47 protein-coding genes (1 of these 47 running past the window's edge) are annotated in these 57,671 nt (G+C 34.2%); 20 read left to right on the forward strand and 27 right to left on the reverse strand.

All coding sequences use genetic code 11. The features are described from left to right. Window positions 1-795 precede the first annotated feature (795 nt). The 5 genes from ABD682_RS11885 to ABD682_RS11905 all read right to left on the reverse strand — a co-directional run bounded on the left by ABD682_RS11885 (window position 796) and on the right by ABD682_RS11905 (window position 6,665). Window positions 796-1,002: a GDCCVxC domain-containing (seleno)protein gene (locus tag ABD682_RS11885; protein ID WP_344741638.1), complete on the reverse strand. Its 207-nt coding sequence runs from the start codon at window positions 1,000-1,002 to the stop codon at window positions 796-798. 1 nt (window position 1,003) lies between these two features. Continuing rightward, window positions 1,004-1,603, reverse strand: coding sequence for a mercuric transport protein MerTP (gene merTP / locus ABD682_RS11890; protein WP_344741640.1), 600 nt, complete (start codon window positions 1,601-1,603; stop codon window positions 1,004-1,006). A gap of 575 nt (window positions 1,604-2,178) precedes the next feature. Continuing rightward, complete coding sequence (locus ABD682_RS11895) at window positions 2,179-3,675, reverse strand: fibronectin type III domain-containing protein (protein ID WP_344741641.1); 1,497 nt, start codon at window positions 3,673-3,675, stop codon at window positions 2,179-2,181. 126 nt (window positions 3,676-3,801) lie between these two features. After that, window positions 3,802-4,971 carry a serine hydrolase domain-containing protein gene (locus ABD682_RS11900; RefSeq protein ID WP_344741642.1) on the reverse strand — a complete coding sequence of 390 codons (1,170 nt, stop codon included), beginning with the start codon at window positions 4,969-4,971 and terminating at the stop codon, window positions 3,802-3,804. A gap of 227 nt (window positions 4,972-5,198) precedes the next feature. Next, on the reverse strand, window positions 5,199-6,665 hold the full coding sequence (locus tag ABD682_RS11905) for a DUF5107 domain-containing protein (RefSeq protein ID WP_344741643.1): 1,467 nt from the start codon (window positions 6,663-6,665) through the stop codon (window positions 5,199-5,201). A gap of 738 nt (window positions 6,666-7,403) precedes the next feature. On the opposite strand from ABD682_RS11905, the gene ABD682_RS11910 reads away from it, so the two are divergent. After that, window positions 7,404-8,369, forward strand: coding sequence for an IS110 family transposase (locus ABD682_RS11910; RefSeq protein ID WP_344741644.1), 966 nt, complete (start codon window positions 7,404-7,406; stop codon window positions 8,367-8,369). Between the two features lie 42 nt (window positions 8,370-8,411). Here ABD682_RS11910 and ABD682_RS11915 read toward each other — a convergent pair whose 3' ends face one another. The 7 genes from ABD682_RS11915 to xerA all read right to left on the reverse strand — a co-directional run bounded on the left by ABD682_RS11915 (window position 8,412) and on the right by xerA (window position 14,322). Continuing rightward, a complete protein-coding gene (locus ABD682_RS11915) occupies window positions 8,412-9,569 on the reverse strand; it encodes a hypothetical protein (protein WP_344741646.1) in 1,158 nt (385 codons plus the stop codon). A gap of 177 nt (window positions 9,570-9,746) precedes the next feature. Continuing rightward, on the reverse strand, window positions 9,747-10,523 hold the full coding sequence (locus ABD682_RS11920) for a DUF6090 family protein (protein WP_344741647.1): 777 nt from the start codon (window positions 10,521-10,523) through the stop codon (window positions 9,747-9,749). A 163-nt stretch (window positions 10,524-10,686) separates the two neighbouring features. Continuing rightward, window positions 10,687-11,088, reverse strand: a complete 402-nt coding sequence (locus ABD682_RS11925) for a zinc finger BED domain-containing protein (protein WP_344741648.1) — start codon at window positions 11,086-11,088, stop codon at window positions 10,687-10,689. A 164-nt stretch (window positions 11,089-11,252) separates the two neighbouring features. Further along, window positions 11,253-11,729: a hypothetical protein gene (locus ABD682_RS11930; protein WP_344741649.1), complete on the reverse strand. Its 477-nt coding sequence runs from the start codon at window positions 11,727-11,729 to the stop codon at window positions 11,253-11,255. 165 nt (window positions 11,730-11,894) lie between these two features. Next, window positions 11,895-12,404, reverse strand: coding sequence for a hypothetical protein (locus tag ABD682_RS11935; RefSeq protein ID WP_344741651.1), 510 nt, complete (start codon window positions 12,402-12,404; stop codon window positions 11,895-11,897). 171 nt (window positions 12,405-12,575) lie between these two features. Beyond that, window positions 12,576-13,103 carry a hypothetical protein gene (locus ABD682_RS11940; RefSeq protein WP_344741652.1) on the reverse strand — a complete coding sequence of 176 codons (528 nt, stop codon included), beginning with the start codon at window positions 13,101-13,103 and terminating at the stop codon, window positions 12,576-12,578. Window positions 13,104-13,191: 88 nt separating this feature from the next. Further along, the gene (gene xerA, locus ABD682_RS11945; RefSeq protein ID WP_344741653.1) at window positions 13,192-14,322 is read right to left on the reverse strand and encodes a site-specific tyrosine recombinase/integron integrase; all 1,131 of its coding nucleotides are present in this window, start codon (window positions 14,320-14,322) and stop codon (window positions 13,192-13,194) included. 510 nt (window positions 14,323-14,832) lie between these two features. Between xerA and ABD682_RS11950 the strand changes: the two genes are divergently transcribed. From ABD682_RS11950 to ABD682_RS11960, 3 genes are all read left to right on the forward strand, one after another. Further along, window positions 14,833-15,267: an RrF2 family transcriptional regulator gene (locus ABD682_RS11950; protein WP_344741655.1), complete on the forward strand. Its 435-nt coding sequence runs from the start codon at window positions 14,833-14,835 to the stop codon at window positions 15,265-15,267. Window positions 15,268-15,317: 50 nt separating this feature from the next. Then, window positions 15,318-16,052: an iron-sulfur cluster repair di-iron protein gene (gene ric, locus ABD682_RS11955; protein WP_344741657.1), complete on the forward strand. Its 735-nt coding sequence runs from the start codon at window positions 15,318-15,320 to the stop codon at window positions 16,050-16,052. Between the two features lie 98 nt (window positions 16,053-16,150). Continuing rightward, complete coding sequence (locus ABD682_RS11960) at window positions 16,151-17,359, forward strand: hypothetical protein (protein ID WP_344741658.1); 1,209 nt, start codon at window positions 16,151-16,153, stop codon at window positions 17,357-17,359. A gap of 12 nt (window positions 17,360-17,371) precedes the next feature. Here the strand turns inward: ABD682_RS11960 and ABD682_RS11965 are convergent, their stop codons facing one another. From ABD682_RS11965 to ABD682_RS12000, 8 genes are all read right to left on the reverse strand, one after another. Continuing rightward, the gene (locus ABD682_RS11965) at window positions 17,372-18,154 is read right to left on the reverse strand and encodes an ABC transporter permease (RefSeq protein WP_344741659.1); all 783 of its coding nucleotides are present in this window, start codon (window positions 18,152-18,154) and stop codon (window positions 17,372-17,374) included. Beyond that, window positions 18,147-18,854 carry an ABC transporter ATP-binding protein gene (locus ABD682_RS11970; protein WP_344741661.1) on the reverse strand — a complete coding sequence of 236 codons (708 nt, stop codon included), beginning with the start codon at window positions 18,852-18,854 and terminating at the stop codon, window positions 18,147-18,149. Before ABD682_RS11970 ends, ABD682_RS11965 begins: the two co-directional genes overlap by 8 nt. Further along, complete coding sequence (locus ABD682_RS11975; protein WP_395360984.1) at window positions 18,848-20,092, reverse strand: nitrous oxide reductase family maturation protein NosD; 1,245 nt, start codon at window positions 20,090-20,092, stop codon at window positions 18,848-18,850. Before ABD682_RS11975 ends, ABD682_RS11970 begins: the two co-directional genes overlap by 7 nt. Before the next feature lie 58 nt (window positions 20,093-20,150). Beyond that, window positions 20,151-20,585: a nitrous oxide reductase accessory protein NosL gene (locus ABD682_RS11980; RefSeq protein WP_344741663.1), complete on the reverse strand. Its 435-nt coding sequence runs from the start codon at window positions 20,583-20,585 to the stop codon at window positions 20,151-20,153. A 13-nt stretch (window positions 20,586-20,598) separates the two neighbouring features. Next, window positions 20,599-21,189: a hypothetical protein gene (locus ABD682_RS11985; RefSeq protein WP_344741665.1), complete on the reverse strand. Its 591-nt coding sequence runs from the start codon at window positions 21,187-21,189 to the stop codon at window positions 20,599-20,601. A gap of 87 nt (window positions 21,190-21,276) precedes the next feature. Further along, window positions 21,277-23,241: a Sec-dependent nitrous-oxide reductase gene (gene nosZ / locus ABD682_RS11990; protein WP_344741666.1), complete on the reverse strand. Its 1,965-nt coding sequence runs from the start codon at window positions 23,239-23,241 to the stop codon at window positions 21,277-21,279. A gap of 22 nt (window positions 23,242-23,263) precedes the next feature. Next, window positions 23,264-23,833 carry a fasciclin domain-containing protein gene (locus ABD682_RS11995; RefSeq protein ID WP_344741668.1) on the reverse strand — a complete coding sequence of 190 codons (570 nt, stop codon included), beginning with the start codon at window positions 23,831-23,833 and terminating at the stop codon, window positions 23,264-23,266. Next, complete coding sequence (locus ABD682_RS12000) at window positions 23,833-24,348, reverse strand: c-type cytochrome (protein ID WP_344741669.1); 516 nt, start codon at window positions 24,346-24,348, stop codon at window positions 23,833-23,835. Before ABD682_RS12000 ends, ABD682_RS11995 begins: the two co-directional genes overlap by 1 nt. Before the next feature lie 141 nt (window positions 24,349-24,489). Between ABD682_RS12000 and ABD682_RS12005 the strand changes: the two genes are divergently transcribed. Further along, window positions 24,490-24,921: an RrF2 family transcriptional regulator gene (locus ABD682_RS12005; RefSeq protein ID WP_344741671.1), complete on the forward strand. Its 432-nt coding sequence runs from the start codon at window positions 24,490-24,492 to the stop codon at window positions 24,919-24,921. Between the two features lie 504 nt (window positions 24,922-25,425). On the opposite strand, the gene ABD682_RS12010 is transcribed toward ABD682_RS12005, so the two are convergent. From ABD682_RS12010 to ABD682_RS12035, 6 genes are all read right to left on the reverse strand, one after another. Next, window positions 25,426-26,655 (reverse strand): glycoside hydrolase 5 family protein, encoded by a 1,230-nt coding sequence (locus tag ABD682_RS12010; RefSeq protein ID WP_344741672.1) that lies wholly within the window; start codon window positions 26,653-26,655, stop codon window positions 25,426-25,428. Between the two features lie 85 nt (window positions 26,656-26,740). Then, the gene (locus ABD682_RS12015; RefSeq protein ID WP_344741674.1) at window positions 26,741-28,309 is read right to left on the reverse strand and encodes a glycosyl hydrolase; all 1,569 of its coding nucleotides are present in this window, start codon (window positions 28,307-28,309) and stop codon (window positions 26,741-26,743) included. Continuing rightward, entirely contained in the window at window positions 28,302-29,483 is a 1,182-nt protein-coding gene (locus tag ABD682_RS12020; RefSeq protein WP_344741675.1) for an AGE family epimerase/isomerase, read from the reverse strand. The genes ABD682_RS12015 and ABD682_RS12020 overlap by 8 nt, the downstream gene beginning before the upstream one ends. Next, on the reverse strand, window positions 29,483-30,598 hold the full coding sequence (locus tag ABD682_RS12025; protein WP_344741676.1) for a glycoside hydrolase family 130 protein: 1,116 nt from the start codon (window positions 30,596-30,598) through the stop codon (window positions 29,483-29,485). The genes ABD682_RS12020 and ABD682_RS12025 overlap by 1 nt, the downstream gene beginning before the upstream one ends. Window positions 30,599-30,672: 74 nt before the next feature. Then, window positions 30,673-32,511 carry a sodium:solute symporter family protein gene (locus ABD682_RS12030; RefSeq protein ID WP_344741677.1) on the reverse strand — a complete coding sequence of 613 codons (1,839 nt, stop codon included), beginning with the start codon at window positions 32,509-32,511 and terminating at the stop codon, window positions 30,673-30,675. 2 nt (window positions 32,512-32,513) lie between these two features. Continuing rightward, window positions 32,514-33,629 (reverse strand): glycoside hydrolase family 26 protein, encoded by a 1,116-nt coding sequence (locus tag ABD682_RS12035; RefSeq protein WP_344741678.1) that lies wholly within the window; start codon window positions 33,627-33,629, stop codon window positions 32,514-32,516. Between the two features lie 190 nt (window positions 33,630-33,819). Between ABD682_RS12035 and ABD682_RS12040 the strand changes: the two genes are divergently transcribed. From ABD682_RS12040 to ABD682_RS12060, 5 genes are all read left to right on the forward strand, one after another. After that, window positions 33,820-34,692 carry an AraC family transcriptional regulator gene (locus ABD682_RS12040; protein WP_344741679.1) on the forward strand — a complete coding sequence of 291 codons (873 nt, stop codon included), beginning with the start codon at window positions 33,820-33,822 and terminating at the stop codon, window positions 34,690-34,692. Window positions 34,693-35,126: 434 nt separating this feature from the next. Next, on the forward strand, window positions 35,127-38,231 hold the full coding sequence (locus ABD682_RS12045; protein WP_344741681.1) for a SusC/RagA family TonB-linked outer membrane protein: 3,105 nt from the start codon (window positions 35,127-35,129) through the stop codon (window positions 38,229-38,231). Window positions 38,232-38,257: 26 nt separating this feature from the next. Further along, window positions 38,258-39,829: a RagB/SusD family nutrient uptake outer membrane protein gene (locus ABD682_RS12050; RefSeq protein WP_344741684.1), complete on the forward strand. Its 1,572-nt coding sequence runs from the start codon at window positions 38,258-38,260 to the stop codon at window positions 39,827-39,829. Between the two features lie 11 nt (window positions 39,830-39,840). Beyond that, window positions 39,841-40,926, forward strand: a complete 1,086-nt coding sequence (locus tag ABD682_RS12055; protein WP_344741686.1) for a hypothetical protein — start codon at window positions 39,841-39,843, stop codon at window positions 40,924-40,926. A 45-nt stretch (window positions 40,927-40,971) separates the two neighbouring features. Continuing rightward, complete coding sequence (locus tag ABD682_RS12060; protein WP_344741687.1) at window positions 40,972-43,260, forward strand: fasciclin domain-containing protein; 2,289 nt, start codon at window positions 40,972-40,974, stop codon at window positions 43,258-43,260. A 624-nt stretch (window positions 43,261-43,884) separates the two neighbouring features. Here the strand turns inward: ABD682_RS12060 and ABD682_RS12065 are convergent. Then, a complete protein-coding gene (locus tag ABD682_RS12065; RefSeq protein WP_344741689.1) occupies window positions 43,885-45,846 on the reverse strand; it encodes a S9 family peptidase in 1,962 nt (653 codons plus the stop codon). A gap of 1,199 nt (window positions 45,847-47,045) precedes the next feature. Here ABD682_RS12065 and ABD682_RS12070 point away from each other — a divergent pair. The 10 genes from ABD682_RS12070 to ABD682_RS12115 all read left to right on the forward strand — a co-directional run. Continuing rightward, window positions 47,046-47,615, forward strand: coding sequence for an 8-oxoguanine DNA glycosylase OGG fold protein (locus ABD682_RS12070; RefSeq protein ID WP_344741985.1), 570 nt, complete (start codon window positions 47,046-47,048; stop codon window positions 47,613-47,615). A gap of 83 nt (window positions 47,616-47,698) precedes the next feature. Next, complete coding sequence (locus tag ABD682_RS12075; protein ID WP_344741690.1) at window positions 47,699-48,709, forward strand: helix-turn-helix transcriptional regulator; 1,011 nt, start codon at window positions 47,699-47,701, stop codon at window positions 48,707-48,709. A gap of 62 nt (window positions 48,710-48,771) precedes the next feature. Beyond that, window positions 48,772-50,007: a DUF2130 domain-containing protein gene (locus ABD682_RS12080; protein ID WP_344741692.1), complete on the forward strand. Its 1,236-nt coding sequence runs from the start codon at window positions 48,772-48,774 to the stop codon at window positions 50,005-50,007. 3 nt (window positions 50,008-50,010) lie between these two features. Then, entirely contained in the window at window positions 50,011-52,539 is a 2,529-nt protein-coding gene (locus tag ABD682_RS12085) for an N-6 DNA methylase (protein ID WP_344741693.1), read from the forward strand. A 31-nt stretch (window positions 52,540-52,570) separates the two neighbouring features. Continuing rightward, window positions 52,571-53,470, forward strand: a complete 900-nt coding sequence (locus tag ABD682_RS12090) for a hypothetical protein (protein WP_344741694.1) — start codon at window positions 52,571-52,573, stop codon at window positions 53,468-53,470. Window positions 53,471-53,531: 61 nt separating this feature from the next. Continuing rightward, window positions 53,532-53,885 carry a hypothetical protein gene (locus tag ABD682_RS12095; RefSeq protein ID WP_344741695.1) on the forward strand — a complete coding sequence of 118 codons (354 nt, stop codon included), beginning with the start codon at window positions 53,532-53,534 and terminating at the stop codon, window positions 53,883-53,885. A gap of 1 nt (window position 53,886) precedes the next feature. Beyond that, entirely contained in the window at window positions 53,887-54,351 is a 465-nt protein-coding gene (locus tag ABD682_RS12100; RefSeq protein WP_344741696.1) for a hypothetical protein, read from the forward strand. Window positions 54,352-54,409: 58 nt separating this feature from the next. After that, window positions 54,410-54,970 carry a CCDC174 family protein gene (locus tag ABD682_RS12105; RefSeq protein ID WP_344741698.1) on the forward strand — a complete coding sequence of 187 codons (561 nt, stop codon included), beginning with the start codon at window positions 54,410-54,412 and terminating at the stop codon, window positions 54,968-54,970. Window positions 54,971-54,991: 21 nt separating this feature from the next. Further along, on the forward strand, window positions 54,992-56,473 hold the full coding sequence (locus tag ABD682_RS12110; RefSeq protein WP_344741699.1) for a type I restriction-modification system subunit M: 1,482 nt from the start codon (window positions 54,992-54,994) through the stop codon (window positions 56,471-56,473). Then, a protein-coding gene (locus ABD682_RS12115) for a restriction endonuclease subunit S (RefSeq protein WP_344741701.1) crosses the window boundary here: on the forward strand, window positions 56,473-57,671 show its 5' portion. 34 nt of this gene lie beyond the right edge of the window; 1,199 of the gene's 1,233 nt are visible here — the first part of the coding sequence; it begins with the start codon at window positions 56,473-56,475; the stop codon falls past the right edge of the window. Before ABD682_RS12110 ends, ABD682_RS12115 begins: the two co-directional genes overlap by 1 nt.

The raw sequence follows: 57,671 nt of genomic DNA on the forward strand, positions 1-57,671 counted from the left end.
TCATGGAAGAAAAGTTCACTACTGAAAAACGAAATGTTCAAAACACCTATCTAAAATATATCCTTGCTGGTGGCGCTATTGTAATAAGTGTAGTAATATTGGTAGTTTTAATTGATAGTGCTAAGGAGAATATAAAAAACAGAAAATCAAAGGAGGAAAAAGTTTAAGATCTAATTCGAATACTGAACCTTCGGGAGCTTATTCTAAAATATTTTTAATCTTTAATTTTTTAAAGAGCCTGGCCAAATCAAGGTAGGTATAAAAAAATAAATTCCATTGTGGATTAAGTTCCTTAATCCTTATAAACTAATATTGTTAATGAAGCTTCCTTGGAAGTTTTTTTTATTTTCAAAAATTATTTTTTAAAATAATTAGTGTTTTTAATCACTATTAAATTCTTCAAAATTTAGGTCATGTCAAACAATGTTAAATGACGCAAAACAATGTGAAACGCCGTAGAACGTCGTTTTATGACGTAAAAGCGTATTTGACTTCAGCAAATAGTGAACTTTTAGAGGTAAAATTTTAAGTGAAATTGTAGCCTTTTCTTTTTATGGAAGGCTACAATAAAAGATTCCAATTCTTCGAGCTGAATTTGTTGAGTAACTTGCAAAGCTTGATTTTTATCTCAAATTACAACCTAAAAAAGTGTAAACTATGTCCCTTTAACTTTGTAAACGATGTGCCTTTACCGTACCAAATGTTTGCCAACGGTTTGGCTATGGAGCGTGTCCCGCAGGGCATGCACTATAGCCGTTGTTGTGCGGTCGGCTTTTTATTTTTTCAAATTCATTTTTAACAGCAACTTGTCCCTTGCTGGATTGGTGGACATTTTACTGTTCCGTAACTACAATAAACGCAACAATCGCCTTCTTTTGGTTTTAAGACTTTCTTGCAGTTTTCGCACTCGTAAAAGAATTGGCAAGCGTCAGTAGGCATTGTTTCTTCTTTTTCGTGCCCACAGTTGGGACAAGTAATTGTCGATTGTAGTATCACTGCCATTTTAATTTTCCTTTTTATCTGTCACCGAGTATCCTGTTCCATTTATCGCTTCTTCAATTTCGGCAATTTTCGTCTTTGAAATGTCAAATTCTACGATTGCGTTTCCATTCTCATATGAAGCAGTTGATTTCAAAATTCCGTCAAGTTTCTTCACTTCGTGATTCACGTGTTCTTCACAGCTCGCACAAGTCATCCCTTTAATTTGAAACTCCACTGTATGAATATTGGCTTTGTCAATTACAATAATTTGTTTTTCTGCTTTTGGGTAAAAAATTTGAGCATAATAGGGAAAGGCAAGCATAACAATGGCAAATCCTGTTACAATCGCTAAAAACTTTTTGCTCTGAATGAATTTTGGTTTTTCGTCTGTTTCACAGTCGCAGTCAATTTCTTTTTTTGGTTTAAGTTTTTGATACCATGCAAATCCAAGCACTAAAACTGTCAGTCCTATTAAATACGGTCGCAAAGGGTCAAGCCAAGAAAAAGTCGAAGCAAGTCCACTTGTACCTGCCAACAAAGCCAAAACAGGCGTAATACAGCAAAGTGAAGCCGAAATTGCTGTCAAAAGTCCAAGTCCCGCTAATTTGTTTTCTGATTTCATTTTATTTCTTGAATTGTTCTTTGTTGTCTTTTTTCAGCTGCCGCACAACGGTTCGTGTATGTTTTGTGGCGCTGTTTAAGTAACTAATTTAACAAATAAAACCGAACCGTAGGAAAATCCGCAGGATTTTCCGGAAAGGCTGAAACCAAGCCATGAAATATACAGGTTGTTAGCGTTTGTTTTTATTATTTCTCTAAAACCAAACGGTCGCAAAAAAGCTGCAAAAAAAATGATATTGCTCCGTTTCGATTCCGATTTGATATTTTATTCTAACACGTTCATTTTTTTTGCCTAAAGTTCTAAAACAACCCTGGCAAAAGTACACGGACTTATTTTTACGGATCTTAAAAACAGACACTAACCTTTAAAAATCTAAAAAAAAATCGCAAAAAAACCGTCAAAAATTCAGGATTTTCTGCGAAACTTTGGCTTATGAACGCTAACGTTTGGGCTATGAGTAGTTGCGTGTTTTTAGTATGTAACTTTACAAGTACACACCAAGCTGAAAATCCGCAAGGATTTTCAGAAGTAGGCGAGAACAAGTAATTACTTATAGCCAATGTTGGCTACAGTTATTATTCATGATTCCCTAAAGGGTCTGTTTTAAAAATTAATAAATATGGTTTCTCATCATTATAATAATAATTCTTACTCGAACTCCCTGCGATTCTATAACCTCCATCATCTTCTACTAAAATTGAGTATCCAGAAAGGTAATTAAATGATTCTTGATAGGATTTTTCCCACTCTAAATTTCCGTTACTATCGTATTTTGAGATAGCTAAAGCTCCATAATTTCCAAAATCGAATTTTCCAGTAGTAACAAATCCATTATCACTTGTTTCTGAAATAGAAAAAGTTGGATTGTAAGTAGAAAGCACTGTATTACTCCATACTAAATTTCCCGAATTATCAATTTTGAATAAACTAGCTCCGTACCCTACAACTACAAAACTATTATCAGATGTGGAAATAATTTGATTTGGAAAATCATATTTTCCATCTCCAAAAGTATTCTCCCAAATTTTTTCACCTTCATTATTTGTTTTTATAACCCAAAAATCAATTTGTTCAACTGATGATGGTCCTTGAATGTATTCTTCCATAGTTGTTCCAGAAGTTTCAGCTGACCCTAAAATTATTAGTTGGTCAGAGGAATCAATGATTAAGTCATTAAAAAAGCTTCTAAAAGAAGATTTAAACACCTTTTCCCATATAATTTCACCAGAATTATTAAGTTTTGTTAAAACAGCCTCTTGTTGAACTTGAGGGTCTTCAGAACCTCTGCCTCCGACTAGAAATATGTTACCTTGAGCATCTTGTTTTACAGACTGTATTTCAGCCGAACCATCAGCAATATCATAACTTTCAATTTTTTTATACCAAAGAACGTTACCTTCATTGTCTAAATTAAGTACATGATGATGCCCAGCTAAAATAAAACCAGTAGAAGTTTTACCTATTTTAAAACGCCAAGAATCTCCAACTTGATAATCGTAAAACTTTTTCCATAATTCATTTCCATCATAATCAATTTTTGATACGAAAAAGCGATATCCATTGCCATTTGGAAATGCAGATTTACCAGCAACTATATAATTTTGGCCATCTGATTTTATCATCGAATAAGGGCTTCCAGGGGCATACCCTACTGTACCATAATTTACTTGACCATAGTCGTATCTTTTTAGGTATTTCAAATAATATTTTTCTGTTTGAAATGTAAAAGTGATTGTTGTTTCATTATTGTTAGTGTCTTTGGCTATTACTTTACCAGAATAATTAGTTAATTCTTGAAGGTCATTAAATTGATAGGTGAGTTCAGTGATATTCTCAATAACTAATGCTTGGTTTAAGTAAATATCATAAGTTACAATATCACTTTCTGGGTCAACAGCTTCATTCCAATTGATTGTTGCACCATCATGTGAAATATTAACAATTTCAATGTCAAAATTATTAGGTGCAAGGTTTACGATTTCCTCTTCTTCTTCAATTTCATTAATAGTATCATCTTTCGAACAACCGATTATCAAAAAGGTAATTAGCAATGCAGAATAAAATTTTTTCATTTTTTGTTTTTAATTGTAGCCAACGTTCGCGGCTATGAGTAGTTGCGTGTTTTAGTAATTAACTTTGCAAGTATACAAAAAGCTAAAAATTCCGAAGGAATTTTCAGGATAAGCGATAACTAGCAATTACTTATAGCCGATGTTAGCAGTAGTTTTTAAATAGTTATTTACTAGACTGTATGTTTCGTTTATTAGATTGTTAAATGATGAGTCTGAATTCAAAAATATTGTAATAGTTAAAGGTCGCTCAAATTCTCTCAAAACTACAGTTCTTGTTCCATACCAACCTCCAGTATGCATTGCCAAATCTTCATTAGTAAACCATCCCATAGCATACTTTAATTCACTATTAGCTAAAAATGGAAACCTTTCCTCAAAAGGGTTCGAATTCGGCCATTTTTTTGGAAGCGTTGAATTTGGTTTAAAAATTAAACCGTGTGTCTTTTGGGATAGTATATTATTATTTCGTAGAGAGTTATCATATGCTAAAAAGTCATTTACACTTGTATATACTGCTCCATCTCCCATAATTCCATTCATATACCAGCCATCAACTTTTTTCCAATTATCTAGACTGTCTTTTTCATAGCAAAAAGCTCTTTCTTTAATTTCTATTGGATTTGCTAGGTTATAGAAGTTCGTTTCTTTCATACCAGCTTTGTCAAAAATATTTTTCTTAGCATAATTTGAGAATTCCTCTCCAGATACTTTTTCGACCAATAAGGCTAAAACAAGATAAGCAGTATTAGAATATTCCCAACCCTTTCCTGATTCGAATAAAGGTTTTGGATTTGTAGCTAACCATTCTAAAATATCTTTATTTTCTACTATTTTATTCCTGTCCCAATTGTTGTCGAAATAAGCTTCATAGTCAGCAATTCCTGATGTGTGATTAATCAATTGCTCAATAGTAATATTCGCGAAAACAGGATAATTCCAAAACTTACTTATGGAATCATTCAAGGAAAGTAAGCCCTTGTCCACAAGACTTAAAACACATAGAGCAGTAAATTGTTTACTAACAGAAGCCATTCTCATATTAGTCTTAATGGTAATGGGTGTTTTAGTTTCTAAATCTCTTAAACCATAGCCTTTTCCAATAATCATTTTTTGGTCATAAGAAATTAGTATTGCAGCACCAGGTTCATTTATTCCGATATTAGAATTAAAAAGCGAATCTATTTTCACCTCCAGTTCTTTTAAATTTGTTGAATTTGTTTCCGCTTTTTTATCATTCGAATTTTTGCAGGAAATTAAAAGGAAGGCAAATGCTATTATTAAAATATGGTTTTTCATTGAGTTGGTTTAAATTACTGCTAACGTTGTTGTATAAGAATAGTGCTGTTTTGTGTGCGAGGATTTTCTTCAGGAAAATAGGACATTACAAAAATGCACTAACCTTGGTTTAAGCACCTAATTTAGCATTATTTTTATATATTGTTGGCAATAGATTGTTGGCAATAGTATTATTAGATTATTATTCACTTTAGGTTATCGGTCCAATCTCCAACCCATATCAGGTCTTAACGTAGAATAGTTGCTTCAAAAAGTAACTTTCCATTAGTTGTGTCCAATAAAGTCAGTTTCCATTCACCTTTACCAGGAGGTAGGTCGGTGATTGCTTTTGTTACCTCAAAAACTGAAGGTGCGTTTAGTTTTGGTTTCCATTGTTTCCGTAGTAGTTCCTTTGAAACACCTTCATTGCCACTCACAGATAAAATTATATCATAATTATTACTTGGTTCCACAGAAAAAACTCGTGCATGTAAGGTTTGTTGACCATTACTTTCGGTAGTTTTCAGGAAGGCTGCAGCATACTCATTTACTTTGGTAAATTTGGCCAGTCCAATTGTAGGGAGGTATGTCTCTGTCCAACTTTTCTTTTCTCCACCTTTTAGGCGAGCCGGCTTAAAAAACTCTGTGGAGTTACCTGCCCAAAGCTCTATATAAGGCCGATAAATGTCTGGAGATTGCAGGTCGCTAGCCGTACTTTGTACTCCCCAAGTCCAGAACTTTAGCCCTGGAGTACTATTTTTATTGTCCGCCACACGAAATACGCCAACTTCATTCTCATGATTAACAACACCCCAATAACCTGCCATAACTTGGGGAGCAGCATATGCAATGCCCATTTCAGACCAATTTCTGAATTCGGCCAGTTTTTCGTATTGGTATATCCCTTCTTTGCCAGTTGGTAATTCAAGCTTGGTCATCCATTCCCAACGTTTAGGAATATGCACCTCATCGATAGGAGCAATAATTTCAGTATTGGCAGGGGACTTTGTATCACCCACTTTGGAACCTGGTGCTAATGTGGTGCATGTCCAATACTCATAATCAACTGGTATATTTAGTGTGTTCTCAACCTCTAAGTCAATGTGAAGGGCTGCGCTACCCCGTTTTAACCGTACAGTGGCGGAAACGGTGATATCTGTTCGCCCATATTTAAATTGTTTGGGAGGAATGCCATCTATTGGTTTTATGCTGTCATTTCGTGTCATTCGTAATGTGAATTCATCCTCAGTCGCAGTTATAATTTCTGATTTCCAGGGTAAATACCACATTTTACCATGTTCCGATTCCGGAAAAGTGGGAAAGATACCGCCCCAAATCATCAACCAATCATAATAAAATATATCACCACCTGCAAATGGTGTTGCAAGTGAGTTCTGATAGAGCAATTCGTGATTGGTGGGTTTGTAAATAATTGACAGAATTCGACCTCCAAATCCAGGAACCACTGTAACCTTTAATAAGTCGTTTTCAACAATAGTCGCTTTGTAGGGTGTAAGTACAATATCTTTCCCTATATTATTTATTGAACCATTGTTATTTAGAGTATAGGCAATGTGACGAAACATGATAGTGTCCTGACTATAAGTGACCGGACCTGAAGGGTATTGACTAATATCAGTACGAACTTTTTCATCCTGTGCTTGTATCAGGAAAAAAATTAACAGAAAAAAGATGATACTGAAAGTAGTCTTCATTTTTTATATTATTGCCAACGTTTCGTGTATGTTTTGTGGCGTATTTAAGTAACTAATTTAGCAAATAAAACCGAACCGTAGGAAAATCCGCAGGATTTTCCGATGAGCAAGTACCAAGCCATGAAATATACATGTTGTTAGCGTTTGTTTTTATTATTTGTCTAAAACCGAACGGTCGCAAAAAAGCAGCAAAAAAAATGATATTGCTCCGTTTCGATTCCGAGTTGATATTTTATTCTAACACGTTCATTTTTTTTGCCTTAAGATATGAAACAACCCTGGCAAAAGTACACGGACTTATTTTTACAGATCTTAAAAACAGACACCTACTTTTAAAAATCTAAAAAAAAATTCGCAAAAAAACCGTCAAAAAATTCCGGGTTTTCTGCGAAACTTTGGCTTATGAACGCTAACGTGTTTGTGTATGATTAGTGGCGTGAACAAGCACCGAATTTAGCAAATAAAAACCGAATAGAAAATCCGCGAGGATTTTCGTAAGTAGGCTAGGAATAGCCATTAATTATACACGGCTTAAGTTTGGTTTCAATAAATTAGAGTTATAAATCAGAAAGAACAAAAGAGAGGATTAAGGTTAATATATACGTTGAAGATAAACTTCGTCAACATTGATAATCCCCTCTCTTTTTCTACTGGAATTTCGTTCAGTTCTGTGAGACCTGGATCTCGATTTTAAGTTGTTGAAATGCAAGTAGACTGTCCTTTCAAAATTCAGTTCTTATGACTAAAAATACAGAAATTTTAGGAATAGACATCAGTAAAGACGTGTTTGATGTTTATGGGTGTCAAATGGGGCATCAAAGTTTCAGCAATGATGCGCTGGGATTTAAAAGTTTTTTGAAAGTAATTAACAAAGAAGCTTTAGTTGTTATGGAAGCTACAGGTTATTATCATTATCGTCTTGCTCAGTTTTTACACAAAAATGAGGTTCAGGTTTCTGTTGTAAATCCCTTATCGGTAAAGCGGTTTATTCAGATGAAATTAGCCAAAGTGAAAACAGATAAGAGCGATGCAAAAGCCATTTGTGAGTATGGACGGATGAATGAGGTGCCCCAATACACGGCTCTAACCGAAGTACAAGCGGAATGCTTGCAACTTTTCAGGTTACTGGATAATTACTTAAAGAAGCGTACGCAAACCAAGAATAAACTACATGGAGAGGAAGTTTTAGGGATTCCGTCTAAGTATGTTTACAGTTCTTTAAAACGTGATTTAAAACATCTTGACAAAGAGGTAAAGGGTATAGAGGACCGGTTATTAGAGCTCGTAAAACAAGATCAGCAATCACAACTCACCTTATTAAAAAGTATTCCGGGAATGGGCGTAAAGACAGCGTTGTTTTTAATTGTGATAACAGATGGATTTACAAAGTTTGAAACAGGATCACAATTGTGTAGTTATGTAGGCATAACGCCCACCATACGTGAATCAGGAAGTAGTGTAAGAGGTCGTAGCAGAATCAGTAAAGTTGGGAACAAGAAACTCAGGAACCTCTTGTTTTTATGTGCATTTTCAGCCTGTAAACACAACGAGGCATGTCGGGAATTATATGAGAGATTGGTAAATAAAGGGAAGAGTAAAAAATTGGCATTGATTGCCGTGGCAAACAAGTTACTAAAACAGGCATTTGCAATAGCCAGATCAGGAAGACCATACGATGAAAACTTTGTGTCAAAATTAGCTTAAAAAGGCTTGTTTTTTAACTCAGTTCTTTGTTAGGGCAAGTTTTTATTTTCTATGGAACAAATAATCTAATTCAATTTCAATTCGTGGTTTTTCAAATTGTTTGTCAGTTAATGGCGAAAACAGAATTTTATAAGGTAATCTCAAATCCTTAAAAGTCTTGAAATATGCAATATAATTTTCTCTCTCAACATAATCTCCTCTGTCAATTGATGAGCCGTGAATTAAAAGAGTTGCTGTAATATTCTCGATTTCTCCATCTGAATTTTTTAAGACGACAATATTTTCTAAATACTTATCAATCGGTTTATTGTTTTTAGTCTCAACTTTATATTTTGAGTATAAACTATCCTTTTCGATTAAAATTACTTTGTCAGTAGATTTGAAAAACGGTAAAGAAACTACATCTCCAATTCTATTCATTTTTCCAATATAGGATTTGATATCCTCATCTGTATTTAACCTTGGATATTCATTTTGAATTTCTCCATTTTGGTCATAAGTTCTTACATACGTTTTTTTAATTCTTTCGATTTTGAAATATTGGTCGACTTTTTCTTGATAATCGAAAAAAGAGTTTTTAAATTCTTCTGTGTTATTTGCTATCCATTCAGTTTCTATTTCTCCAAATAAGTCAAAACCTATTAAAGTCCTTACATTATTCTGGATTGTGGAATAAGGGATTTTTAATCTAAATCTACCAAAGAGGTTTTTGCCTAATTTTCCATCGTTATCTTTCAGTAGTTCCATATTCTCGAATAGTGTTCCATAAAAACTGAACTTATCGATTGTTTTATCAATCATTTTTGAATAGTCTGATAACCTATAAAAATTAGTGTTCTTTTTATGATTTACTATATCTAATAAATAGACATTATTTCTCGTTAAATCTTTTGGGTAAATGTCTTTCGATGAATTTCCTCTTAAAATATAATGTTTAACAATTTTCTTTTTTTGAATTAATTGAAAATCATAAATAACATTGTTAAGTAAATATTTATTCCAAATTTCTCCTTGTTTTAAAGAGTCAAGGTTTTTGAATTCAGGATTTTCTGAAACTAAATTTTCGTAAGGGTCGAAAAATATAACTTTAAGTTCATAATTCTCAAACTCAAGTTTTTCAATTGTTTTAGATTTCTGCGCAAATGAAGTATTTAGTCCGAATATTAAGAAGGTAATTAAAAGGACAAATTTTTCTTTCATAGTTCAATTTTGGGTTTTTTGGCAAATTTGCCCTAACGGTCTCGGCTATGAGTAGTTGCGTGGTTTAGCACTTAACTTTGCAAGTAAACACCAAACTGAAAATCCGCTAGGATTTTCAGAAGTAAGCGAGAACAAGCAATTACTTATAGCCAATGTTGTGCTTCGTTTTTTTATTGATTAATTATTAATAATAAACTCTGGTATTTCATAATGTCGTCTTCCAAATTCTTCCTTTAGTAATTTTATCATAAATTTTGACTCCTTTAAATAGTTTTTGAAATTCGATATTCCTCGTTTCGTTGCATGATTTCTCATTTGCAAATACTTAATAAATAATGGGTCTTGAGGATTATCTAACTTGTAAGATAAAATCTCAAATTCTTTGGAATTATTGTGAGTAGTAATTTTATAATCAAAAATTTCCAACTCTAAATCTCTAAGTTTCTGATAATATTGGTCATTATTAGCAGATTCTATTAATTTAATTCGTCTGGGTAATTCATAATCGTAATGAAAAATCAACTTATCCCTTAGAGTATCGTTTTTAACCTTATCCAACCCAGCTATTTTCAATGTTTCATATGGTCCAGAGGAATATGAAAAAATATAACCATTCTGTATTTTCGAGGCGTGCTGATTAAATTCTTTTAAATCAATTTTTTGTGCTTCATACATTGATAGAATAGCATTTATACTAGAGTCAACAGGCAGAATACGATTATTTAGTATGTGCTCTAATATATAGTTGTCATAACTTAGAGATTTGTAGATTTCCCCAAGCATTTTTAACTCAAAGGACTCGGATTTATTTTGCTCATTCCAATTGTTAATCTGAAGGGCAATTAAAATCCCAATAACCACAAGAACAATCTCTCCAATAGCATAAAATAGATACTTACTGAACTTATTTTCAGAGAGTAGTTTTTGTCTAATTTTTCTAAAGAATTTTATCATTTATTATTGGTTGTTCATAATGAAGCACAACGTTTCGGCTAAGAGTAGTTGCGTAGATTAGTTATTAAATTTACAAGTACACACAAAGCTGAAAATTCCGCAGGAATTTTCATGGTAAGCGGGAATAAGCAATTACTTTTAGCCATTGTTGTACAACGTATTTTTATTTAATTTTATGAATCCGACCTTTCATCCTACTTCTGTTAAATGAGTTTACCCGCATTTGATCTTGTTTTTTTATAGTTCCATAAATAATAACAGGAATTAATAAAAATCCGCCAATAATATAGATCACATAATTGCTTCTACTTTGCATAAATACGGGACTTACAAAAAGGAACATTATTGGCGTTCCGATAAAAAAAATCAGTCCTGCGCTAATTTGTGCGATTTTTGATTCTTTAGCATAAAGTTCATCCACGAAAAAGTCAGTTTTTATTCCGCATTTTTGGCAAGTCAAAGTCATATTTTCTCCTTCTTGCATTGCAAATTCAACCCTTGTACCTGAATTGGTTGAATAACTAATCTCAGCGTTACATTTTTTACATTTTCCGTAAACTTTCATTTTTTTTCGGTCAGGTTTATGTTGTACAACGTTTGGGCTATGAGTAGTTGCGAGGTTTAGGTTTTAACTTTACAAGTACACACCAAGCTGAAAATCCGGGAGGATTTTCAGAAGTAGGCAAGAACAAGCAATTACTTATAGGCTTTGCTGGCAAACGTTTTTTTTTAATATCCACGTCCAAAAGCTTTTTTATCAGCTACCATTTTCTTCGTTTTCCTAATTCCTAGAAAAGTAAAAATCAGCGTGAAAATTGGAAAATAGAAAGGAAGTTTCGATTTAACAAAATAATAAACCAAAAAGTCCAAAACAATTCCAAATGAGATATATTTCATTTTATTTGTTCCTTTATGCCTGAAATCTCTTTCATTAATTAAATATTGTCCTGTTTTGAAGATGTATTTCTTATATAATTCCATTTGAGTTTTAGTTCCTGTAGGAAAGTCAGTTGTTTTTAATTCGTCAATATATTCCACAATCAGAGTTTTATATTTTTCAGCTTCTTTATTGTGATGAAATTTAAGAAGTTGATTCGTAATATTCAGGGTAGAGTTATAGTTTACTTGTCCTTTAATTTCGTCGGATTCAGACTCGAAGAGCTTTATAAATTCGTTTAATTTTTCTTTTAAAGTCTCGTTGTCCATCAGTTAAGTAGATTTTTTTAAATGTTTGCCAACGTTTGGGCTATGAGTAGTTGCGTGGTTTAGGTTTTAACTTTACAAGTACACATCAAGCTGAAAATTCCGCAGGAATTTTCAGGATAAGCAATAATTAGCAATTATTTATAGCCGATGTTGTATGCAGTTTTTTTAATTTCCATTTTTTGATTTCGGTCCAACAATTTGAATTTCGTCAGATTCTGTTACTGGTTTTTCCAAAACACTTTTTAAGTCTCTAATAACTCTGTCGGTTTTTTCTAAATCCACAATTTTTGGAAGTCCAATGTCAATGACGTTTGTCGTATTAGAGACTCTAAATCCGTTTCTGAATTTTTCTTTAATAAATCGATGTCCATTATCGATTGATAAAATTCTTATAAAGGTTTTATTGTCCGATTCAAAACGGAATATTCCTTGAGGATGAATGTCAGTCAGAATTACTTTATATCCGATTTCTTCAGAGTTTTGAGTTTTAAATTTAAAAATCAGAGTATTTTTATTTTCGACAAACTCAATATTATAATCATTTTCTTTGTCAGTCAAATTCTTGTAAGATTCAATTAGAGAATCCATTTTCATTTGATTTGTATTTTGGCTTTTTACATTTCCGATAATTATTGTCATAAATGCAAAACACAACAAAATTTTTACTGTTTTCATATCAATTACTTATGTTTCTCAAATTGCATACAACGTTTCGTATAAGATTTGTTGCGTGTTTAGGTAACCAATTTAGCAAATAAAACCGAACCGTAGGAAAATCCGCAGGATTTTCCGGATAGGCAAGGAACTAGCAATGAATTTTATACGCTGTTAGCATACGTATTTTTGTCAAAAGCTAAACTCCAAAACTACAATCCGTTTGTGGAAGTAGTTGTTAAAATCAGGATTAGAGCTTAAAACTCCATTAACAAACAATTCATTTTGCAACAAGCCGCCAGCCTCTCTAATATCCCAATATTTTTTCACTAACGAATCAGAGTCTCTAACATTAAATAGCGCTTCCAAATATTTTCCAATACTGTTTACCTGCAAACCGTGTATTGAATCTTTTACATAAATTTCATTCCATAATCCGCTCTGATGAAATTCCGAGTTAGTTTTATAGGACTGGAATTTAAATTTTTCCCAATTGGTGATTGAATCGGAAATTATATCGGTCAGATATTTTCGGTAAGCTTGGTCTGTTGATAAGTCAGGGTAGAGTTTATCTAAATTCTTCTCAAAGTCCGAAACAAGTGAATTCAGAGCTTTTGTCTGTTTTTCTCCTAATATTTTTTCAAATTTCTTAATTCGGTTGTCTTTTTGAGAACAACTGAAAGTTAAAATCAGAATAAATATTAAGTAAGCTTTCTGCATTTGCTTATATGTTTGCTAACGTATGTGTATGTTTACCGGTGTATATATCCCTATTATATATACACCTCCGAAGATAATAAAAAAAAGACTACAAGTCTAAAGGATTTTTTATACCAATAAAACTACTTTTGGCAACGTGGGTATAAATTTCAGTGGTCTTCGTTGAGCTATGACCCAAAAGTAATTGTATGTATCTAAGGTCAGTTCCGGCCTCTAATAGGTGAGTTGCAAAGCTATGTCTTAATGTGTGTGGCGTAACGTGTTTTTTAATACCAGCATTTTTAGCTGCTGCCGATATTATCTTACCAACACTATTTGGACTATACATGTCGCCATCAGGACTTTCAAATAAATAGGTTTCGGGTTTCCATTTTTTGTAATATGATCTTAAATCAGTTAAGGTGGTTTCAGATAAAATAGTAAAGCGGTCTTTGTTACCTTTAGCATCTTTAATATGAATGAGCATTCTCGAACTATCAATATCATCAAGTTTTAAATTTAAGAGTTCGCTTCTTCTCAATCCTGCTGAATAGATTAAGCTCACAATACAGCGGTGTTTAATATTATTAGTTGCATCGATCAATTTTTTAACATCTTCCTTAGACAACACAACAGGAAGTTTTTTATCCTTTCTTGGACGTTCAATACTATAAAACCTATTGGGCATACCCATTACGATTTCATAGTAAAATTTTATGCTATTAATAGACTGGTTAATATAGGAGTTTGAGCGCTTGGATTGTGTCAACCACTGGAGATATTTTCTTATGTCATTTTCATCCAGATCATCGATCTGACGATCCTTGTAGTAGTTAATGAAGTCTTCAAAACAAGTAACATAAGATCTAACGGTATTGTTAGAATACTTTTTTAATTCCAATTTTTGAAGATAGCTCTCAGGACAGTATTTAAAGGATAGAGATTTTGTTCTTTTTCTGTACCAGGAAACATCAAATGTTTCTTTTAGTTTTTTAGATCTTGATTCTTGAAAAAAATATTGTGAATTAATCCAGGCAACACCTCTAAAAAGACTATAAATATTGTCTAAACTGGCTTTTCGGTTTGGAATACAATACATGTTGAATTCTTCATTCCATTGGATTCCCTCTAGTTCCTTAATTAAAGCGTCTAAAACCTTATTCGAGTGAAATTGCAAACCAATAAATTTTTCATTATTGATTAATAAATGCTTTAAGGTTATTTGTTGATTATATTTCATGATATTTTATCCCGTCTTAAAAATACGGAAGCAAAAATAAACAATCGAATATTAGACGTATAATAAACGTTTAATATTCGGTAGGATATATACACCTAAAAAACTTTGAAATATATTTTCTCATATTTTTACCATTTTTCTTGAAACAACTTAAAATAGGAGAGTAATACTTTAGGTATCCATTTAATCATCCAGAGATTAAAAGTTGTTCAAGCAATAAAATAATGTAAAGTTTAATGAAGGGAAGTAATTTATTATCAAACAGATTTATTTCAAATTTGAGATTTTCGAGTTAGGTTCCAGCTAATGTAAAAATATATCTTTTACATTTTTAATATATTTCGAATATCGTCTTTGAGGTTTGAACTTTTGCCGTCCGGGGTCACTAAGAAAAATCCTATTGTTTGATAACAATAGGATTTTTTTATTGCTTTTCTCAGGATTTAAATAAGACAAAAATATCCTAATTAAAAAATTATTCGTAATTTTGTTAATATTAAAAAGAAAGAAATGTTCTCAAAAGCCTGTGAGTATGGTATAAAAGCCTCAATTTTTATTGCGGTTAATTCTTCTCAAAACAGGAGAGTGAACCCGAAAGAGATCGCCAAGGAGATCAATTCACCTCAGGCATTTACAGCGAAAATATTGCAGGATCTAGTAAGACACAATATTATCAAATCCGTTAAAGGTGCCCATGGTGGTTTTGAAATTGAGAAAGAAAAAATTGCCTCGGTAAAACTCTCGCAGATTGTTAATGCTATTGATGGAGACGCCATATTTAATGGTTGCGGTTTGGGCATGGAAACCTGTAATGCTAAGCGTCCTTGTCCTATGCATGATAAATTTAAAGTTGTGCGTGACGAACTAAAACACATGCTGGAACATACGACACTAGAAGAACTCGCTTTCAGTGTTCAAACAGGTGAAACATTTTTTAGAGTTTAAAAAAAAATTTGAATTTAAATAGGATAAAAACATCCGAAATAAACAAAATTATGGAACTATTAGATAAAGATTTAGAAAAACCAATCGGTCAATTTGTAGCAGAGGATTTTAGAACTGCCGCTATATTTAGCAATTATGCTATAGACTTTTGCTGCAAAGGTGATAAAACCTTGGATGAAGTTTGCACCAAAAAAGGCCTGGATTCCTCAGAAATTTTGGCGCAACTTCAGGCGGTGTTGCAGTCCCAAACCGATCAATCAATTGATTATAAATCGTGGCCACTCGATTTATTGGTTGATTATATTGAGAAAAAACACCATCGTTATGTGGAAGAAAAGATTCCTGTCTTACTTCAATTTTTAAATAAATTAAAAGTCGTTCATGGAAAAAGACATCCGGAGTTGCTAAAAATAAACGAAGAATTTACCGCCTGTGCAAACGCCTTAACTCTGCATATGAAAAAAGAGGAACTCGTGTTATTTCCTTTTGTAAAGCGATTAGTGAATGCAATCTCGGGAGATGAAAGCATACAGTCGCCACAATTTAAAACCGTAGAAAATCCCATAGCCATGATGCTGCAAGAGCATGACACGGAAGGAGAGCGATTCAGACGGATTTCTGAACTAACTGATAATTACACACCTCCTGTTGACGCCTGCAATACTTATAGAGTTACGTTTGCTATGCTGGACGAATTTGAGAAAGACTTGCATTTGCACATTCATCTGGAAAATAATATTTTATTTCCCGAGGCCATAAAATTAGAAAAGAAATTAAGCGCATAGACCTGCCTTGTTCTCATGAACCATTCCAAACCGAAGATTGATCTCTGTTTTGGAATGGTTACTTTTATACAACAAAATCACTGTTTAATAATTCAAATATGTCAAAACGATTTGTTGTAGTATGCTTATGTAATTTTTTATTTGCTGCCTTACTGGGTTTGACGCTTAGGTATACACATATTAATGCCTTACCAATTAATTACCGGTATTTAACACATGCACATTCTCATGTGGCCATGTTAGGGTGGGTGTATTTAATGTTATATTCGCTTATTGTTCATTACTTTATTCCGGAAAAGAAACCTGTGTTTAACAGGTTATTCTGGGTTACGGAAATTGCAGTAGTTGGCATGTTGCTTAGCTTCCCATTTCAGGGGTATGCCGCTGTATCCATTACATTTTCTACGCTGCATATTTTATGTAGCTATTACTTTGCCTTTCTTGTTTGGAAACATCATAAAATAAAAAATAAGCCTTCAAGGGTTTTATTGAAGGCAGCTATTATTTTTATGCTCATTTCAACACTTGGCGTTTGGTGTTTAGGTCCGGCCGTTACCATGGCAGGTCAGGCTTCTGCCTTTTATCAAATAGCGATTCAATTCTTCTTACATTTCCAGTTCAACGGGTGGTTTGTTTTTGCCGTTATAGCCTTGTTTTTCAACCGTTTAGCAATATGCGATTCTAAGGAATTTCATTGGTTTTTTAAGTTGTTCATAGCCGCCACAATTCTTACTATGGCCTTACCGGTTTACTGGTTTGCGCCTCATATATTATTACTTTGGATCAACGGGATCGGGGTTGTGTTACAATTTTTAGTGATCTTTTTTTTCTTTAAAATTATAAGATCTTATGAGTGGTTGGATTTAATTAACCGATCGAAACTCAACAAAATCCTATACCAATTTGCCGTTTTTTGTTTTACATTAAAAATCGTATTTCAATCCGTTTCCTTGATTCCCGCGATTTCAAAAGAACTTTATTCCTATCACAATTTCGTGATCGGGTTTATTCATTTGATCATGCTAGGTGCCGTAACAGGGTTTTTATTTTCCTTCATAATAGAAAGCGGTTTGGTTCGATTCAATAAGATCCTTCAATTTGCTATCTATATATTTTTATTGGGTTTTGTGCTCACTGAAATGACTTTGCTGGTTCAAGGCAGCAGATTTTATTTTAATCAGGGTTTACTGCCTGGCTACTTTACACTTCTTTTTGTATTTAGCATCTTTTTGACGCTTGGTATTTTTTTGTTGTTGATCAATATTATTTCAACTAAAAATTTAACCACAAAAACCCGTTTTTTATAGCTGCATAGGCATCTAAAAATCCTTTCTTTTAGACTTGTAAACGATTCGAAGTACGGGGAAAAGAACCCACAGAATCAACATGATAAAGGACACAATAATCCCCAAATTCGTTCCAAAAAATTGTTTGAACACCGCTCCAGTATAGCCTAAAAGAGCCGAAATATCAAGCTTTAATAAAATGAGCGTTCGGGATAAATCAATCGGATTGAACATGGTTCCTATTAATGAAAACTTGTCTAAGGGATAATCTTCAAATAAGATCAGGGACATTAAAAACACGCCATCATAAATAATAGCTAAAAGTAACCAAATGAGAATGGCATATCCAAATCCTTTTATTTTATTTTCGTTGGATAAGGCAATATTAAAGGCTAGGGCCGTAAAGATGAATGTTAGGAAGCTTCCTGTAATAATCAACAAGGAAAAATCCCAAATGGCATTCGATTTAAATAAGCCATAAAAAATAAAAGGAATTCCCAGACCTAAGATCAAACTCATGGAGAGCGACAGGGCAACACCCAGGTACTGACCTAAAAAGATGGTCGAACGGTTTAACGGTTGCGCCAATAAAAGTTCGGTGAATTCCTTCGAATTGTAATAATACATAACTCCAAAAATAGTTCCTATTAGAGGTACCAGAACAATGATAACATTCATTAAGGTTATGACCGCTTTTGATAGATCGTTATTCAGAAATAATAATACTATACCAAGCAATAAATAGAAAGCAAAATAGACATAGCTCCATCGGCTTCGCATGAGATCGTAAAAACTGTATTTTAATATTTTAAGCATGATTTTCTGATAATATTGAGGCTATAGCGTGTTCAAAATCTGATTGGCCTGTATTGGTTTTAAGGGTGTTGATGCTGCCTTTGAAATAGATTTTACCTTCTAATAGAAAAACGATTTCATCAGCTATTTCTTCCACAAAACTCATGATATGGGAGGTGATCAAAATGGTTTTTCCTTTGGCTTTTGCCGACTGAATTAAGGCCTTCAACCGTAGTAAGGAAATAGGATCCAATCCTGTGGTAGGTTCATCCAAAATAACCAACGGACTGTCAAACATAAACGTTAAAACCAGGTTTACTTTTTGTTTCGTTCCGCCAGAAAGATTCCCTAGTTTTTTATTCAGAAATGGTTCAAGTTGGAATTGTTTTATGAGCTCCTCATCCTGATCTGTAAAACCTCGTAGATCTTTAATCATTTTAATAAGTTCCTTTACTTTTAGGTTGCCGGGGAAGTTGGCTATTTGTGGTAAATAATCAATGTTATTGCGGTATTTCGGACTTTTCCTGATATTTTTATTGTCAATAGTAATGGTTCCACGATCCGGTATTACCATGCCTAAAATCGATTTTATTAACGTAGTTTTTCCGGAACCATTGGGACCAAGAACGGCAAAAATACCACCTTCCTTAATATCCAGATCAACCCCGGCGAGAACCTGATTTTTACCAAATTTTTTATGTAGATTTTGAATGGTTACCATGTTATTTGTTTCATTTTTGGATGTGGGTCCATGAGATTATCCGGCGTAAATACCGGCGATACTTTTTCAGAAAAATCAATAATATCAATAAATAAACTGCGAAGTAAAATGATAGTTTCAGGCGTTCTGTTAACAACGTATGAAAATAATTTTACAGGACGGTAAGGAACATCTCCGATGCCATTTTTATCAAGGTCATATCCCGTATAATTACTCCAGTAATTCTTGTCAAACCCATTGTCGTTGATATTACTGTTATAGGAAATATCAAAAGAATTATACATGAAATTGTTACTTAGAAACCTGTTGGAATAGCAGGCTCCTCTTACTTTTACCGCCCAACCATTATTCTTAAACGTATTATGTTCATAGGTGATCCTGTTCGAGCCTTCAATATTGATCCCAATGGTATTTTCTGCGAAGGTGTTTCGTTTTATGTCAGCATCGTTAATTTCTTTTAATAAAAGACCGTAAGAAGCTGTTCCCCAATTTTCCTTAAACACATTTTTCAACATTTTTATCTGTTTGGAGAACATAACAGCAACGCCGGCGCCATTAAAGGAAAATGTATTGTTTTCATATACATCATTATTCGAGAACATGAAATGTAAACCATACCGTAAATTATTTGAACTGGTATTATTTTTTATCAGGCAGTCATCTGAAAATTCTAAATAAATACCATCTCTTACGTGAGATACGGTATTATGATCGACAACAACGTTTTTGCAATACCAAAGGTGAATGGCGTTCCCGGAATTATGCTCTTCAATTGCTTCTCCTGTAATGGTGTTATTGATCACTTTGCCATCGGCCGCCTTTTCCAGGTAAATACCGAAAAATAATTTTTCAAGGATCAGATCTTTTATTTCGAAGTATTTACTTCGTTTTACGCGAATGGCAGCAAAATCTTCAGTGTAACTGGTGCCAACATTAATAATTTTTAATCCTTTAATGGTTACATGGTTTGATATTATGGTGATGATTTCACCTTTTAATTCGCCGTCAATAAGTGGATGACCCTCTCCAATAATCGTAAGCGGTTTATCGATAATAATACCATGTTCTTTGTAAATTCCCGGTTTGATCATTATCGTATCGAAATCCGTTGCCTTTAAAACAGCTTCTTTCACGGATGTAATAGCCTGGTCCCGACCAACCGAAATGGATTGTGGCCATAATGTTTGCGACATTACAACGAAAGCGATTAGGATACTATGTTTTAAAAGTGGTGTCATAATAATGTTTCAACCGGAGAATAATTCTTTTGTCAGAAATGGTTTTGGAATTTATATTTTAGTTGAGATAATTACGAATTTCAGACCAGGTATAGAGTGTCCCACCTTTTTCAGATTGCATTTTCACAGCCTCATTTTTTGTAATGAATGCGGTTAAGAAAGCACCCATAGGACTTGGAATATTTTCACTGATCAAAAAGGTTGCTGAGGTAGCATCAAGTAACTTTCCAGGTTCTGTGAAGGCATTTGATAAATAGAATTTCACCTCTTGCTCATCAAATTCCTTTAGAAAATGAATCATACATTCTGCTGAATCGAAGGTATAAACCTTTCCTTTTTTTGTTACTATTTCAGCGGCATGTATTTTGTCAACCACCGTCATATTACAATAATGGCAATGGTCTACGCCGTAGTTAATGGGTTTGGGTTTTACAGTGCAACTATTCAATAAAAAGATAAGTAAAACCAGCATATGTAAGTATAGGATTTTCATTTTAAAAAGTATTTCAAGTTTTAACACGATTCTTTTTTCCAACAAAATAGGCGATCAAGGCGATTAAAATGCCAAGAGTTAAAAAAAGTGCGCCTAATTGGGGATAGGAATGAGCCGTAAAATTCAGAATGTGCTTTGTTCCTAATAATGGTGGTTGAAATCCCATTACCGATCCATCAGGATTTGTAAATTTTAGTATGGCTTTAGGATCTAAATTATGACCATAATCGTGTTCCCAAATGTAAAAATCGTAAATACCTGCAGCACTTACAGCCACCATGTAAATAAACCATCCCAAAAACCATTTATAGTTTCCTTTAAAGGCGATGAACAACCCGATAATTGTTGAAAAAATAATGCCAATCGGGAAAATTTTAAATTCCGGAATAGCATCAGGAATATATTTCATTCCTACATAATGATTCAGTAAATTGATGTTTTTGATATCAAACGGATTGGCATCTGCAAAATCATTAATAAAAATTTTCATACCAAGAGGAATAGGATATTGCGGAGCTTCCAGTGTAATTTTCCATAACGGAAAAATAAAAAGTCCTAAAGGCAATAAAGCCGCTATAAGCATGATGATATTTGACTTTTTCATGATGTTTTATTTTTAAAAAGAAAGGTGAGAGCGAGATACCACTCCCACCTTTCGCGCTATTAACAATTGCAAACTAACCTTGCATTATTAGAAGTCTTCACCTAAAGACCAGGATAAATCAATATTAGAGGAGGCTGGGGAAACCCTAACGTAACCTTGCATTTCCTGATGTAATGCAGAGCAGAAATCAGTACAGTAAAATGGCCAAACGCCTACTTGTTTTGGTTCCCATACAAAGGTTTCGGTTTGTCCGGGCATCACCAGTAACTCGGAGGTGTTAGCACCGATCATGGCAATACCGTGTGGCACATCATAATCCTGTTCCAGGTTGGTCACATGGAAATATACTTTGTCACCTACTTTAATACCTTCAATATTATCGGGTGAGAAGTGACTTCTTATCATGGTCATTTGTACATGTACTTCGTTCCCGTTTCTGGTTACCTTTGTGTCGGCGTCACTTTTTGCCGCATAAGGATGTTTATTGTTTTCCAGTTTGTATAATTTTCTGGATTTTGGGGTTATCAGATCCGCCGGAATACCTGCCGCATAGTGCGGTTCACCGACTGTAGGAAAATCAAGTAACATTTCCATTTTGTCTCCAGTAATATCATAAAGTTGCGCTGATTGTGTTACCTCCGGACCGGTTGGTAAATAGCGGTCTTTGGTAATCTTGTTCATGGCAAGAAGGTACTTGCCAAATGGCGCCGCTGAATTTCCTCCGGGAATCATCACATGTCCTACGGAATAGAAGGTTGGTTTTCGATCCAATACTTCCCAGGTTCCTAATTTCCATTTTACAACCTCAGAGGAAATGAAGAAAGAGGTATATCCGTTTCCTTTATCGTCAAATTCAGTATGTAATGGTCCTAATCCTGCTTGTTCCACAACTCCGGCAAGAACATCTTCGAATTTTAAAATGGGGATACCATAGGCTTCACCATCAAATTTTTTGTTGTCAATGGCATCAAGCATTTTGGTAAAGGAATGTACAGTTAAATTTGCCGATAATTTTCCGTTTCCAACAATGTATTCACCGGAAGGATCAACATCACAGCCGTGTGGTGATTTTGGAGTTGGCAATAAAAATATTGCTCCTGGGACCTCTGATGGTTTTACCTGAACAACTTCCTGCATCATTTTAGAAGTGGCTGTATGATCTTCTTCATTGTAAATATTATGGGCGTATTTTGACGGTACCTTTGTCCCTCCGCCATTGTTCACATAGTCTTCAATTTTTTTCCAATTGATAGCGGCAATAAAATCTTTATCATTTTGAGAGGCATTAACCTCCAAAAGCGAGTTAGCCTCTTCACTATTATAGGTACTAAAGAAGAACCAGCCATGAGATTTTCCTCGTCCGGGATGGGATAGGTCATAATCAAATCCTGGCATAAGGAGCTGAAATTTTATAGACATTTCACCATTTTCAGGATTCACTTTTAAAAATGACAAGGACCCTTTAAAGTTTCCTTTATAATCTTTGATAGACATATCTCTTTGTGGAATCGGAACGGAAAACCGGGTGCCTGCTACCACATATTCGGTGTTCTCTGTAACAAATGACGAACTGTGGTTTCCTGCGCTGTTTGGAATTTCAATGATCTCTGTGGTCTCAAAAGTCGTTAAATCAACCTTGGCAATACGCGGTGTATTGTTCGCGTTGATGTAAACATACCGACCATCGAGTTTTCCATTTGTTTGAGAAATGTCCGGGTGATGCGCATCATCCCAGGGAACAAAACCATGAGAAGTATTTAACATTGCCTTTGTTTCTTCATTATAACCATAGGCTTTTTCGGCATCTTGGGAGAATACCGGGATCACTTTGAATAAACGTCCAGAAGGCAGTCCGTAAACGGATAACTGACCACTAAAACCTCCCGAAATAAATGCGTAGAATTCATCGTATTCTCCGGGTGCTACATATACTTTTTCAGCGGCATTAGTGCCTAATGCGCTATTGGATTTCGTTGATTTTACATTATTGCAACTCGTAAAGGTTAGGGTCAACATTAAAAATCCTACTGATATTTTAAAAATCTGTTTCATTGTTCATTGATTATTTTGTTTGTTAATTTTCAGGTATTATAACTTTGTCTACAACATGTACAATACCGTTTCCGGCAGGAATACTGGCAATGATTTTGGCGCCGCCAACATAGACATCGTCCCCTTTTACTTCCACAGTAACATTTTGATTGCTTGCTTGACCCAAATGCTTGAATTTTTTTAAAAATTCCTTGGAATAATTTCCGGGCGTTACATGATGTTTGAGAATTAAAGCAAGTTTTGCTTTGTTCTCTGGCTTTAACAAATTCTCTACGGTGCCCTCGGGTAAAGAAGCAAAAGCTTCATTGGTGGGGGCAAAAACCATCAGTGGTCCTGCATTTACCAGGGCATTTTCTAAACCGGCGGCCTGCACTGCTGCAACCAGTGTGGTATGATCCTTCGATCCCATGGCGATTTGCAAAACATTAGGTTTGGCAACATCGCCCTTTATAAAGGCCTGCCCTTGTCTGCTTGTATTCTCTTGTGTTTCGGTTGGGGTAGAGGTTTCCTTTTGTTTTTTATTATTGCTCTTACAACTAACCAGCAGAATGGTTAGAAGAACTCCTAATAATATGTTTAGTTTGGTCTTCATTAATTCGGTTGTTTTAAGGTTCTAAAGTATTCCAAGACGGCTCTGGCTTCTTCTTTTGAGAGGTTTTGATTAGCCATGGGAGCACCGTTAAATTCAGCTAACAGGTCTTTAGCTAAAAGATCTTTTTGAATCATGCCCTCAGGATTCAGGATCATGTTCATAACCCACTCTGGAGTTCTTCTATCTAGGATTCCTAAAGGAGCGGGACCAATAAATTTTTTGGTTGGTCTGTGGCATGCGGTACACATTTTATTGTAGATGTCTTTCCCGTGTGACGCCATAGATTGGTCGATTTCCGAACCTAATTCTATTGAAGTTATAGGACCTACTCCTTTATCAGTAAGGTTTATTGTTTCGGAGGCTGCAACTTTTTTAGCTGGAGCTGCAGTAGATTTTTCAGAAGACGATTCTTTTTTTTCATAAGAAAAGGAATCCTTCTTTTTTTCCTCTTTACCTCCGCAACTGATAAATAGACCTAAAAGTACAATGGCGACTAATTTGAGTGTTGATTTCATACGAATTTTAATGTTATATTTAGTTCATTTTTAACTTTATGAAGCAAATGTAAAGGCTGTGAAGTGGATAAAATATGATTTAAATCATATTTAAGACAAAAATGTCTTTTTTATTTTGTATTAATTTAATGATCCCTTAAAATGTTTTCAAATTCATCCAAATATGCCATTAAGGCCGTTTTGTTTTTAGCTATTCATTCTGATGAAAACAATAAGATCATGGTGAAGGATATAGCGGATCCAATTAATGTTCCTCAGGCCTATATTGCAAAATTGTTACAAGAGTTGGCAAAACATAAGTTAATATCTTCCACTCGTGGTCCGAAGGGCGGATTTTTTCTAAGTCAGGATGATAAACAGGGGAATGTACTGGATATTATCAAGGTTATTGATGATGACAAAAAATTGAATTCCTGTATGCTGAGTTTAAAGTTTTGTAATGCCAGTAATCCGTGTCCGATTCATCATTTGGTAAGTCAACCAAGAGATTTGATTATTAATAATTTAAAATCAAAGACCATTTTGGAATTAGCCATTCATGTTGAAAATGGCACCTCAAGATTACCGCTTTAATGTCTTAAAAATGATTAATTCGTCCTTATATTGGAATAAATTAATATGAAATTTATTTGTAGAACGAAGATCTTCTAGAAAGTTTTAACTTTCACCATTCGGGGTCACTATTTTAGCAATGAGTCTCATTAGCCTATAAATAATTTTTATTATAGGTCTATTTTTAAATTTTTAAAAATTTCTAAGATCTGGTTTGAAGTGAGGTATCTGATTCACAAGACTTCAATTTACGCATGAAAATGAAACAGGTATCTAATTGGAATTTGATACTTCAAATGAACTAAACTTCCAATTCAATAATTTGCTTAATATCTTCCAAAAAGTTTGAACTTTTGCCGCTCGGGGTCACGAAGAAAAAACGCTCAAGAATATTTGAGCGTTTTTTTTGTTTTGTTTTTAGTGTCTTTTCAACCTTACTGTTTTTGTGATATCTTCTATTGTTGTTCACAAAAAAACTTTTATTCAAGTTATTGTTTCACTATTAGTTAAGGAAATTGTGTAGAGTTATTTCATCAGTTTTCGATTATAATTTCGAATTAATTCAAGTGTGATGGAATCTGATGCAAAAACCGAGTTTAATCCTTGTGGCTCCTCTGGTGGGTCGGCAATAAAATCATCTCCTTTTTTCCATTTACCGTTTTTGGAAATCCTATCGCCATAACCTGCAAATCCCCAAAAATTTAATCCTTGTAAAATTCCGTTGGGTTGCTTTTGGTTTAGTAAATAATTGAATATGGCATTAAAATAGGCATCTCTATTTTTAACTGAAGTATTTTTAAAAAGATTTTCTTTGTCACGGGGTAATCCAAATTCCGACATAATTATAGGCTTACGTAAAGATTCAGCAACGTTTATATGTTCATCCATATATTCAAAGGTTTTTTTAAAAGATGGAGGCAGGGTTTCAGATTCATTATTCTTATCATACCAACCCCAGTTTTTGGGCCAGATGTGCATGGTTAAGTAATCGATTTTAGGATTACTGTGAAGTCTTTTATACATATCCATATCCTGTAAAAAACCTGCTTTTCCTTCAGCTCCTGTAGAAATGAGGTGAACAGGATCGAGTGAGTCAATGAGCTTTACAGTTTCATTCAACCATTCAGCATACGATTTTTCGTGATCCGGACTCATCATCACGCGTGGTTCATTGGCTACCTGCCATGACATGATGGTATTATCTTTTCTATATTTTATTTTAGTATATCGGTTTTTTCGACCCATAATAAATTTTACATGCTTATAAAAGGCTGTTTTGCAAGGTTCGCAACTTTGAAACTGTTTGGTGTAGTTTTGAAAGTCATCCCAGTTATACTCCTCAGTTAAGGGTTTTGGAATAGGTCCATAACCATTCCATTCCAGGTACTGCGCCATGCCTCCAGACCAATTCCAATTATTAGTTAAAAACAGAACGGCATACATGTTACGCTTGCGCATTTGGGCTAATAAAAAATCCAATCCGTCCAGTAGATCCTTGTTATAAATGCCTTGTTCCGGCTGTAAAACTGGAGAAATTTGAAAATCACCTCCATCACCGTCGGCACCTACCAGAATTCTAAGATTATCAATTCCAATGCTTTTCATTAGATCTAACTCACGAATCAGGCGTTCCCGATCTCCTGATTTTTTAGCTCCAATTAAAGGGCCATACCAATAATTTGTACCAATAAAATAATAGGGCGTATTTCCTTTTAAAATTCTTGAATCTTTCACTGATATCAAGGGAATTTTCATTTTGCCAATTTTTCTGTATTCTGCACTTTTACAGGATACAAGGAATATGATACAGGTGATAAAAAGTAAAAATTTTAAACGGTTGCTAAAGCGGTAATGCATACAGGTCTGGAATTTCATTTTGTAAAAGGGATTCTTGTTTGTTAGCAAATAGTATAAAATCGCCGGTTGTAGATTCGCCTGGTGGAGGCGTACAATACCGGTCTTTGGAGTTATTCCAGAACATCATGAAGGATAACTCTACATCATTATTTGTTAAAGCCTGATATAGGTTTTTAGAATAAAATTGCGGATCGGGATCCGTAACACCCGGTTCAACAAAGTAGCCAGATTCCGTTAGAGCTGCTAGTTTAACTTTTTGGATAGCGAGATCACTAATAATTTTTAATTTTTTATTGGCATCGTCTACGCCCATTTGTGTCATACTGATAAAATCACCATAATTATCCATTCCTAAAACATCGACATAGGCATCTCCGGGATAATGATTTAAATATTCAGACTCCGTAGTAAATTTATTATCGGGGGAATATGCAAAAAGTATATTGTTTACGGACTGTACATCTCTTAAATATTCTACAGTGAATTGCCATAATGTTATAAATTCCTGAGGTGTACAATATGGAGCACCCCACCAAAACCAATCACCATCAAACTCGTGAAAGGGTCTGAAAATAAAAGGAATTAAATTACCATTTGAATCAATTAAACTGTTGGCGATTTCTGCTATTTTATCAAGTTTACTTTTATAATAATCATGATTGCTTCCACCAGGTAAAATACTTTTAAAGGCATTTTGTTTTTGAAAATTGGTCATCTGACTGGTGTAAAATTCTTTACCTTCGAAGGGTTCCCTGAAGTGCCAGGCAAAAATATTGACCATGCCTTTGTTATAAGCTTCAATAACATGTTGTTTTATGGCCTGCTCTTGCTGATAATACCAATTCGTTGTCGTTCCTGTATTGGCGTCATCGGTTATAAACATAAAGTCTGAACCTAATAATGCCGGGTCACTACCGGTCGTTTTTTTTATGTCTGAGTCACCCCCAACATCCCTATAGAAACTGCTAAACGCATCATGCTGACCCACAATATAATTTGTTTTTGAAAGTGTTTTTAGATTATAAAACAGAGCTACGGTTTCATTAGTTGCATTTGGGTTTACCATGTATGCGGAGGTTTCTCCCGGAAGAAGTGTAAAGGATGCGGTATTAGCAGATATGGTTATCATCGCCGATTTTGCTGGGCTCAGTGTTACTTGAGGATTGTTGGTGTTAATCAGGGTTAGGGTAATGGTCTCGTTATCTTCAGATTCGGTATCCTCATAAACTTCTATTGGAATTACAATTGAAATGGTGTTTGCCGGAATACTAATTTTAGTATCAAGTGCTTTATAGTCGCTGCCATTAGTTGCTGATCCACTTATCGTGTAGTTTACCGTTGTAAGCTTATCAACTGCTTTTGTTAGTGCTATTTTGAATACACCATTCATCGAAGGTTCAGAAACTACATTGGTTTCAGTAGAAATTGAAATCTGCGAAGTCACGGTAGGTTCGTTTGGGGTTGCTTCTATTTGATCCTTGCTACAGCTATCAAGCATTAAAGTTGCCCAGCCAACCACAAATATTTGTATGAAATGCTTGAGTTTATTCATTGATCAATATGCATGCTCGAGTTACGTGATAAGGGGCTTTCCACATACTTACTTTGTCTTCTTCAGAGTAGGGTTCTCCTTTATGGTTAACTCTAAAATGCCATTCGCCATATTCGTGATCTAGTAAATGTTTTTTTGAGTAATCCCATATTTTTAGAGAAGCGTTAAGGTAATCCGGGTTGTTGGAAATATTATAGACATATTTCAATCCAATAAGGCCTTCTACCTGTGGCCACCAATGCCTGTCGGTATCGGTTTTATGAGTTAAAAAGTTGGTTTCATTGAGCACAGAACCATCAATGTCAATGCCTTGTTTTAAAAATGTGTTAGCCACTTGAATAGCAATATCTTTTGTTTTTTGGATGAGTTTAGTATCGTTCAATGATTCTGCAGCTACCAAAACCAGCCAGGCCGATTCAATATCATGACCGAAAGAAACTGTATTGCTCATCACATTCCAATGGCGGTCGAAAAACAAATCATAATGATAATTAGCATTTAGAATTTTTTGATTCATGATCTCCACCAAATTCTTAAGAGCTGCTCTCAAATTTTTAGTGTCATGAATTTTTAATAAACTGGTATATGCTTCAAGAATATGAAGGTGCGTATTCATACTTTTTGCGGCGTTCATATCTTTATTACTGAGTCGCATATCCTCTATGGGAGACCAATCCTCATTGAAGGCTTCAAAGTAGCCACTTTCTTCATCGTCTTTGGCGTAATTTTCAAGACATTCGAAAAGTTCAATAGCCCACGTTTTTGCTGCTTCATTTTTAGAAAAGGAATAATATTCCGAAAGGGCATAAATAGCAAACGATTGGGCATAAACTTGTTTGCGTTTATTAATGGGTTTACCTCGATAATCAACTTCCCAAAAAACGCCTTTGTATCCGGTATCTCTAAAATGATTTTGTAGATATTGAAAAGCTCTCTCGCATATGGCATTATAGGACTTCGTTTTTAAATAATTTGATGCCGCTGCGAATGACCATAGAATTCGGGTATTTAGTATGATTCCTTTTGAAGCCTGAGGAACCACGTTGTTATAAAAATCAATCTTTCCAACAAAACCACCATATGCCTCATCCTGAGTTTTTTGCAACCAATAGGAAAGTAACCTTAAAAGCTCGTTGTGTAATTCTTTTTGTAATTTTGGATATTCCGCATTCATTAATACAATCCCTTATTCTTATCAATTAAATCGATTATAGTTTCTACAGAACCTTTGGATGTAAATTTATCTTCAGGGGTGTTTGTAACGTAATCAACTAACCGGTCAACGGTAGATGTCGCTACGTGCATTCGGGTATCACATGATGCGTAATAGATATATACTTTACCATCACAATCCTCAATCCAGCCATTTGAAAATAGTACATTAGATACATCGCCATGTCGTTCTTCACCTAAAGGGGCCATAAAATGCCCTGCGGGTTTATGAATTACCTTTGAAATATCGTTTAAATCAGTCATAAACATATACAAGGTATACCGTAGGCCTGAAGCCGTATTTCGCACACCATGCGCCAGATGCAACCAACCCTTGTTAGTTTTAATTGGTGAAGGGCCTAAGCCGTTTTTGAGTTCGTAGATAGTATGGTATTGTCGCGTGTATATTATTTTTTCATCCTCTAAAACAGGGTTTTCCATGTTCTTAATATATCCCAAACCAATGCCTCCGCCGCTACCAACATCAACAAACCCGTCTTGTGGTCTGGTGTACAAAGCATATTTTCCCTTAACGAATTCAGGGTGTAATACAACATTGCGTTGCTGGCTTGCAGAAGATATTAAATCTGGCAGACGCTCCCAGTTAATTAAATCGTGAGTTCTTACAATACCGGCATTCGCTACGGCCATACTGGTGTCTCCTTTAGGGGCGTTCGGATCTTTTCTCTCGGTACAAAAAATACCATAAATCCAACCGTCTTCATGCCTAACCAAACGCATATCATACACATTTGTTTCGGGATTTTCTTTAATTTCAGGTATCACACAAGGTTTATCCCAAAACTTAAAATTGTCAATACCATTCGGGCTTTCAGCGATAGCAAAAAACGATTTCCGATCATTACCTTCAACTCTTACGCATAACACGTAATTGTCATGCCATTTTATTGCACCGGAATTCATTGTAGCATTATAGCCAATACGCTCCAGGGAATTCGGATTTGAATCCGGATTTAAGTCATAACGCCAATGTATTGGAATATGATCAGAAGTTAATATTGGCTTTTTATAGCGAACGTAAATCCCATTGGAATCTTCTTCCGGTAGGTTTTTCATACAGATTAACTTGTTATGATTATGTATGAGTGACTCTAACGTTTGGTTTTTAGTTTTGATTTGTTGATTCATAATTAATCTAATTTTTTATTGAGGGAGTTCCACCAATATTTCTTTAATAATATCAAACATATAATTGTTACCGCGAGTGTGACAAATAATGGAATTGTTTGTCTAAAAATTAAATACATGGGTAATATTACCAGAGCGGTTTGTGCTATCACACCAATAACTACATTGAACATATCAATTCCAAAATCAGTATTTTTTTTAATGACGGTGCCTTCCGCTATAATTTTATCATGAACAGGTTTCCAGAATCCCCAGGGTCTCACATTTATATAAAAAGTTTTAAGTACTTTTTCTTCTGTTGGGGGAGCGGAATAGGTTCCGAGTACAGAGCCGATTACAGATATAAGAAGCAATAGCGGGAAAAGGTACAGGCTCAGAACCTCTGGGAAAAGTTCCGGAATGATCGCGGCAGCTATCAAACCTGATACCATACCCCAGAAAAACCCTTCCCCGTTAAAGCGCCACCAGTGCCATTTTAAAATATTGGCTCCAACATAACTACCGTATAAAACTGATACAATCCATTGTAGTACAGAATTCACATCTTTTGCAAATAAGCCAATGATGATGCTGATAATAACAACGAGAATACCCATGATATAGTTCATGTTTTTGATTTGCTTTGAGGATGCATTTTTGTTTTTGTATTTCAAATAAATATCATTCACGATATAGGCCTGGGCAGCATTTAGCGTACCGGCAAAGGTTGACATGAATGCTGAAATTAAGCCGGCTAACAAAAGCCCAAGTAGGCCAACCGGAACAAATTCTTTGATGGCGTTTGGCAAAATGAGCTCAAAATCGATGTTTCCGGCGGTATTCATCAAATCCATTTTTTCGTAGAATATTAAGGCTAAAGCACCAAATCCGGCGATCATTAGATACCTGACAGGCATTAGTATTACAGAAACAAAGCCACTCATTTTGGAAGCTTCAGCGGGTGATTTTGTGGATAATATTTTTTGCATATCGTAATTGGGTGCAGGTCCTGCAATACTCACAAGAATGCCCTTGAACACCATCATCATGAAGAAAACTGTAAATAAACTAAATCCGTCCTCCCTAATTTTTTGGTTTACTTCAGGTATAATATGCGCCCAATCCAGGTTGAGCTCCCAACCAAAAAATGGACTTAACCAACCCTCTGGTACATTTAAACCGTAATTACCTACAGCTACAAATCCTAAATAACCAATGACTACTGCTGAAATGGTCATTATAGCAAACTGAATAACATCAGCCCAAACAATACCAGACATGCCGCCCAAAAGAGAATAGAATACCGCAAAACAAGTAAAAATAATACCATAGAAATGGGGGACAAACTGCGGTGCTATGGAAAAAGGAACATACTTGCTCGCCACTTCCCAGGGGATAAATATTTCAACAAATTTCCCTAATCCAATAAAACCATAGGCTAAAAAGCCAAGGCATAAAACCAGAGCAAATATCACAACAATAATATGTGAAAGCTTAGCGCCCTTTTCAAAACCAAAACGTGTTCCTATCCATTCTGCGCCCGTTGTTGCTCTGGAACGGCGTAACCATTTGGAAAGATATACCATTAAAAAAACCTGATTAAAAATAGGCCATAACCACGGTATCCATGCACTTTTTAAACCATAAACGAACATTAATGTTACCAACCAAATTGTTCCGGAAATATCGAACATTCCGGAAGCGTTGGATAGCCCAAGTAAATACCACGGAATCCTGTTACCGCCAAGCAGATAATCTTCTTTACTGCGTTGTGCCTGGTTCTTCAGTAATAAACCTATGATAACTATAGCTAGCAAGTATAGTACAATAATCAAGATATCAACGGAGTGTAATAAGTTCATTATTAGAGTTCTTTTATGTCTTTGAGGAATAAGGTTTTGGGAAATTCTGCAAATTTTATAAAGTCAGTGGCATTCTTTTGTCCTTGAAAAGGAATATAGTGATGACTCTCACGAGCATTTCTCCAAAAAAGGACCCAAGATATTCCTGAATTTTTCACCGTTGGATATAAGACATTCGTAAACCAGTTCGTAGTATCTATTTTATCTAAACCCGTTTCAGTAAGGGCGTAAAGTTTATTTTTGGCTGTAGCAATTGTTTTTAAAAGGTTCAGATCATTTTTTAAGGCATTTTTATAATTTTCCGAATCTTCAAAATCATATATGTCGATACCTAAAATATCTACATAATTATCTCCCGGATAATATTTTAAATAATCTTCATCCTGATTAAGCCAATTAGGTGAATAGGCGTATAATAAGTTATGAACCTTATGCTCATCCCGCAACGAAGTTATGGTTTCAATCCATAATTTTTTATAATCTTCAGGTATACAATTGTTGGCTCCCCACCAAAACCAGCTACCATTCATCTCATGATAAGGTCTAAAGATCACAGGAATTTTTCTTCCTCTGTATTTTAAACTTTTAAAAAATTTAGCAACCCTTTCAATCCAGAGGTTATATTTCTCCTTGTATTCCCCCTTGCTGATAATTTTATTTACAGCAGGGATAGTGTCCCAGGAGCTTCCATTAGTTATGGGGTTGTCCGCATGCCAACTAACCGTTATTAAACCACCTTCTTTGTAGGCTTCGGTTATCAGTTTTTTCATCGTAACGAAATTTACCGAATCCAGGTTTTTAGTATCTCCTAACTCTATATGCCCGATATCAAAACCAAATACGGCTGGAAAATCTCCACTCAGATCCATCATATCGCTTTTTTTCAAGAGGGTAGAATCGTTTTGTTTCCATCTTATACCATAAGATGTTGCATCTTGCTGGCCAATAGCAAATCCTTTTTTAGACAATACATAAAGTTTCTTATGGAGTTTTTTTGTTGAACGGGTCAATTTCGAGTCTACTAAATCAGGTTTTTGATAGGCTTCGTTGTAAAGTGATTTACATGAGCAAAGGATAAAAGCTGATAAAAATAAAATAGGGTATAGCTTGTGGTACATTACAAATTTGGAAACGGTTAGTTGGTATGTATTACATAATTTCGATAAAATTCTATTATGGAATTTATAAATTAATACCATAATAATGAGCATGTGCAACCCACGAATAACAAAATTAATTATATTTACCCTCAAATCCTGATATTATTTTGTCAATAACTGAACCTAAAAACACAAATACCATATTCAAATGGCAAAAAAAGTAAAAAGAGAAATCACCCCTTTAGCGGCTGGAGACAGCTTTTTGGTTTTTGATCGAATAAAGTCAGAATTTGACTTTCCTATTCATTTTCATCCTGAATTTGAGCTTAACTTCATTAAAAATGGTAAAGGAGTAAAACGTATAGTAGGAGATAGTGTTGAGGAGATTGAAAATATCGAACTGGTATTAATTGGTCCAAATTTGCATCACGGTTGGTTGACTAATAATGTAAAGGGCAGATCCTTTCATGAGATCACCATGCAATTCCATGAAGATCTTTTTGATGAAAAATTATTGTCCAAACAAATCATGAAACCTATAAAGGATATGCTTAGTCGATCGGTTCACGGTATTTTGTTTTCTGAAAAGACAACTAGTAGTATGTACGAGAGGTTCAAGCGGATCTCAAAGATTGATGGTATGGATTATTTTCTAGAATTCTTATCCATTTTATACGATTTATCAAATTCCAGAAATCAAAGGCTTTTGTCTACCTATACAGCAGGAAAGGAAAGCTTTGAGAATAGTGATAAAATAAAGACAGTTTATGATTATGTGCATGAACATTACGGTCGGAAAATTACGTTACAAGAAATTTCAAACCTGGTTAATATGAGTGAGGTTTCATTTAACAGATTTATAAAGAAACGTACTGGAAAAACTTTTGTAGATTATGTTAATGATGTCAGAATTGGTTATGCGACTATGAAATTAATAGAAAAGGATCACAATATTTCAGAAATTGCTTTTTCTTGTGGTTTTAATAATATTGCTAATTTCAACCGTGTCTTTAAAAAGCTTAAAAAACGCACGCCGAGTCAGTATGTTCAGGAATTTTCCGGTATTAAGAGGATTTTATAAAGCCAATATCTTAGATGGTGTTATTATATATCCTCAACTTCGAATACTTATTATATATAGTTGATAAGCAAGATATTAATAAAGAAATAATATTTGATGCGTCATTTAAGCTTTTATTTATCGGTGTAATTAGCACATTTCTTTAATTAAAAAACGATTAGTTTTATTTCTTACAATTCTTAAAAATTACCGTGGTTAGGTATCAATTCTTACCCTTGATATTTCATGATTTTTGATATTCCAATACCATTATTTCTTTTTTTTTATCTCATTTTCTAAGTATTTCGATTTTTTATTATTAGTGAATGACAAAATAGTATTATAGTTAAGTGCTTTTTAGTTTTAATTTTGATTTCTAAACCTTGAGTACACATTTTCATACAATAAAGAAAGTGCTTTACTCCAAACAGTTACTAACTTAACTAATTTAAACCATGCTAAAATTATTTACGAATAACTTTTTTCGTATCGGTAAACATTACTTCTTTTTTGTGTTGTTTTGTATCTTAAGTCAATTTTTGTCGGCTCAAAATACGATTCAGGGAACAGTTACTGATTCAAACGGCATTCCTTTAGCCGGAGTAAATATTATCGAGAAAGGGACATCAAATGGTGTTGTTTCAAATTTTGATGGATTTTATAGTATTAAAGTCGCTGAAGAGGCTGCTTTGGTATTTAGCTTCCTTGGATTTGTTACGACCGAAATTAAAGTAACGAGCAGTTCAACCCAAAATATTCAACTTGAAGAAGACCTTGAAAGTCTTAACGAAGTTGTAGTGATTGGATACGGCTCTCAGTTAAAAGAAGAAATTTCAGGTGCTGTTTCCACTATTGAAACCAAGGATTTGGAGACGATTCCTCAGGTAAGTGTTGATCAAATGATGCAAGGTCGCGCTGCCGGTGTAAATGTAACTACTAACTCGGGTCAGCCTGGTGCTGCAGTTTCAGTGCGTATTAGAGGAGTTAATTCAATTTCAGGATCTAGTGAGCCATTGTATATTATAGACGGTGTACCGGTTCCCGGTGAATCTGAAGCAGGTGGTACAAGTCCGTTAAATTCATTAAACGAAAATGACATCGCTGATATAAGTATTCTAAAGGATGCTTCAGCAACGGCCATTTATGGTTCAAGAGGCTCTAATGGTGTCGTTATTATTACAACAAAACGTGGTAAAAAAAGTAAAGGAACTATCAGCATTAATTCCTATGTTGGTATTCAGGAACCTACAAATATTCTGGATGTCTTAACACTTCCTGAATATGCCAAACTACAAAACGCCATTAATGATATTTATAATCTTGATCCAATCGTTGAATTTTCTCACCCTGAATTATTAGGTCCCGGAACAAATTGGCAACAAGAAATTTTTAGCAACGCCTATATTGAAAACCATCAAATATCATTTAGAGGTGGTTCAGAAAATGTTAATTATTTTATTTCTGCAGGGCATTTAGAACAAGATGGTACGGTATTAGCTTCGGGTTTTAATCGTTCTACCATAAGAGCTAATATAGATGCGAAGATCAATGACAAAATTAAAGTTGGTATAAATTTAACTGCAAGCCGTGTTAATGAAAAAATCACATTGAACGGGCGAAGTGATGGCATTATAGGGTTATCCCTTTTAAACAGTCCTGCCATTGCGGTCTACAATCCGGATGGGAGTTTTGCTGGCCCCAGTTTAAGAGACGATTTTAGAACTGAAAACCCTATTGCCAAGGCGCTCAGCTTAAAGAATAATTTAAGGCGAAATAGAATTTTAGGGAATATTTATGCTGAATTTCAAATTGCCAAAAATCTGTCCTTCAGAACAGAGTTTGGGGGAGATTTTGGAACTATCCTAAATAATCAATTTACCCCGCGTTATTCCTATGGAGAGATCCAGGTTGCAAACAATACCTTAAGTGTAGCCAATAACTACAATGATTTTTGGATTATTAAAAACTTTTTAACCTATGATAACACTTTTGGTGAAAAACATAAGGTAACCGTTATGGTAGGAACTGAGTCTCAGGAATCCAGCTATGGAGGAGTAACCTCTACTGATGGAAATTTTGTGGGTAATGATTTTCCTGTTTTGGGAACAGGAGATGCTGCAGACAATAATACGCAATTTAAGGCCAGTCAGGCATTAGAATCCTATTTTGGCAGACTCATTTATTCGTTCAACAATAAATATAGTATTACCGCTTCGATGCGAGCTGATGGATCCTCGAAATTTTCGGAAGGCAACAAATGGGGATATTTTCCATCCATCTCGGGTGCCTGGCAATTATCAAAGGAGTCTTTTATGGATGATTTCGACGCCATTCAGAATATAAAAATCTACGGCGGTTACGGTGAAGTAGGAAACCAAAATATACCAAACTTTGCATATGGATCCAGATTAAACCCGGTAAACACCGGATTGGGTACAGGATTTTTAGTAACTAATTTTGCGAATCCTGATTTAACCTGGGAATCATCAACTCAAGCAAACCTTGGTATTGATTTTTCATTATTCAATAATAGTTTAAATGCTACTGTTGAATTGTATAACAAAGTTTCAAAAGATTTCTTATTCCAGTTTGCTTCTACAAATTTTGCTACGGGTGGTATGTCCCCTGGCGCAATTAATCCACCTTGGGTAAACTTAGGTAAAATGGTAAACAAGGGTATTGATGTAACCCTGAATTACAAAATGGATTACGATGATAATTTTTCATGGAATTCAACCTTAACGGTATCCCATTATAAAAATAAGGTAACAGATCTTGGTGATGTTCCTCAAATAAACGGAGCCATGAATATTAATTATGATGGTCAACAAAATATCACCATTACAAGAGCCGGCGATCCAATTGGTCTGTTCTATGGGCTGGAAGTAGAGGGCATTTTTAGATCTGTTGATGATTTTAATGGAGCGCCTATTCAGTATGGACGACCATTTGAAGATGCCCTTTTTGGAACAACCTGGTTGGGTGATATTAAATTCAAAGATCAAAATAATGATGGCGTAATTGATGATAACGACAGAACTGTTATTGGTAATCCGCATCCGGATTTCACGTTTGGTTTCCAAAATTCATTTCGATACAAAAACTTCGACCTTTCAGTGTTTCTTCAAGGCTCTTACGGGAACGATGTGTTTAATGGAATAAATAGGTTGCTAACCGCAGGAAATAGAACATATACCAATCAATTATCATCCGTTTTAGATTACTGGTCTGTGGATAATCCGGATGCCTCAGCTCCTCGTTTGGCGAGAAATGATACGCGAAATATAGAAATTTCGGATAGATACATTGAAGATGGTTCTTATGTAAGAATACAAAATGTCACTATTGGCTATACGCTCGATTCAAAGATTTCAGAGAAAATAGGATTTAGTTTACTTAAAATTTACGGTAGTATTCAAAATTTGTACACATTCACGAACTACTCTGGTTACGATCCTGAAATAGGATCATATAATCAAAACACTCTATTAACAGGTATTGACGCAGGACGATATCCCTCGCCTCGAACCTTTACTATAGGTGTAAATGTTGAATTTTAATTAGAGTTAATTTAAAGAATCATAAAATGGAAAATTTAATCAAAACCAAATATATTTTATTTATTACCGTCCTAATTTTTAGTATTACTTCCTGTGATAAAGAGTTCTTAGATCGCCCACCAGAGGATTCGTTTAACGTTGCTGATTTTTTTCAAACGGAGGATCAGGTTGTGGCCTCTACTAATGCGTTATACTCAGTGCCTTGGTACGATTTTAACGAAAACACGATTTGGGTTTTCGGAGAATTAAGTTCGGGAAATTGTCGTACATGGGATCCGCGTAACGCCGATTTTGTAAACTTTGCTGTTAATGGCAATAATGCTCAAATTAGTAGAACCTGGGAGGCACTTTTTGCTGTTGTTGCTCAGGCCAATACAATAATAAATACATTACCGGAAGCTGTTAATCCAAATGTTCCTTCCGGGGTGGTAAATAATGCATTAGGTGAAGCCAGATTCATAAGAGCTGTAGCTTATTTCTACATTGTTAGAATTTGGGGTTCAGTGCCAATTATTGAAAACAATGCAGATATTGTTCTGGAACCTAAGATAGCGCGAAATCCGGTTGAGGATATTTATAGATTTATCAGAGAAGACCTTGAATTTGCTGTCGCAAATTGCTATCCAAAAATAAGAGGTGCTAATTACGCCGAAAATGCCAGAGTTTCAAGTGGTAGCGCAAAGGCAATGCTTGCTAAGATTTACCTTTATGAAAGAAATTATCAAATGGCCTATCAGCTTGCTGATGAGGTAATAAATTCAGGTGAATTTAAATTATTCGGTGGCGACGGTGCAGATGGCGATTCTTCCGGAAGCTATTTTGATTTATTTATACCTGAGAATGATAATAACCCAGAATCGATATTTGCTCTCCAATGGACGAGCTCCAGCCGTTATTCGGAAGGTAACGGATTACAATCTTTATTGGCTCCATCCGGTTTTACCGGAGGTTCTGATGGATATTCTGCCATTGGTATTTCCCCTGATCTTTTACAAGCTTATGAAGCTGGTGATCTCAGATTTTATGCTACGTTTATGGAGAGGAATGCTTTTTATCCAAATCTTAACGGTGGCTATGTGGTGCCAGATAACATAGATTTTCAGGGAACGCGACACGGAATTAAAAAATACGTTGTAGGAGCAGATTATGCGATTGCTCGGGATGATGGAAGCGGAATTACTTCAACTCCAAATAATACTTACATATTGCGTTATGGTGAATTGTTATTAATTCACGCCGAAGCTGCTTTGAATGGTGGAGGACCAGTTTCCAGTGGAGTTGAATCATTTAATAAAATACGACGAAGAGCGGGCTTACCAGAAATTGCAAATCCTACACTGGATGATGTATTTCATGAAAGACGTATTGAATTGGCTATGGAATTTGAGTTCTGGTATGATGTAGTAAGACAAGATCCCGCCACCGCCATCGCATTTTTAAGCAATACCGATAGAGGAACTTATAACAGTGACACGGGTGAATTACAATCTGAATTTTTTCAAGCAACCATGGATGATTTGTTATTTCCCTATCCAACTGTAGAAACACAAAATAATCCAGCCTTACTAGAGGCTCCAGTACCTTACGATTTCAAATAAAAAGTTAAACTATGAAAATTCAAACTAACTTTAAAAAGACTTCTTTGCATATATCGTTAATGTGCATTTTAGCTATATTTTTAACATTCTCATGTGAAAGTGAATTTAATGTGCCACAAGATAATTTTACAAAAGCACCTCCGGTAATTAAAAGTGTAAGTGAGGCTGTTGAGGATAAACCTGTAACCCAAGGGGTTTTAGATAACACCTATATCATTAGGGGAGAGAATTTATCTTCACTAAAGGCAATCTACTTTAATGATGTTAAAGCCAGTTTTAATCCTGCGCTTCTAACAGATTGGATTGCTTTTGTAGAAATTCCCAGAGATGTTCCTGTGCTGAATCAAAGTAACAAAATGAGAGTAGAAAATTTATTTGGGTCTACTGAATATGATTTTTCACTTTTAACAATCACAGATTTTACTGAAAGTACCGTAAACGGAAAGAAGGTGGTGAACCTGTTGGGTGGTGATTTTAGTGATACATCTTCGGTTACTTTTGTAAGTGGTTCTGAAGCCAATGGAAATTTAGTAGAAATACCGGCAGAATTCACCATTATTTCTCCTGCTGAAGTCCAGGCCGAAGTTCCGGCAGGTGTTGAGCAAGCATTTATTTATTTAGCCACATCCAGAGGAGCGGTTGCAAAATCTGAGTCTTATGGATTTAGCTATTCTATCTATGTGGATGACCTGAACCCGGATTGGATTATTACAGAATGGGGAGGTACCCACGTAACCCAGTCAACAGATATTACTTTGGGTACATATTCTGTAAAAAGTGTTCGGGAAGCCTGGGCGGGAATTACATTTTTACCGGTAAATACAACTATTGAATTTAATGATTATCAAGCTATCTCGGTCACTCTTTATGGAACAGGGGCACCTGGAGATAGCGTGAATTTAGCATTAAATGATTTCGAAACATCCATTAATTTACCTCTGGTTTCCGGTGAATGGACAAAATACGTCATACCATTGGCAGATTTCTATCCTAACGGAGGAGCGCCTGATACAATTTTTAGAATGGACTTTCAAGAATCCTCAGGTACAGGTTTATCCCAATATATCTTTTATATAGATGACTTTGGATTCCTGTAAAATCAACCAAACTATTAAGATTACAAACATTAAAAACATGTATTAATGAAATCATTTAAAAATATATTCAGCCTTTTTTTAATGACGATATTAGTCTTCTCTTGCTTTAAAGATGACAATGTCTTAGAAAATAAACTGAGCCAGAATCCTAAGAATATAGGGGAGATTATCTCAGAAAACCCGGATTTAACAACGCTTTTAAGCGCTCTTGAAGGGGCAAATCTATTGGAGACTTTAAAAACCACAACAACGTACACTGTTTTCGCACCTGAAAATTCAGCTTTTGAAAATGTTGATCTTTCGGCCTTATCAGAAGATGAGATCACTAATGTACTTTTAAATCATGTGATTAAAACTACAACGCCGGATTTCACTTCCACCATGACCACAGGATACTTATCTTCAATGGCCTCTGGTCCAGAAAATACCAACCTGAGTATCTTTGTGAATAAGGGAGATGCAATAGTGATAAATGGCAATGCTATGATTAATTCTGATGGCGAAGATTTAGGGGCAACCAATGGTATTGTTCAGATTACAGACAATCTCGTTATGCCTGCAACTTTGGTTGATCATATTTTAGCTAACCCTGATTATTCTATGTTGGCGGCAGCTGTTGAAAAAGCAGATTTGGTGGATGTTTTGAACGGTTCAGATATTTTTACTGTTTTCGCACCTAATGATGCTGCTTTTGAAAAATTCATGATGGATATTGAAGCTGCTTTTGGTTGGACTTCTTTAGATGATATTCCTGTAGATACCTTAAAGGAAGTGTTATTTTATCATGTGGTTGCCGGCAAAAACCTTGTGTCGGGTGATGCTTTGGATACAACGCAGTCGACCGTTCAGGGCGAGAGTCTTACTATTGGTAAAGACGGCAGTATTGACGATATGAGTTATACAAATACCATGCTGAATTTATTAGACGTGCAAGCCACAAACGGTGTTATCCATGGCGTGAATAAGGTATTGCTTCCCAATACAATTTTTCAGGCAATACTTGATAAAACATTAAATATTGTGGAGCGATGCGATGACCGTGGATTTAGCTCATTTACTGCCGCTATTGAGAAGGTTGGTTTAACTTCTATGGTTTCAACAGATCAGTTAACGGCATTTGCTCCTAATAATGGTGCATTTACTACCTTCTTCCTAACAATCAATAATTTTGACGGTTTAGATGATTTTGATACTCCTGAAGAATTAGATGCTTTGAAAAGTCTTGTGGAATATCATTTGGCGGCAGGTTCAACACTTTCTAGCGGATTAACTCCGGGAATGACCATTGAAACTTTAAATGGTGATGCGATTACTTATGATGAAAGCTCCATGAGTATTGCGCCTTCACATGAAAATGCACCAAATGGAACAATAGTCAACGCAGATATTGGCGCTAATAACGGCGTTATTCATGAAATAGATAATGTACTTGTGCCTGATGCTTTGGCCGCTGCTTTAGGCTATCCTTTACCACCCTCTGGGGCTGCAGTGTATGGCTATGAAATTTATGATGATGCTTTAAATCCAGCATTTTGGATTGGTGGATGGACCTCTCCGGATTTCTCAAACACAGAACAAGTAAAGTCCGGTATTTATTCTATTCGCGTAGATTATCAAGGAGATGATGGTTTTCAAATTGGAGGCTCCGGTGAAGATTTAACCCAGTATTCTACCGTAAATGCAGCTTTATATTCTCCGAATGGAACTTCTGTAACGTTTATTTTAAATGAGCAATGGAATAATGGTCAAACCGTTACCATTCCTGCTGGTGAATGGACTTACGTATCTATTCCAATTACAAATATTTCAAATGGAACAACGATTCTTGACCAATTTGTAATACGAGATGCGAGTTTAACTTCTAACACATTATACATTGATGAGGTTGGTCTTGACGTAATCTATGAACAGCCCATTCCATCATTCAAATATGAAATTTATACCGAAAACAACCTGGTTGCAGATTGGATAGGAGGTTGGACAGCGCCGGTTTTTGATGACACATCAAACACTAGCACAGGAATATTCGCAATTTATGATGCAATTCCAACCGATGCTGGTTTCCAAATAGGCGGAACCGGAATTGATTTGTCGGCTTATAGCGTTGTAAAATTCTCCATCTATTGTGATACAGCTACGAGCTTCAGGTTGGTTTTAAATGAACAATGGGGTAATGGCTATTATTTTAATCCTACTCCTGGACAATGGAATACATATACCGTACCTCTCGATAACACACTTTTAAACGGAAGCACGACCTATACCCAATTTGTGATACAAGAGCAGGGTGGAAATGATGTAGAAGTATTTATCGATGATATTGGTTTTAATTAAAATATTAAATATCCACTAATAAGTTTTTTGAAAGTCATAACTTTCATTGTTTGAGTTTATATTTAAAATCCCGTGATATTCTTCTCGGGATTTTTTTTATAAATTCCTATGGAAGTTACTACAATTAGTTATTTGTGCATTTATTCTCAAAGATAGCCAAGTTTTGGTTTGAAGTAAGGTCTATCTGGTTCACAAGACTTCAAATTTCGGATGAAAATGAGACAGGTATCTAATTGGAATTTCATACTTCAAATGAACTAAACTTCCAATTCAATAATTTGCTTAACATCCTCCAAAAAGTTTGAACTTTTCCCGCTTAGGGTCACAATTAAAATCCTAATGCATTATTTATAAATGTGTTAGGATTTTTTATTTTGATTTGTGACTAGTTTGTGACCATCATTTATCTTATTTAAGATACAAAAAATTATTAGTCATAACATGATTTAAATGATTATGGAGAAGTTATTAATGGAACTACTATCCGGCTTTACAAAACGGATTTTGAATCCTTTGGCAGCGCTTCAGAATTGTAAATTTTGAAGAATTAAGGTAACTGTTATATGATTTAAAAATGTAAAATCAGAATATTCTTAAATTATAAGGGTAGCCTATTCTATTGCTTTACTCCATCAGCCCATCTATAAATTCAAATTCAGCGGATTTGGTATAAATAGAATTCCACAAGTTCTCTGTATTATGTCCTTCATTTGAAGCTTCCATATACCAAACTACATTACCATTTTCCTTTAACTTGTCTATCATTAATCGGGATTGCTCAACGGGTACCCTTGGGTCATTTTTACCTTGAATAATCATTACAGGCACTTTTATTTTATTTACATTATTTGATGGAGAAATACTATCCAAAAAAGCCCTCATTTTTGGATTATTTATATCGCCATATTCATAACTTCTATCTACTTTGTTTTCATTTTCCATCATGGTTACGAAATTGGAAATACCCACCATATCAATCACTCCGGCAATTCTGTCCGAATAGTACATGGCACTAGCTAGCGACATGTAGCCTCCATAAGAGCCGCCTCGAACAAATATATTCTTTGAATCTAAATCAGGTTGTTTTGTAATCCAATCTAGCAATTCACCGATGTCTTTAACTGAATTTTCCCTTAACATCCCATTATCCAAATCGGTAAATGTATTCCCATAACCAGTTGAACCACGTACATTTGGTTTTAGCACTGCAAAACCCCGGTTTAGATCCAGTATATCTTCTTCATCTCGCATGGGTCCCCATTGACTTTCAGGTCCCCCGTGAATATTTATTATCACAGGATAGGGTTTCTGAAATTCGTGATTAGGTTGATGGTAATATGTAGTTATTTTTCTGGTTTTGCCTGTTAAGGAGTCCATATCAAATGTAGGGTAGTGTATGGTTTGAGGATCTGAGTAATTGGCATCTCCGTCCGTAGTTAACCATGCAATCAGCTTCTCGCTTTCCAAATTATAACTGTAGATATCCATAGCCCCCGAAGGCTTAATAAAATTAAAACCAATGGTACAATCTTCAAGAGGGTAGAAGGAGGCATATGGAATATTACCGACGGGCAACTTGTCAAATTTGGAAGTGATTCCCTTCACTCGATTATAAATGTAAAGCTTATCAGAACCATCTTCATTAACCGTGAAAACTACCCACTTATTGTCAGGGGAGCTTGTTACATACTTAGTATCCCAAGGGATATTTTGCGTGATCACTGAATCCTCTTCTGAAACCAGTGAGCGTTCATGTAGTTTTTTAAATTCTGAGTTATAGCTACTTGGATAAAAAAGAGTTGAACCATCACTTGTCCACTCAAATCCATAATAATCAGCATTGCTTAATGAGTCTTGAGATAGTAAAGTGAGTTCTCCATTTTCAATATCCAATAGATAAGGCTGTTTCTCAGTGGAGGTAACAAATTTTCGAACGACAATCTGTTTGCCATCTGGCGACCAGCTATCCAAAAAATAAAATTTGCCGTCATTTTCCCTGATTAACTCTTCTGAGTGCAGAATCATTGGATCCATCATGTAATGATCAAAATAATCTAATTGGCGCCTATTGCTCGTATAAATAATTTTATCTCCGCTGGGGTTGTAACTTATCGCATAATGCTTGTCCTTCCCGTTGGTAATTAGTGTTGATTCTTCTGTATCTATATCGAATCTATAAAACTGCCAGTTCTCATTGCCCTCCATGTCCATTGCATAAATGAGCTCATGTTTATCTTTATTTGGATTTAGAGCTCTTATTCTGGCTGATGCCGGTAAACCTTCAATTAACTTCGGTTTTTCTCCTGGACCGGGCAGGATAAAATACCTGAGTTCTAAGTTTTCTATCATTTGGATATACATCTTTTTTTCTGATTTATGCCAATTCCGGAAACGGTTAACGTCTTCTACCTCCTTAGTTATGGCGTAAAGCCCTTTTAAATGAGATAGAGATAAGCGAGGTACATTTTCAACAGTAATGGCTGGTGGTTTAGGGACTCCAATGATTAACAAGATGACGATTGAAATGAGTATAACAATTAATAAACCAATGCTAGTTTTTTTTAAGATTCGTAAAGTTTTTTTCACAGCAATTTTATTGTTTTTGTCAAATGTTATGCGACATCTGAGATCGATTTCTTTCGATATGAAAGCGCTCAAGTTCGGAAATACCAGATTAATATAGATATAAAACACTGTTTATCAAAGGATTTAAAGGAATTATTTAGAAAAACTGGCATTCTGTTATTTTAGAATAGTCTGGAAATCTTGTTCTAATTCTCAGGAATTGTATATTTCGAACAGCGTGTGTAATTATAATGCACTTATAATTCTGTACATTTTATTTTTTTCTATATTACAAGTACTTAACCTTCTCAACTGGCCAAAAAACTATCCTGGATTATGGATGAAGAATCAAATCAGTATTGCATTCCAATAAATCTAGACAGTACTAAATGTTTGGTTCCAGCCGAAGTTACCTACATTAATCAAAATTATATTTGGTTTCGATTCAAATTGAGGGTTTTTAGCATTAAAGCCTATTATTACATGTTCACATCGTATCGCGTATTAAACTGAAATTGTAAACTTTTAATCACATACTATTGCCAATATTGCCAAACACATTAAGAGTAAAAAATTAATTAAGTTTTTGACGAACAATTATATAAACTGTTAGAATATGAATAGAATTTCCATTTTTGGCGTGGTCATAATTTACCAAAATATTGATTATTATAAGAAAGTTATCTAATAGAAACATTTGCTTAAATTGAACTAAAGTTCTAATTCAATTATCTGCTTAACATCCTCTAAAAAGTTTGAATTTTAGCTGCTCGGTGGACCAAAAGGGAGAAGAGCTCCGCATCACTTCGAATTTTACCAGTAATAATAGGGGATTACCGTGCTAGGTTTAATTAGGGTAACTAAAAGGGTAACCGATTATTATTAATTCATTAATTATTATCAATCCAAGAAAAATATCACTTTATTAATTCAGAGGAAGTTTTAACAAGTTTAAATTCTTTCCTAAACATTCTACTCACTTTTATTTCCCATGGCTTACTTACATCATAATTATGTTGTATAATTAGAAGTATAAATCCCATCAATAAATAAAATATAACTATGCACTTAAAAAAATTTGAAGAGTTCATTAGGGAATCTGGAAAAATTAAGCAACCTCCATTTGGGTACAATCCAAGAAAGTTTTGGCGTAAATTGACTTGTAATGGTGGTATAGAATTTAAAGGGATCGAAATTATTTTTACGTTCTTGAAGATAAAATATTAAATAGAAAAGAAGTTCAAAAAATTGTTGAAAGTGATGAAGTTAATTTTGATTCTAAGGTTATTTCAGTAATGGCATGGGGCCAGATGAAACCGGAAAATGCGGTAATGTTTTTTGGGAATTTCGCAAAATATAAATTTGAACTACAAAAAATTTTAACTAGAAAATTAGCAAATAGGAAAGATATATATAATTCAATTAGTCTTCTGGATTTAAAAAATTGTAAACCTGCATATTTTACTAAACTCATTTTCTATTTTACAGCTAATAATAATTCAAAAGGTTATATAATGGATCAATGGACGGCTAAATCCATAAATTTAATAACTGGAGAATCTCTAGTTAAATTAGATACTTCTGGTTACGTCACAAGTAGTAATAATGGTGATATTTATGAAAAATTTTGCTTTATAATAGATAATTTATCAAAAAAAAATTATTCCGGAAGGAAATACAATGGTTCTGAAATTGAACTTTTTTTGTTTGATAGAGGAGGTAAGAAAAATAAAATTGGAGATTGGAGAAGGTATGTTAAAAAAAAACTATTAATGGCCCTTAAAAAATAAATTCTCTTATTAGTGAAATATGATATTACTAATTTTTCTTACATTTATGCACTAATGTTGCATACTTTTAAAATTAGTCTATAATGTCAATCACTAAAAACGCACTTATCAGATACCATACCCTAGACCGTTGCTTTTCCAATCCTGGAAGGAGATATAGTATCGATGATCTGTTGGAGGAGTGCAATGCAGCTTTAAGTGACTTAGATTCTGATTCTGAAGGTATTAAAAAAAGACAGTTGTATGACGATATAAGGTTTATGCAATCGGAACAAGGTTGGTCAATTGAGTTAGACAAAATAAAAAGTGGAAGAACCGTATTTTACAGGTATAGAAATACGTCATTTTCTATTAAAAACCAACCTGTGAATGAATTGGAAGCTAATCAAATAAAATCGGCAATGCAGGTTTTAAGTAGATTTAAAGGTATGCCTCAATTCAGTTGGATTGAGGAACTTTTACCTAAGCTTGATCAGTCATTTAGCCTGTCATCAAATTCGAATAATATCATGAGTTTTGATAATAATAAATACCTTAAAGGTATTGAGTATTTATCCGAACTATTTAATGCCATTCTTTATAAAAAAGTGCTTAAAATCACTTATAAATCATTCAAATCTTCTGAGCCTCGAATAATAATCTTTCACCCATACCACTTAAAGCAATTCAATAGGCGTTGGTTTTTGTTTGGTAAAAATTCAAGTTTTGAAAATATTACCAATTTAGCATTGGATCGTATTGAAAGTATTCAAGAGTTGGATACTGTTTATATTGAAAATGAAGAAGTGGATTTTGATGAATATTTTGAAGATATTATTGGAGTTACATTACCAACAAATTCTGAAATCTGTAAAATTGAATTTACAGTCACCGATAAGTTAGCACCTTACATTATGACAAAGCCAATCCACGAATCACAATCACCTCTAAGACTTTGTGAAGAAGGATATAGGTTTTTTATAAATGTAATTCCAAACAAGGAACTGGAAAGCTTGATACTTAGTTTTGGCGAGGGGATTACAGTTGTTTCTCCTATTGAGTTCCGGGAAAAAATGATTTTTAGAATTAATCAAAATATGAATAATTATAATTAATGCAGGTTGAATGCACATATAGTATTTAGGTTTGTACCATAATCAATCAAATAAAATTTATTATGGAAAATCAAACTCAAATTAATTGCCCTGAATGCGGAAACAAAATCAATGTTAATGATATTTTAAAGCATCAGATTGAAGAAAGTATTAAAAAAGAATATCAATCAAAATTCTTTGCTCAAAGTCAAGACTTGAAAAAGCAGCAGATTGAATTTGAAAAGAAGAAAGAGGATTACGAATCAGAATTACGTTCTGCAAAAAAGGAATTAGAGAATAGTTTGAAATCCAAAATTAAATTGGAGTTAGCTGAAGAACAGAGTGAGCTAATACAAAGTATGCAAGAAGAGTTAAAGCAAAAGTCAGACCAGGTTAAGGAACTTCATAAAAAGGAAGGAGAAATTCTTAAACTAAAAAGAGAGATGGACGAGGCTATCTCGCTTGTTAAACTAGAGGCTCAAAAGGAAATAAATAAATTACTGAAAACGGAACGAGACAACGCTAAAAAAGAGGCCTTAAATGAAAGTGAATTAAAAATTAAGGAATATGAGAAGCAACTCGCTGATCAGAAAAAGCTTATTGAAGAAATGAAACGCAAGCATGAGCAGGGGTCTATGCAATTGCAAGGCGAGGTACAGGAGTTGGCTATTGAAGAATGGTTGCAATCTAAATACCCATTAGATGTCATTTCTGAAATTAAAAAGGGAGCAAATGGTGCTGATTGTTTGGAAATAGTGAACACCCGAGTTCATCAGAATTGTGGCTCTATTTACTATGAAAGTAAGCGAACTAAAAACTTCAGTAATTCATGGATTGAAAAATTTAAAAATGACATAAGGGAAAAGAACGCTAATATTGGCGTTTTAGTCACAGAAGTACTGCCAAATGATATGGAACGAATGGGGTTGAAAGACGGAATTTGGATTTGTACTTATGAGGAATTCAAAGGTTTAAGTGCTGTTCTGCGAGAATCTATTATTAATATCCACCTTAACTCGGTTTCACAAGAAAATAAAGGTGACAAGATGGTAATGCTCTATGACTTTTTAACTAGTAATGAATTTAGACTACAAGTTGAGGGTATCGTAGAGGGATTTACACAAATGCAAATTGATTTGGCATCAGAAAAAAATGCCATGAAACGTTTGTGGAAAAAACGAGAAAAACAAATTGATAAGGTTATCACTAATACGTTGAATATGCATGGGGCGGTAAAGGGTATTGCCGGAACAGCAATACAAGAAATCAAACTGTTAGATTTAGATGAAAAGGTAATTGGTATTAATCCATTTAATTAGGCTATGGCAAGAAGTAAGGAAAACAAAGGCTCAGAGGATATAGATTTTAAAATTATTGTAAATCAGTTATGGCATGGTTTTAATATATTGAGAGGGGCTATTCCATCCCAAGACTTACACGTTTTCTTTTACCTTTTTTCTGCTTATGAAGACGGGCTTATTGATTTAGAGGAATTTAATCAAGTTTCTAATCCCTATGGTTATTTGAAAGGTGCTTTAAAATCTGAACCGGAATATGATGAGCTTTATGACCATTATAGTGATATAATTAATTCCATTCCATTTCATATAATAGTCAATATATTTCGAAACTTAGAAAATATTGACTGGGATAATTTCACAGGATATTTTTTAGAAATATTTGATATTCTTTTGAATAAATATTTTTCTAATGAAGGAAACATTTATAATGTTTCTTTATTACCATCAGAATTAAGTGAATTTACAAACAAACTTGCAGTAAGTTTTATGTCAAATTCAAAGATGAATTTTGTATTTAATCCTTTTGCTGGATTTGGAACATTAGCCCCTAAAACTTCTAATTATCATTATGAAGGAATTGAAGCGAACTCTGTAATTTGGGCTTTAGGAAAGTTAAGGTTGTTAAGAACTAACCACATAGAAAGTCATTCTTTGAAGTTAGAAGATTCGATAAAAAATTGGCGAGTTCCAAATAAAAAGGATTTGTACAATTTAGTAATCTCAAGACCACCTTACGGCAAAAAAGTAGAGTCTATTTTTTTGGGACGCAAATCTATTTCTAAGAAAATGACTGCTGAACAGTATGTTATTGAAAAGGGTTTGGATTCTATTGACAGGGATGGACTTGTAATGTGTATTGCATCCGAAGGAATTTTGTTTAGGAGAGGCAGTGAGGCTAATTTGCGAGAGTATTTAGTAGAAAATAATCTTTTACATACTGTAGTATATTTTCCTGGTGGGATATTACAAAATACAGGAATAGCACAATGCTTATTGATTCTCTCCAAAAAAAGAAAGGGAGAAGGAAATATAAGAATGGTAGATGCAACAAATTTTGTTAAGGCCAACAAAAATCAAAAAATTTTAGATTACGAAGGTCTTTTTGAAATCTTTAAAGAAAACACATCAAATACTTCTTTAAGGTTTGTGAGTAAAGAGGAAATTAGACGAAATGATTATATTTTAAGAGTACAAAGGTATTTTTTAGACGAAGTTGAAGGTGTTAAGTTATCAGAATTGACAGAATGCAAGGCTGCAGTAAAATCAAATACTAGAAACAATAAAGAATCATTCAGTAAAGATAAAAAAGGTGTTTTTTTAAGAATTCGAGATTTAAAAAATGATCCTTTTGATTACCAATTAGATCCCTCTAAAATAGATAAAGTTGGATTACCAAAGTATGTTAAAAAATATCAGGGCAGTGCCTTACTTTTGGCGAAAATAGGTGGTATACTAAAACCGACTTATATTGATTTGGATAGCGATGAAGAATCCTATTTCGTATCTAATGATATTATTGTCTTGGATGTAATAAAGGATAGAATAAGAATTGAATTTCTTATAAACGAACTTCACTCGGATTATGTTCTAGAGCAAATAAAAGCTTTTAGTTCAGGAACGGCTTTCTCATCCATAAGTATAAATGATATTTTAAACATTAAAATAGTTTTACCAGGGCTTCGGGAACAAGATGCTAAAGTTCAAGGAGCTAAAACATCATACTTACAAAGTATTAGCAGAGAGATAAAACTTAAAGAAGAACTTCTTGGTGTAAAGAAAGAATCTGACAGAAGTATAAAATCCTTTCTACATACTATGCGACAGTACTTGAATGCCTTAAAGACTAATGTTGGTGGCACTAGTCTATTTATCGAGAAGAATGGTAGCCAAGGAATTAGCCTTGAAACTTTATATAGCAAAAATTTAAATCAAACTCTGGGAGAACACTTTACAAGCTTAGAAGAAACCATTGTTTCCATGGCAAAATTATTGGACTCATTTGAAAATAAAGGATCTAGTTCTAGGTCCGAAATTTTGAAACTGTCAAGTCTTGTGAAAGAGGCCCAAAAGAGATTTAAGAATCCAAACAGATTTAAATTCGAAGAAGTTTATATTGATCATGATGCATTTGCTAGTGATTTTGGTTATTTAGATCAATTTATAGAAATAAATAAAGAGGATTTTTTCAAAGTATTTTCAAATATAATTTGCAATGCTGTTGATCATGGTTTTACTGATAAAGACAAGAAATATTCTATTAGGTCAAGCATTTTCAATAATAAAGAGAAAAATGAATTCATTTTAGAAATATCTAATAATGGTCAACCAATGCCAAAAGAGTTCACTTATATGGATTTGATTACAAGAGGAGAAAAATCCACAACTAGTAGAGGGACGGGTACTGGAGGTTCAGATATTAAAGATATTTTATCTAATTATGATGTTTATTTTGAATTAATAACAGATGATGAAGATGAATATCCTGTTAAGTATGTGTTGCATTTTCCAGTGCGTTCATCCTTTGAAGAATTTTTGAAAATCGACAATTAGGAAATATAATTAAGGATAAAATAATTGATTAATGAACAAAAATATTAGACTAAAAGTACTTTGGATTGATGATGAATGGGAAAAGCAAAAGGCATTTATTGGAGAAGCAGAACAATTTGAAATTGATGTAAAACCAGCAGGATCACATGAAGAAGGGATGGCAATTCTTGCCTCTAAAACTAGTGATTTCGCTGCAGTGATTCTCGATGCAAAAGTGAAACTTAAAAGTGACTCTCAAGTAGCAAATTTAAAGGGTTTAAGGGCTTCACGGGATCGTTTGATTGAAATCAACCAAATGAGTTATTTACCATCGTTTATTTTTACCGGTCAGCCAGACTATTTAGATAATGATATTTTTCGAGAATCATATGGAGACTTTTATGTTAAAGGGTCTGACAATAGAAAATTATATCAGGCGATAAAAGATGCGGCTTCTAAGTCTGATGAAATGAAGGCAAGATCAGAATTTCCTGAGGCCTTTCTATGTTTTGATAAAGGAATTTTGGGTAGTGATTCTAAAAGACTATTTATTGAAATGGCTAATAATATGCGTTCTCAAGATTTTAGAAAGAAAAATATAAATGTTCAAAGAGATTTCCTGGAGTCAATATTTCATGCTCTTAATAATCCAGTACCATGTATTCCAGAATTCTGTTTTCCAAATGGAAGGCCAAATCAAGAGTGGTGTACAAAGTTTATGGAGGATAGAACAGTAAGGGATAATAGAGGAAATTCAGATAAATTAAATAAACCAATACCTAGAGATATAAAAGGAGCATTTAGAAAACTAAAGGAATCAACAAATGGGTATTCTCATCTTTCCGATGAAGACCTGGTGAAGATTCCATTTATGGCAAATACCTATACAATATTAGAAATCCTTTCATGGTTACCTAATTTTATAGAAGACCACTTTAGGAATTATATTTAAGTGTGTCCTTAGTTCGCACAAATCCAACTTATGTTTGTGCTGTAATTTTAAATCAAATAATATGAGCGAGGCAGAAATTCAAAATTCAAAATTAATTCAAAATCTAAAGATTAATACCGAAGAGGAAAATTCATCGATAAAAAGTCTTCGTAAAGGATTTTCCGATATGGATAAAATAAAAAATCAAAAAGATGAACTTTGCAAAAAAATTAAGCTTTTAGAAACGGATATTAGGGCTATTTACACGGAAATAAAAGATTTACAAATGATGGTGTCTGTTAAGGAAGGGAAAGCATTTGATTTAAATAAAAATAGAGATAACCTAATAAGTGAAATAAGAAAGTTGGATAAGAATTATGGAAAAGAACACGAAAAGTTAATGAAGCAATTTGATGATATTATATTTGAATATTAGCATGGGAACTCTAAGAAATTTTGGTGAATTCAGACAAAAGGAATTAAAGGTTTATAATCACACTGTAAATAATTTTAGTAGAGTGTTTGATGCAAATATTTGTGGTTACATTCCAAACAATTCAGGAAAAATATTCGAAATCAGAGATTATCATGACATTGGAGAAGCGGGGATAAATTATTTATTATCTATTAAGGAAGAACTTAAGTTTTTTCAACGTGATTTTTATAATTGGAAATCACCTGAAAGTATTGCGGAAATTATTGATGAAGATGTGGACTTAGTTTTGGAATATGCTAAAAAATATTTTGTTACTCCAGAAGGAATACCATTAGAACGCGCAAAACTTGGAGAAGACGGATATAACATTAATTCAAGAAGAGAAAAGTTTTCAAGTTTTCAAGTTTTAAGAGATATCCAAATTGCTAAAAGGTATGAATTATTAAGAAAAATAAATAAATTGTGAATAGTCGATTCACAGCCTTTTAGTTTTACCAAAAAATAGTTTTAAATAGTAATAATTTATGTCCCACGATATTCACGCTAAACGCAAAGACAAACCAAAAGAAAATGTTTCTATCAAAGTTGAAAATATAAATGTTGAAGATGCTTTATATCTCTTGCGACTATTGAACTTTGAGGATAAATCAACCTTACATCGTCGTTTTAGGGGATTATTATATTTTCCTTTTTCGAAGGATGACGAATTAAGAAAAAAGCAATTTGAAGCTGTGCCTTATCTTATAAAGCTTATGGATCTTTGTGACAAATTTAATCAACGTGATGGTTGGTGGCTAGACGATCAAAGTCCAATTGAACATAATAGGCGTCCCCATAATAATGTGCCAACCAAACTTATTGTACAAAAAGGAGAAATTAAAATTGTAAACCGTAAAGATTATACTGGAACCTTTTTGTTGGAATTTATTGAAAGTGGAAAATATAAAGGCAATGCTGAATGCTTTGTTAAATCCTATAAAGATGATATCTTGAAAGCTGGTATTTTACTAAATCCCATTCATTGGAATGTCAAGGAAACAAAAGAATTAAGAAATAATTATAATTTAAAAAGAGTAATGATTTAAAAGAATAGAGTAAAACTAACTATGATAACAGGTGAAATTAAAAGCAAAATAGACAAAATCTGGGATGATTTCTGGACAGGCGGAATTTCCAATCCTTTAACGGTAATTGAGCAGTTTACCTACTTAATTTTTATTAAGCAGTTAGACGACAAACAAACCAGAATGGAGAAGGAAGCCAATTTGTTAGGCATACCTATTGAAAAACCTATTTATACTGAAAAACAAAATCCCTTGCGTTGGAGCAATTTTAAAAATAAAGATCCTGAGGTTATGTTCGGCCTGTTTACAAAACCACAGCGTGACATTGATGATTTGACTGCCTTTGATTTTATGAAAACCCTAGGGGCTGAAGGTGGTGAATTTACGCGATTTATGAAAGGAGCTATCTTCATGATACAATCTCCTAAATTACTGGATAAGGTGGTGCAACAAATAGACCAACTTCCTTTAGACAATAGGGATACTAAGGGGGATTTATATGAGTATATGCTCTCTAAAATAGCGGAAGCTGGAACCAATGGACAATTCCGTACTCCACGGCATATCATTAATATGATGGTTGCCATGGTGCAGCCTAAAAAAGACGATATTATTTCGGATCCTGCCTGCGGTACCGCGGGTTTTTTGGTGAGTGCCGGCGAATATATTTACGACAATCACAAAGATTGGTTTCAAGACAAGACCTTTAGAGGGCATTTTAATTCCAATATGTTTCATGGTACAGAGTTTGACCCTTCCATGTTGCGTATAGCTGCAATGAATTTACAATTACATGGTATAGAAACTCCTGTTCTAACGGGTACAGATGCTTTAAGTGAGGCTAATGGAGATGTAGAGAATGCCTATACCTTGATTTTAGCAAACCCTCCTTTTAAAGGAAGTTTAGATTATGATGAAGTAGAAAGTAGCCTACTACAAACTACTAAAACAAAAAAGACCGAATTGTTGTTCTTGTCTCTAATGTTACGGACTTTAAAAGTAGGTGGTCGTGCTGCTGTTATTGTTCCTGATGGAGTATTGTTTGGTAGCAGTAAAGCCCATAAAAGCATTCGTGAAGAATTAGTTAGTAAGCAAAAATTAGAGGCTGTTATTTCCATGCCCAGTGGCGTATTTAAACCTTATGCGGGGGTAAGTACAGCAGTTTTATTTTTTACTAAAACCAACTCAGGAGGCACAGATAAGGTGTGGTTTTACGATATGAAAGCAGATGGTTATAGTTTGGATGATAAACGTAATGTTATTAATGAAAATGATATTCCAGATATTTTAAAACGTTTTCAAAATTTAGAAGCTGAAACAGATAGAAAGCGTACAGACCAAAGCTTTTTAGTGCCTTTTGATGACATTCAGGGCAACGATTGGGACTTATCCATAAATCGTTACAAGGAGATTGTTTATGAGGAAATTGAATATGAAGCACCTAAAGATATCATTAAAGCTATTAAGGAATTAGATGAGGAAAGAATAGATGCATTGTTGAATTTAGAAAAACTCCTTAATTAATGGAATTAGTAAAGCTTCATAAAATATGTGATTTGAAAAATGGCTTTGCTTTCAAATCGTCTGATTATGTTGATGAATCGAATACTTTGAGTTGCAGGATGAGTAGCATTAGACCAGGTGGTAACTTTGATTTAGAACATAACAAAAGATATTTGCCTGATAATTATGCCGATTTATATTCTGATTATTTGCTTGAAGAAGGAGACATAGTAATTGCAATGACAGATTTAGCGGGCGACCCTAAAATATTAGGTGTTCCTACTATTGTAAGAACAAACGGGAAAAAATTATTACAGAATCAACGAGTTGGTAAATTAATTGTAAAAGATAATTCAAAAGTTCATGTTCCTTTTTTACAATATGCTTTGAATAGACCAGTTAATAAAAACTACTATAAAAAATTTGCAGGAGGTGGTTTACAGATTAATGTGGGAAAACAAGAAATATTAAATAATTCTATACCACTCCCACCATTAGACACCCAAAAAAAGATAGCAGCTATTTTAGATGAAGCAGACAAATTACGCCAACTTGACAAAAAATTAATTGAAAAATATGATGCCCTTACCCAAAGCCTCTTTTTGGATATGTTTGGGCATCCTGTGGGAAATCCCAAGGGTTGGGAAGTTAAAAAGTTAAAGGAAATTTCAACTAAAATTCATAGTGGTAATACTCCAAAAGGAGGAAGCCAAGTCTATGTTGAACAAGGAATTACATTTTTTAGAAGTCAAAATGTATGGAAAAATAGATTAGTATATGATGACATAGCTTTTATAGACCAACAAACTCATGATAAAATGATGAAAAGTAGCTTGATGCATAAAGATATTTTAATGACAAAGACTGGAAGAATAAATACAGAAAATAGCAGCCTTGGCAGAGCTGCTATGTATTTAGGTGAAGACAATAAGGCTAATCTTAATGGGCACGTTTATTTAATAAGACTCAAAAAGGGTATTACCAATGAATTTGTTTTGCATATATTAACAACAAAGGAATACAGAGGTCATATTAGAAGTGTATGTGTAGGTGGTATTGATAAAAGACAGCTCAACAAAGATCATATTGAAAATTTCCCCATTATTTATCCTCCGATTAATCTGCAGGCTAAATTTACTCAACTAGCGGCTATTGTAGAACAACAAAAAGCACTTACTCAGGCAAGTCTAGAGAAGTCTGAAGCTTTGTTTAACAGCCT

Source organism: Gaetbulibacter aestuarii (assembly GCF_039537665.1).
GTDB classification, from domain to species: domain Bacteria; phylum Bacteroidota; class Bacteroidia; order Flavobacteriales; family Flavobacteriaceae; genus Gaetbulibacter_A; species Gaetbulibacter_A aestuarii.

Bases quoted from the DNA above. Each gene is read 5' to 3' on its own strand.
- ABD682_RS11980 (WP_344741663.1), bottom strand. From the start codon at position 20,585: ATGAAAATCCTATACTTACATATGCTGGTTTTACTTATCTTTTTATTG.
- ABD682_RS11965 (WP_344741659.1), bottom strand. From the start codon at position 18,154: ATGCTTAAAATATTAAAATACAGTTTTTACGATCTCATGCGAAGCCGA.
- ABD682_RS11970 (WP_344741661.1), bottom strand. From the start codon at position 18,854: ATGGTAACCATTCAAAATCTACATAAAAAATTTGGTAAAAATCAGGTT.
- ABD682_RS12030 (WP_344741677.1), bottom strand. From the start codon at position 32,511: ATGAACTTATTACACTCCGTTGATATCTTGATTATTGTACTATACTTG.
- ABD682_RS11895 (WP_344741641.1), bottom strand. From the start codon at position 3,675: ATGAAAAAATTTTATTCTGCATTGCTAATTACCTTTTTGATAATCGGT.
- ric (WP_344741657.1), top strand. From the start codon at position 15,318: ATGGAACTATTAGATAAAGATTTAGAAAAACCAATCGGTCAATTTGTA.
- xerA (WP_344741653.1), bottom strand. From the start codon at position 14,322: ATGAAATATAATCAACAAATAACCTTAAAGCATTTATTAATCAATAAT.
- ABD682_RS12035 (WP_344741678.1), bottom strand. From the start codon at position 33,629: ATGTACCACAAGCTATACCCTATTTTATTTTTATCAGCTTTTATCCTT.
- ABD682_RS11985 (WP_344741665.1), bottom strand. From the start codon at position 21,189: ATGAAAAAGTCAAATATCATCATGCTTATAGCGGCTTTATTGCCTTTA.
- ABD682_RS12000 (WP_344741669.1), bottom strand. From the start codon at position 24,348: ATGAAATCAACACTCAAATTAGTCGCCATTGTACTTTTAGGTCTATTT.
- ABD682_RS11975 (WP_395360984.1), bottom strand. From the start codon at position 20,092: ATGACACCACTTTTAAAACATAGTATCCTAATCGCTTTCGTTGTAATG.
- ABD682_RS12005 (WP_344741671.1), top strand. From the start codon at position 24,490: ATGTTTTCAAATTCATCCAAATATGCCATTAAGGCCGTTTTGTTTTTA.
- ABD682_RS12105 (WP_344741698.1), top strand. From the start codon at position 54,410: ATGTCCCACGATATTCACGCTAAACGCAAAGACAAACCAAAAGAAAAT.
- merTP (WP_344741640.1), bottom strand. From the start codon at position 1,603: ATGAAATCAGAAAACAAATTAGCGGGACTTGGACTTTTGACAGCAATT.
- ABD682_RS11905 (WP_344741643.1), bottom strand. From the start codon at position 6,665: ATGAAGACTACTTTCAGTATCATCTTTTTTCTGTTAATTTTTTTCCTG.
- ABD682_RS12085 (WP_344741693.1), top strand. From the start codon at position 50,011: ATGGCAAGAAGTAAGGAAAACAAAGGCTCAGAGGATATAGATTTTAAA.
- ABD682_RS11915 (WP_344741646.1), bottom strand. From the start codon at position 9,569: ATGAAAGAAAAATTTGTCCTTTTAATTACCTTCTTAATATTCGGACTA.
- ABD682_RS12010 (WP_344741672.1), bottom strand. From the start codon at position 26,655: ATGAAAATTCCCTTGATATCAGTGAAAGATTCAAGAATTTTAAAAGGA.
- ABD682_RS12095 (WP_344741695.1), top strand. From the start codon at position 53,532: ATGAGCGAGGCAGAAATTCAAAATTCAAAATTAATTCAAAATCTAAAG.
- ABD682_RS11930 (WP_344741649.1), bottom strand. From the start codon at position 11,729: ATGGACAACGAGACTTTAAAAGAAAAATTAAACGAATTTATAAAGCTC.
- ABD682_RS11960 (WP_344741658.1), top strand. From the start codon at position 16,151: ATGTCAAAACGATTTGTTGTAGTATGCTTATGTAATTTTTTATTTGCT.
- ABD682_RS12020 (WP_344741675.1), bottom strand. From the start codon at position 29,483: ATGAATGCGGAATATCCAAAATTACAAAAAGAATTACACAACGAGCTT.
- ABD682_RS11920 (WP_344741647.1), bottom strand. From the start codon at position 10,523: ATGATAAAATTCTTTAGAAAAATTAGACAAAAACTACTCTCTGAAAAT.
- ABD682_RS12060 (WP_344741687.1), top strand. From the start codon at position 40,972: ATGAAATCATTTAAAAATATATTCAGCCTTTTTTTAATGACGATATTA.
- ABD682_RS11995 (WP_344741668.1), bottom strand. From the start codon at position 23,833: ATGAAGACCAAACTAAACATATTATTAGGAGTTCTTCTAACCATTCTG.
- ABD682_RS12040 (WP_344741679.1), top strand. From the start codon at position 33,820: ATGGCAAAAAAAGTAAAAAGAGAAATCACCCCTTTAGCGGCTGGAGAC.
- ABD682_RS12100 (WP_344741696.1), top strand. From the start codon at position 53,887: ATGGGAACTCTAAGAAATTTTGGTGAATTCAGACAAAAGGAATTAAAG.
- ABD682_RS12045 (WP_344741681.1), top strand. From the start codon at position 35,127: ATGCTAAAATTATTTACGAATAACTTTTTTCGTATCGGTAAACATTAC.
- ABD682_RS11950 (WP_344741655.1), top strand. From the start codon at position 14,833: ATGTTCTCAAAAGCCTGTGAGTATGGTATAAAAGCCTCAATTTTTATT.
- nosZ (WP_344741666.1), bottom strand. From the start codon at position 23,241: ATGAAACAGATTTTTAAAATATCAGTAGGATTTTTAATGTTGACCCTA.
- ABD682_RS11935 (WP_344741651.1), bottom strand. From the start codon at position 12,404: ATGAAAACAGTAAAAATTTTGTTGTGTTTTGCATTTATGACAATAATT.
- ABD682_RS11940 (WP_344741652.1), bottom strand. From the start codon at position 13,103: ATGCAGAAAGCTTACTTAATATTTATTCTGATTTTAACTTTCAGTTGT.
- ABD682_RS11885 (WP_344741638.1), bottom strand. From the start codon at position 1,002: ATGGCAGTGATACTACAATCGACAATTACTTGTCCCAACTGTGGGCAC.
- ABD682_RS11910 (WP_344741644.1), top strand. From the start codon at position 7,404: ATGACTAAAAATACAGAAATTTTAGGAATAGACATCAGTAAAGACGTG.
- ABD682_RS12050 (WP_344741684.1), top strand. From the start codon at position 38,258: ATGGAAAATTTAATCAAAACCAAATATATTTTATTTATTACCGTCCTA.
- ABD682_RS12025 (WP_344741676.1), bottom strand. From the start codon at position 30,598: ATGAAAAACCTACCGGAAGAAGATTCCAATGGGATTTACGTTCGCTAT.
- ABD682_RS12015 (WP_344741674.1), bottom strand. From the start codon at position 28,309: ATGAATAAACTCAAGCATTTCATACAAATATTTGTGGTTGGCTGGGCA.
- ABD682_RS12110 (WP_344741699.1), top strand. From the start codon at position 54,992: ATGATAACAGGTGAAATTAAAAGCAAAATAGACAAAATCTGGGATGAT.
- ABD682_RS11900 (WP_344741642.1), bottom strand. From the start codon at position 4,971: ATGAAAAACCATATTTTAATAATAGCATTTGCCTTCCTTTTAATTTCC.
- ABD682_RS11925 (WP_344741648.1), bottom strand. From the start codon at position 11,088: ATGAAAGTTTACGGAAAATGTAAAAAATGTAACGCTGAGATTAGTTAT.
- ABD682_RS12055 (WP_344741686.1), top strand. From the start codon at position 39,841: ATGAAAATTCAAACTAACTTTAAAAAGACTTCTTTGCATATATCGTTA.
- ABD682_RS12075 (WP_344741690.1), top strand. From the start codon at position 47,699: ATGTCAATCACTAAAAACGCACTTATCAGATACCATACCCTAGACCGT.
- ABD682_RS12080 (WP_344741692.1), top strand. From the start codon at position 48,772: ATGGAAAATCAAACTCAAATTAATTGCCCTGAATGCGGAAACAAAATC.
- ABD682_RS12090 (WP_344741694.1), top strand. From the start codon at position 52,571: ATGAACAAAAATATTAGACTAAAAGTACTTTGGATTGATGATGAATGG.